Here is a 55203-nt window from a genome sequence, read left to right on the forward strand (position 1 = left end):
GAGCATGGGCCTGATCAGAGCCTAAGCCGGAAGCCACCAGTGGAAAACAAAGAAGACGCAGCCTTTCGGGGCTGCGTTTTTTGTTGTGCGACTGGTTGGGTCCTAGTCGGGGAAAAGCACGCTTCCCGACATCAGCACAGCGCCCTGCCCCGCAACTTTAACCCCAGTGATCGCATCGCGCGGACCGAGCACCTCAACCTGCGCCTGACCGGGCCGTCCCATCAGATGGCCCTGCTCTGCAATAAAGGCGGGCGATGTGATCAATCCCTGCGCCCAGAGATAACCCGCCATCGCGCCCGTCGCGGATCCGGTAAACGGATCTTCTGCGGGGCTGGGCGGAGCGAGCAACAAACGGGCTGAGGTATCTCCCGCTTCGGTAAAACCGGACAGCGTGACCCAAAACGGCTCCATCATATCGCTGGCAGAGGTGCCAAGATGGGCCATGTAGGCCGCAAGCCCCGCCTGATCGAGCTTCGCTCGTGCCAGCGCGGCAGGGTCGCGCAGAACTGTGATGCAGAACGGCAGTCCGGTGGAGACGATCTGCGGCGTGCCCAGGATGTCTTCGGCCTGCAATCCGCCCACGGCGGCAACAATTTCGGCGGGCACCTGCGCGCCAAAAACCGGCGCATTTTGAAACAGGGTGATCCGACCGCCGTCGATTTCTGCCTGTATCACGCCGGCGCCCGTCTCAAAGCTCACGGGGCCATCCCCAAGCCAGCCGCGATGGCGCAAAGCGGCGAGTGTGGCGATACTCGGATGACCGGCAAAAGGAATTTCGCGGCTGGCCAGAAAGTATCTGATCCGCAAATCCGCGCAGTCCGATGGACCGGTAAAGGTGCATTCTACGAGGGATGTTTCGCGCACATAGGCCATGCAGGTCGACGCATCCAGCACCGCACCACCATGTACCACGGCACAGCCATTGCCGCCGAACGGCACATCGGTAAAGGCATCCACCCAATCAAATTCCAGCTTCAATTGATCGCCTCCCAAATCTACAGCCCTGCACGAGCCGATGCGAAAAGCAAAAGGCCGCAGGATATCCTGCGGCCTTGACATATGTTGTCAAGCGTCGGGGCGCTTTGCCCGATTGCGGCGTGGATTAGTGTACCATCACCGGCGCATAGTCATGCTCGCGGGCCAGTGAAAATGCCAGCTTACGGTCGCCGACCAGCGCGATCTGCTGGCCTTCGGAATCGTGCACTGCATAAATCTGCTCCAATCCTTCGGCTTGCTCGCGCACTTCGCGGGGCAAATCGCTGACGGCAATGGATTTCACATATACTGTGCGGTCTGTGGCTGAGGTATTGGTCTCGATGTCCTGCATAGTCCTAGCCTTTCTTTATTTTTATCGTTTGAATGACGGTCTCGGGTTTGGCGCGGGTCAGGTCTACGTGTAGCAAACCGTTCTCCATCTTGGCCTCACCTACTTCGACACCGTCAGCCAGAACGAACGACCGTTGAAACTGCCGCGCGGCGATACCGCGATGGAGAAACACACGCTCACCGCTGTCTTCGGCCTGTCTGCCTCGGATCACCAGCTGTCTATCTTCAACTGTTATCGACAGATCTTGTTCCGAAAAGCCTGCAACGGCCAACGTAATACGGTAACTGAAATCGGATGTTTGTTCGATGTTGAACGGCGGGTAGCCTTCATTGCCCCCTTTGGCACTGCGTTCCAGCACCCGTTCGAGTTGCTCAAATCCCAGCATATGGGGATATGATGCCAGCGTCATTTTCGTCATGCGACACGTCCTCACTTCTTAAGCGACAGTCATTTGAGGGTCCCGTAACCGGCAACCCAGATAGATCAAATATGGGGAGAGCATTCGCAGAGCGCAAGGGCTATGCTGATCGTGCCGGTCCTTCTATATTGAAGGACCAAAGACCTGACGGAATCATCTGTAATATGAATGCCCCTGCCGATCTATCCATGAAAAACGAGGATGTTTTGCGTGTCGAGCTGGAGGTTTTCCGCAGCGAACACCGCGATCTTGATACCGCAATTCACGCAATGGTAGAGCGAGGCACCTCTGACCAGCTGATGTTGCAGCGCCTGAAAAAGCGCAAACTGTGGCTCAAGGATACCATCGCGCGGATCGAAGACCGCCTGACCCCGGATATCATCGCCTGAAGCGCCTGCCCGCCTGCCGGATTCACCCCCATCATCGCGCATTGCCTCGGACCGGCACATGGCTATAGTGCGCGCTTCTTTACGCGACCAAAGGGACAGTGCTTTTATGACCACCCCACCTGTCGGCATCATCATGGGGTCCCAATCCGATTGGGAAACCATGAAACAGGCAGCCACGCTGCTGGACGAGCTGGAAATCGGCTATGAGACACGCATCGTCTCGGCGCACCGGACGCCGGACCGGCTGTGGGAGTATGGCAAGACGGCTGTCGGGCGCGGGTTACAGGTGATTATCGCAGGCGCTGGCGGGGCCGCGCATTTACCCGGCATGATGGCGTCAAAAACCCGCGTACCGGTGATCGGTGTGCCCGTGCAGACCCGGGCTTTGTCGGGTGTCGATTCGCTCTATTCCATTCTGCAGATGCCGCGCGGCTATCCGGTGGCGACCATGGCAATCGGTGCGGCGGGTGCCGCCAATGGCGCATTGATGGCCGCAGGTATCCTTGCCCTGCAAGACCCCGCACTGGCGGCACGGCTGGATAAGTGGCGCGACGATCTGACCGCGTCGATCCCCGAGGAGCCAAGTGATGACTGATCCGCTCGCCACCGGCGCCACCATTGGTATTCTTGGCGGCGGCCAATTAGGCCGAATGCTGTCGGTCGCGGCTGCACGGCTGGGCTTTACCTGCCACATCTTTGAGCCAGGCATCGCCCCGCCCGCCGCACAGGTCGCTAACAGGCTGACCACTGCCGCCTATGACGACACTGCCGCCTTGACCGCCTTTGCGCGCGATTGCGACGTGGTGACTTTCGAGTTCGAAAACATCCCCACCGAAGCGCTGGATGTGATTGAGGCGATCACCCCGATCCGCCCCGGCCGCGAAGCGCTGCGCATCTCGCAGGATCGACTTACCGAGAAAAACTTCCTGCAAGAGCTTGGTCTCAAGGTTGCGCCCTTTGCCGATGTGCCCGACGCCGAGGCGCTGGCCCGCGCTGTGCGCGACATTGGCATCCCGTCGATCCTGAAAACCCGCCGCTTTGGATATGATGGCAAGGGTCAGGTCCGGCTGAGCAGCGAGAGCGACGTCGCCACCGCGCTGGACGGCCTTGCCGGTGCGCCCGCTGTGCTCGAAGGGTTTGTGGAATTCAGCCACGAGGTCTCGGTTATCGCGGCGCGTGGCCCGACGGGCGAAGTCGCCTGTTTTGATCCCGGTGAAAACGTGCACCGCGACGGGATTTTGCACAGCACCACGGTGCCCGCCCGTTTGAGCGCCTCACAGCGCACCGATGCCGTGTTGATTGCCGCCAAAATCCTGAATGCGCTCGATTATATCGGTGTGTTGGGGGTTGAGCTTTTCGTCACGCCGCAAGGGCTTATCGTTAACGAGATCGCGCCGCGTGTGCATAACTCAGGCCATTGGACCCAGAACGGTTGCAGCATTGACCAGTTCGAGCAGCATATCCGCGCTGTTGCCGGTTGGCCGCTGGGCGACGGGTCGCGCTATGCCGATGTGGTGATGGAAAATCTGATCGGTGCCGACATGGACAAGGTGCCGCATATCGCTCGCGAAAAAGATGCCAGCCTGCATCTCTACGGCAAAGCCGAGACCAAAGCGGGCCGCAAAATGGGCCATGTGAACCGGATCACCCGCTGATCCGGTCGTCGCGTTCTAGCCGAAAAACCGCTCGGCAACCTCACCGTTCATAAACGAGACGCGGCCCGCCACAAAGGTGGCCGCGACCCGTTTGCTTTGCGCGTCCAGCACCACCAGATCGGCGCGCTTGCCGGTGCGTAATATACCACGGTCGGTCAGCCCCAGCACTTTGGCCGGACCTTCGGACACCAGCCGCCACGCGCCAGCAAGATCGGCGACCCCGGTTTCGGCCAGCATCAAAGCGGCACGGCGCGGCGACGGATAGTGATAGTCCGAGGCCAGCGCATCACACATCCCCATCGAAATCAGATCCAGCGCCGAGACGTTGCTTTTGTGCGAGCCCCCGCGCACCACATTGGGAGACCCCATTACCACCGTATCACCCGCATCATGGGCGGCCTCGCCTGCCTCCAAAGTCTCGGGAAATTCGGCAATATCAACGCCCCGCGCGCGCCACTGCAGGCGCCGCTCGGCAGTGTGATCGTCGTGGCTGCCCATCCGCACGCCTGCCTTGGCCAGCCGCGCACAGAGCCAGTCCAGCGCATCGGGCACCTCGCCTCGTGCGGCATAGAGCTGGTTCATCAGGGTCAGATGCGCCTCAGGGCTGCGCCCCGCTTTCAACGCTTGGCCTATCAGATTTTTTGGCGCTTCGCCCGCCGCGAGCCGCGCGTAAGGCAGATGGTCATTGAACACGACATAGCTGATGCCCCAATTCGCCAGCCGTTCGGGAAGATCGGCATAATGATCGAGCAGATGGGTCTCGAACCGCAAATGCGGGCGGATGTCGCTGACCAGACGCGGCGCGGTATCGCGGATCGCGTCAAATACGGTCTCGGCAAACTCGAACCCGCGCAGTCCCCCCTCCCAACTGACAAATTGCGCAAGCAGCGCCGTGGTGATCCCGTTGGCGCCCAGTTCGCCGTCGACCGCGACCAATCCCTCATTTGCCTGCTTCATTGCCCCGCGACGCGGTGCCAGATGCCGTTCGAACCCGTCACCGTGCAAATCAACGATCCCCGGCAGCACCAGAAAACCGCTCAGGTCCACCGCGCGGCCCACCGGATCTTCGACAATCTCGCCTTGGGCAAAGGAAAGCCGTTCGCGTCGCAGACCTTCAGGGCGCAGGACATCGGCCCCCGCCAAATCAAAATCGGGCATCGGTTTACTCCTTGGCCGGACCGCAGCTGCCAACCGGACATCCGAGGCTTTCCAGCACCCCGTCCAGCCATGTCATCGACCGGTCAAACCGGCCCGTGTTCAAAAACGACATCGTTTCCGCAATGACGCGCGGATTGTTCATCATGAATGTATGGGTCACCGGCAGCACGATATGGTCGGCCATTCCTTCTACGCGGGTCGAGGCGACGGAAACCTTGCCATCGTCCGCCCCCGGTAGCAGCGACGAGAAATACGGGTTAAGCGATTGCGACCCTGCGATTACCCCGAGACTGAAGCTCACCGGCGGCAATCGCCGAGGCACCGAAGCGGCCCCCGTGCCCATCTGCAACCCGGCAGGGCCGTTCAGCCAGTCAAATGCAGGCATCGAGCTTAGTTCGTCCACTACTTCGCTGCCGTGGTTTGGCGGGCTCAGCATCACCACGCGCCCGACCTGCGCCGCGCCGTTTTCAACAACCCATTGGCGCACCAGAATGCCGCCCATCGAGTGGGTCACAAAATCAACCTTTGGCGTACCGCATTGCGCCACCGCATCGGGCACCGTACGTGAGGCCAGCACCTGCACTTCGGCCTCGGTGGAGGCATAGCCGGGCCGCACCACGCGGTAGCCATCGGCGGCGAGTGCCGCTTCCATCAGCGCAAAGGAGGTTTCGGTGCGGGCAAGCCCGTGCAGCAGCACCACACAGCGCTGGCTGGCCGTGCGCGCAGCCGGACCCGTATCTTTCTTGACGCCCTGCGCCTGCGCGACGAGGGCGGATACCAGCAGTACAGCAAGGAGCATCGCGGATTTCCACATGGCCTAGCAGATAGACTGATTTGGCGGTCTGTGAAATGCTGCATCTGCAATGACCCTACGAAAGGATAGATGATGCGCATAAATTCGCCCCGACTGGCCGTGCGTGCGGTGCTGATCCACGAGGGGCGTTTGTTAATGGTCAATGCCTATCCTGATGGCCAATCCTCGTTGATCTGCGCGCCCGGTGGCGGGGTGGAGCTTGGGGCATCCCTGCCCGACAACCTGCGTCGTGAAGTGCATGAAGAAACCGGCCTAGAGATCGCGGTCGGTGCGCCCTGTCTGGTGAACGAATTTCACGATCCCGAGCGCGGATTTCATCAGGTCGATGTCTATTTCCGCTGCCACTTAGAGGGCAGCGCCGAGGTAGATCCAAACTGGCAAGATACCGAGAATATCGTGACCGAGCGGCACTGGCTGACCGAGACAGAGCTGGCGCATACATGGCACAAGCCCGACAGCTTGCGCGCGGTGGCTTTTGGGCCGCAAGGTAGTGTCAGCTATGACCCGCTGGAGTTGATCTTGCGCTGACCGCCCAGCCGATGCCGCCGACAACCAACGAGGCGGCGACTAATACCGACAGGCCGATATCCTCGCCCAGTAATACCGCCCCCGCGACAATCGCAATAACTGGTACGCCAAGCTGGACGACTGCCGCTGTCGGGCCACTCATCTTCGGCAGGATGCTATACCACAGCGCATAGCCCAACCCCGAGGTCAGCCCGCCACAAAGCAGCGCGAGCGCAATTCCCGTGACCGAAAACTCCAGTGCCGGCCCGACCAACAGAATTAGCAATATCGGCAGACACAAAAGAAAATTTGCGGCGGTGGCGGCAAGCGGATCGACTGAGCCGCGCCCGATGATTGTATAGGCGGCCCAGCCCAGCCCTGCGGCAATCATCAGCGCCGCGCCAACCGGATCGGCGCTGCCCTCAGGTCCGGGCCAAAGCGCCACCAAAAGCCCCGCAAAGGCGATCACCGCGCCGGTGACCTGCTGGCGGCGCGGCGCGGCGCCGCGCATTGCGCCATGAACGAACATCGTGATCTGCACGACCCCGAACAGGATCAGCGCACCCAACCCCGCATCCAGCGTGAGATAGGCCAGCGAAAATCCGATCATATAAACTGCAAGGCTGAACGCCCCACCCAGTCGATTGCGCCTGAGCAGGGGCAGCCCGCCGCCGCGCACCGAGATGAGCATCGCCAGCACCACAGCCCCCGACAACACCCGCACCAGCGCAAAACCCGACGGGTCGATGTGCCCGCCTTCAATCGCCAAGCGCGTGAGGATGGAGTTGGCCGCAAAGGCCGTCATGGTGAGGAATGTTAAAAGTGCGAGACGCATAAATCCGCAATACTGCGCTGGCCCGCCCCTGCCAAGCCGCAACGCCAAAGTGCACAAGTAATTTGGCTGCGTTCAAACGAAACAAGGGGCCCACAACGGGGCCCCTTGCTCTGTCGGTAAGACAGGATGTGTAGGAGGCGAAAGGCCTCTTACATCATGCCGCCCATGCCGCCCATGTCGGGCATACCGCCGCCGCCGCCGCCGTCTTTCGACGGTTTGTCAGCAACCATAGCTTCGGTTGTGATCAGCAGGCCTGCGATGGATGCAGCGTCTTGCAGTGCGGTGCGCACAACTTTAGCCGGATCGATTACGCCGAACTTGAACATGTCGCCATATTCTTCGGTCTGGGCGTTAAAGCCGAACTTCAGGTCGTCGCTTTCGCGGATCTTGCCGGCAACAACCGAACCGTCCACGCCAGCGTTTTCAGCGATCTGACGCAGCGGTGCTTCCAGTGCTTTGCGCACGATGGCAATACCGACGTTCTGATCGTTGTTGTCGCCTTTGAGGCCTTCAAGCTTCTTGCCTGCCTGAACCAGAGCAACACCACCGCCAACGACGATACCTTCCTGAACAGCGGCACGTGTCGCGTTCAGTGCATCGTCAACGCGGTCTTTGCGCTCTTTCACTTCAACTTCGGTCATGCCGCCGACGCGGATAACAGCAACACCGCCTGCCAGCTTGGCAACACGTTCCTGCAGCTTTTCACGGTCGTAGTCAGAAGTGGTTTCTTCGATCTGGTTACGGATCTGGGCAACGCGTGCTTCGATCTCGGCTTTCTCGCCGGCACCATCAATGACGGTTGTCTCGTCTTTGGTGATGGTAACTTTCTTGGCCGAACCGAGCATGTCCATTGTCACGGACTCAAGCTTCATGCCCAGATCTTCGGAGATCACCTGACCGCCTGTGAGGATCGCGAGGTCTTGCAGCATTGCCTTGCGACGATCGCCAAAACCAGGTGCTTTAACAGCAGCAATCTTCAGACCGCCACGCAGTTTGTTCACAACCAGTGTCGCAAGCGCTTCGCCTTCAACATCTTCGGCAATGATCAAAAGTGGCTTCTGCGACTGGATCACCTGCTCGAGCAGTGGCACCATTGGCTGCAGCGACGAAAGTTTCTTTTCGTGCAGCAGGATGATGACGTCTTCCAGCTCGACAGTCATCTTGTCGGAGTTGGTGACGAAGTAGGGGCTCAGGTAGCCACGGTCGAACTGCATGCCTTCGACGACAACAGTTTCTGTTTCCAGACCCTTGTTCTCTTCAACGGTGATCACGCCTTCGTTCCCGACTTTTTGCATCGCATCAGCAATCTGACGACCGATTTCTTTTTCGCCGTTGGCGGAAATCGTGCCGACCTGTGCAACTTCGTCGCTGTCGGATACGTCACGAGCAGCAGCTTTGATCGCTGCAACGACTGTGGCTGTGGCCAGATCGATACCGCGCTTCAAATCCATCGGGTTCATGCCAGCGGCAACCGATTTCATGCCTTCCTGAACGATGGCCTGAGCCAGAACCGTTGCAGTTGTTGTACCGTCACCGGCTTCGTCGTTGGTCCGGGAAGCAACTTCCTTGACCATCTGTGCGCCCATGTTTTCGAACTTGTCTTCCAGTTCGATTTCTTTCGCCACGGACACGCCGTCCTTGGTGATGCGCGGTGCGCCGAAAGATTTGTCCAGAACCACGTTACGGCCTTTTGGGCCCAGCGTGACTTTAACCGCGTTTGCAAGGATGTTTACACCCTTAAGCATTTTGTTGCGGGCATCGGTGTCAAATTTGACGTCCTTAGCAGCCATGTGTATTCTCCAATATTAATTTGATGTCAGCGTCTCTTGGGTCGGGCAGAGCCCGGCATTTCCTGCGTTCAGGAAATGATCCCCATGATGTCGCTTTCTTTCATCATCAGCAGTTCTTCGCCGTCGAGTGTGACCTCGGTGCCGGACCATTTGCCGAACAGGATTTTGTCACCGGCTTTAACAGCCATTTCGATCAGCTCGCCACTGTCCTTGCGGGCGCCTTCGCCACAAGCAACAACTTCACCCTCGGAGGGCTTTTCTTTGGCGGAATCGGGGATGATCAGACCACCCTTGGTCTTTTCTTCGCTTTCTGTGCGACGAACCAACACGCGGTCGTGAAGTGGTTTCAATGCCATCTTTGCAGCTCCTTAAGGCTCAAAGTTATTCTCTCAGCCAGCCCCTCCGGTTGAGAGGCGTGGCCGTTAGCACTCAAGCTACTCGAGTGCTAACGACGCATAGGTAGGCAGGCTGCACCAATGTGTCAACGGGGGAGTTTGGCAAATTTTACGCTGGGCCAAACGCCGCGCAGCAGCGCCCCTCGTGACATACTCCAACCCCAGCAACCGTGTCACTACAACCCCAGCAACCCGTGTCATTGTGCCTGATAATATCGCGCGTCTGGGTTCTGGGCACTAGCTTACCACTACCCGCCCAGTACCCGCCCGCTGGTCGCCACCGCCTCGGCCCCCGCCGTTGTCAGCCCGTAAACGCCGGTCTCAACCTTCTCGAACCACCCATAATGATTCTCCCGCATCATCCGTGTGGCGGCCGTCACCCCCGCTTCGCGCGCGACATCAGCACCCTTGCTCGCACCAACCTCGAACAAGAACACCGCACATTTCAGCGCATCCTGACGATAGGCCGTGACGAGCCCTGCCCGCGTCTGTCCGCCATCATTCGGATCGCCCTGTCGCCGCGCAAATTCGCGCAGCAGGCGTTGTTGGCGTTTGGCCGACTTGCGCGGCGCGTATGGCCCCGGATCGCAATGCACCTCAACCAGCCCATCGCTGAGCCGGACGGTAATCACCCCCAAGCCCAGACGCCGCGCCAGTGCCACATTGCCCTTCAACGCCTTGGCAAACCTCTTCCCCGGTTGCCGTGCGACAGCCATATAAATATCATCGCTGACGGCCAGACGGGCAACGCACTGGTGAAACAAGGTCAGCGAAAAGCCCAGCTTCAACTCGACCACAACTGGCGGTTCGGCACCGCGCACCGCCACCACATCAGCCGCTCCGACCTCGGCCTTCACGACGTATCCCTGATCCTCAAGGGACATCTTGATGGGCAGATATAGATCGGTTTCGCGGGGCTGATTCATCTGTGGCAAGCTATCAGTAATCCCGCATCGAAGAGAAGGCCCCACCCGCGCCCCGGCGCTTTATGCCGCAGTGCAGCATTACAAGTGGTGACAAGCCCCGCGACCCCGCCTATAAGGCCGCAAACCCTAATCATCCGATCCGAAGGACATTTATTATGACAACGCTCGTATTTGGCCACAAATCCCCTGACACCGACAGCACCGGCAGCCCGATCATCTGGGCGTGGTACCTGAACGAGGTCAAGAACACGCCTGCTAAACCCGTGTTGCTGGGCGAGCCGAATACTGAAGCGCTTTTCGTGATCGACCACTGGAACCTCGATAAACCCGAGATCCTGACCACCCTCGAGGCCGATACCAAGGTGGTCATCGTCGACACCAACAACCCAGCCGAATTGCCCGACAATATCAATGAGGCCGACATCACCGGCATCATCGACCACCACCGGCTTGTCGCAGGCTTGGAAACACGCGGGCCGATCGAGATCAACATTCAACCGCTGGCCTGCACCGCGACCATCATGGTCAAAATGATCGGCGACGACTGGGCGAACGCACCGCGCGGCATCAAGGGCGCGGCGCTGTCGTGCATCCTCTCCGACACGCTGGAATTCCGCAGCCCGACCACCACCGACGAAGACCGCAACGTCGCGCAGGCGCTGGCTGATGATCTGGGTGTCGATATCAGCGCATTGGCCGGGGATATGTTCGCCGCCAAATCCGATGTCTCCGCCTTCTCCGAAGCGGAATTGCTGCGCATGGACAGCAAGGAGTTCGATCTTAACGGCACGCAACTGCGCGTCTCGGTCCTTGAGACCACCTCGCCCGACCAGATCCTGTCGCGCAAGGATGCGTTGATCGCCGCCATGCCCGCTGTGGCCGAAGAAGATGGCGCTGCGCAGGTTTTGTTGTTTGTCGTCGATATTTTGAACGAAGAAGCTACGCTTTTGGTGCCAAATGACATGGTTAAGCACCTCGCGCTGCAAAGCTTTGGCGCGACCGCCGAGGGCGATACTGTTGTCCTGCCGGGCATCATGAGCCGCAAAAAGCAGATCATCCCTAACCTTAAAATGTGATCTGCGGCCCATTCGCGGCACTCTGAAATTTGCACTAAGGCCTCCGCAACGCGGGGGCCTTAGTTTTTTGCGCACCTTGAAAAGCCATGCACATGCCGCAGGTTCCATCCGCAGCCCTGATCGCATATGCCAAAGCCAACCCAACTACCGGAGCCCCTCCATGAGCCGCATCATCACCGCCCTGTCCGAGATCTCTGCCGATTATGACGCCCTTTTTGTCGATCTCTGGGGCTGCGTTCATAACGGCGTCACTGCCCTGCCCGCCGCAGTCGCGGCGCTTCAGGAGTATCGCGCAAAGGGAGGCGTTGTGGTCTTGGTCACAAACTCGCCGCGCCCCCGCGCTGGCGTTGAAAAACAGCTCGACCATTTCGGCGTGCCGGATGACGCATGGGACAGTATCGCGACATCGGGAGATTCGGCCCGTTCGGCAATGTTCAACGGTGTCGTCGGCACCCGCGTCTGGCACATCGGCCAACCCGGCGAAGAGAAGTTTTTCGAGCCGCTCGCGATTATCGACAACCCTGTTGAAATGACTCGCGTGCCGCTTCAGGCCGCCGAAGGCATTGTCTGTACCGGCCCGGCCGACCCGATGGCCGACCCTGAAATCATGCGCCCACAATTCGAAGAAGCACAGGCACGCGGGCTGAAACTGCTCTGCGCCAACCCCGATATCGTGGTGGACCGTGGTGACGTACGTGAATGGTGTGCTGGTGCGCTGGCAAAGCTTTACACCGAAATGGGCGGCACCAGCCTCTATTTCGGCAAGCCCCATGCGCCAATTTACGATCTAGCGCGGCGGCGGCTCGCAAAGGTCTCAAAAGACGCGCCGACGATGCGGATATTGGCGATCGGCGATGGCATTCACACGGATATTTCCGGCGCGATTGGTGCAGGCATTGATTCCCTGTTCATTTCGGGCGGGCTCGCCGCAGCAGAAACCAAGACTGTCACCCAGCCTGACGCCGAAGCCCTTAGCGCCTATCTGGATCGCGAAGAGATGATGCCAACCTATGCGATAGGACACCTTCGTTGAGCATATTTTTCCTTGATTTTTCTGCACCTGCAAAGTAATAAAGTTTCCAAGCGCGATCCAAAATCGCCACTTTATTGCTTGAAGGTGACACATGTTGGACAATCTGCCCCGCGGTACAATCTGTATTGAAGACATCGAAATCGGTATGACCCGCTATTTGCGTAAAGTTGTGACCGATGAAGATATCGAAATGTTTGCGCAGATCTCGACTGACCGCAATCCGGTGCATCTGGATGATGATTATGCGCGCGACACCATTTTTGAAGGGCGCATCGCCCATGGCATGCTGACCGCTGGCTTGATCTCGGCCGTGATCGGCGAGCAGCTTCCCGGCCATGGCACCGTCTATCTTGGCCAATCGCTCAAATTTCTCGCCCCCGTGCGCCCCGGCGATATGGTCTATGCCGAGGTAAAGGTGACGGATATCGAGTTTTCGAAACGCCGCGTGAAGATGGATTGCCACTGTGCAGTGGACGGCAAAAAGGTGCTGGTTGGCGAAGCCACAGTGCTTGCCCCGTCCCGCAAGTTCGACTGAACCGCGCCACACTCCTTTGAATTGCCGCGATGCGGCTGACCCCGCTTGCCACCGCCGCGTGGCACGGCTAGGCAAGGCGCATGCGGATCATTCAAGATTATCAAGATGTGAATGAAGCGGATCGCGGTGCCAGCGCCGCGATTGGCAATTTTGACGGCGTGCACAAGGGCCACCGCTCGGTGATCGAGCTTGCGCGGCAGGCAGCCCCTGATGCGCCGCTGGGCGTTGTCACCTTCGAGCCGCATCCGCGCGAATTTTTCGCCCCCGACGCTCCGCCGTTTCGTCTGATGGGCCGCGACGCCCGTGCGCACCGTTTGGAGAAGCTCGGCGTCGAGCGGCTGTATGAGTTAAGCTTTAACGCCGCCCTCGCCAGCCTGACACCGCAAGAATTTGCCCGCGACGTACTGCACCTTGGACTGGGCCTGTCGCATGTGGTGGTCGGCGCTGATTTCTGCTTTGGCAAAGGCCGCGCGGGCAATGCCCGAGATCTGGTGGCATTCGGCGCGGAATACGGCTTTGGCGTCACCATCGCGCCGCTGATGGCCACCGATGATAAAACCGTTTCCTCTACCGCGATCCGCGAGGCCCTGACGGCGGGCGAGCCCAAGATCGCGGCCGATATGTTGGGCCACTGGCACCGCATCGAAGGTCCGGTGATCACCGGCGAACAGCGCGGGCGCGAATTGGGCTATCCGACTGCGAATATGTCGATTGACGGGCTGCATCCTCCGAAACACGGGGTTTACGCTGTGTTGATCGACGTGCTCGAAGGGCCGCATAAAGGCAGCTACCAAGGAGCCGCGAGCCTTGGGGTGCGCCCGATGTTTGGCGAAAATCGCGCCAATCTCGAGACGTTTATTTTTGATTTTCAAGGTGACCTCTACGGCACGCCTCTTTCGGTCGGCCTCGTCGCCTATTTGCGGGGCGAAGAAAAGTTTGACAGTCTTGACGCGCTCATAACCCAGATGGATGCCGACTGCGCCCGCGCGCGGCAGATACTGGCCGCATCATGAGCGATCTGCGCCCGAAGTTCTGGGAGAAAGTCCCGCTCAAAGAGATGACTACGCCCGAATGGGAGGCGCTCTGTGACGGGTGTGGCAAGTGTTGCCTGAACAAGCTGGAAGATGAGGACAGCGGCGAGGTTGCTCTAACCCGCGTGGCTTGTCGTTTGCTCGACGATGCCACCTGCCGCTGCGTGCATTACGAAAACCGCCACCAGTTCGTCCCCGACTGCATCGTCCTGCGCCCCGACAATCTGGACACGCACGCCTATTGGATGCCGCAGACCTGTGCTTACCGCCTGCTGTGGCAGGGCAAGCCGCTTTACGACTGGCACCCGCTGATCAGCGGCACGCAGCAGTCGGTGCATGACGCTAATATCTCTGTGCAATTTGACACCGTTTCAGAATTTGACACCCCGTTCGAGGAATGGGAAGACCACATCATCGAGGAGCCCACCTGATGTTTTTTGCCTCTGACAATGCAGGCCCCGTGCATCCGCAAATCATGGATCGCCTGAGCGCGGCCAATGCCGATTACGCAATGCCCTACGGCAAAGATCCGATCATGGACGAGGTCCGCGACAGCATCCGTACCGCTTTCGAGGCGCCGGAGGCGGCAGTCTATCTGGTGGCGACCGGCACGGCAGCCAATGTGCTGGCGCTGGCCTGCTATACCCAGCCGTGGCAGACGATTTTCTGCGCCAAGCCCGCCCACATCAACGAAGACGAATGCAATGCGCCGGAGTTTTATAGTGGTGCTGCCAAGCTGACGGTCATCGACACTGACGACAAGATGACCCCCGCCGCCCTGCGTGCCGCAATTGAAAAGCAAACGCCGGGGAACGTGCATGGCGCCCAACGCGGGCCCGTGTCGATCACCCAGGTGACCGAGCGCGGATCGGTGCATTCGCTCGAAGAATTGCACGCCCTGACCGCCGTGGCCAAGGAGTTTGACCTGCCCGTGCATCTTGATGGTGCGCGTTTTGCCAATGCGATGGTGGCGCTTGGCTGTACCGCAGCGGAGATGACGTGGAAATCCGGCGTCGATGTGGTTAGCTTTGGCGGCACCAAGAACGGCTGCATGGGCGTTGAAGCCGTGGTGTTTTTCGATCCCGCCAAGGCTTGGGAATTTGAGCTGCGCCGCAAACGCGGGGCACATCTTTTCTCCAAGCATCGCTTTTTGTCGGCACAGATGGCCGGATATATGCAGGACGATCTGTGGATCACCTCGGCCGAGCAGGCCAATGCCAACGCAGCCTATCTGGCCGAGGGGTTGCGCAAGGCCGGCGCCGAATTTCTGCACGAACCGCAGGCCAATATGATCTTTGCCCGCTGGCCCCGCGCCGTGCACCGCAAGATGCATGAGGCTGGTGCGAAATATTACCTTTGGAATGGTCCGCTGGATGGCGACGAGAACGAGTTGGTCGCCGCGCGCCTGGTTTGTGACTGGTCAGCGTCCCGTGAAGGCATCGACGCCTTCCTGTCGCACTTCTAAGCTTTTTCACTTTGGCGGGGACGGTGGATAACACCGCCGCGCCCGTCAGCTGCGCGCCAGCAATCCGGCGATGGCTTCTGCAACCTCTTGCGGGTGAGTGATCGGCCCCATGTGCCCCGCACCTTCGATCACGACCTCAGCCGCATTTGGCAAGCGGCGGGCGAGCCCTTTGTTGGTTTCTTTCACAACTGAGAGCGTATCCTCGCCGCGCATCACGAGCGCCGGTATCGCACAGCCTTCCAACACCCCCTCGGCCAGCAAACCTGCGCTATCGCGGAATAGAAAATCCTGCGTCGCGGGCACGACGGGTATCGCGCGGATCATCGCAGCGCGGGAGCGTTCGGGCAGGTTGGCCCATGCAGGGCCATCCGACCACATCCTGTTGAACCGCCGCGCCGCTTCCTCACGATCACCGCTTTCATAAGCGTCGTAGAAATCAGCGGCCTGGGCCTCATGTTCCACCATGCTTTCTGGCGCATCGGCTTGTGCGATCGAAAACAACACCGGCTCGAACAGCGTCAGGCTGCGTACCCTGTCGGGATGTTCTACCGCCAGCCGCACGGCCACCGCAGCGCCGAAGGAATGGCCCATCACGTCCATCGGTGCGTCGTCCATCGTCTCTAGCGCTGTACAATACACAGTGTCGCTAAAGTCGCTGACTTCGTCCCAATCAGGGCTTCTACCATTGCTGGGCATGTCGGGTGCGATCAGGGTAAGCTGATCGTCCAGTGCGCGCGCCACACCGCCCCATGCGCCGCCATGGGCAAGGTTGCAGTGCAGCGCCATAGCGCGACGCGGTCCCTGCCCCATGGTCGAGATATGGGGCGTGAAGCCCTGTTGTGGCCTCACAGCTTGCCCGCCAGATACAGATCGACATCCTCGATCTTGTCTTGGCCCCAAAACTTCTGATCCCCGATAATGTAGAAAGGCGCACCAAAGACACCGGCCTCGATCGCCTGCTCAAGATTGCGGGCATAGGTCTCGGCCCCGACCAGCATACCGCTGTCCGCAAGGCTCGGGTCAAAGCCCGCTTCGGTCAGACAGGCGCGAACCACATCGTCTTGAGCAATATCGGCTTCTTCAACCCAAACCTTGCGGGTGATCACTTGGGCGAGCTTGCCCAGATCACCGCCGCCCGCATTCTGCGCAGCGATAAAGGCATAGGCTGCAGGTGCGCCATTGGTCGGCCAGTGGGCGGGCTTGAGATTGAACGGCATGTCCAGCTTTTTAGCTTCGCGCACCAGCGCCTGTGCGCGGTATTCGATGCGACTGATGTGGCGATCTTTTGGCGGGGTGCCGCCCGTGCGCCCGAAAGCGGTGATAAGATCGAAAGGTTTATAATTGATCGTAGCGCCATGTTTTTCGGCTACCGCCTCCAGCCGCTCACCTGCGAGATAGCAATACGGGGACAAAGTTGCGAAATAGTAATCGATCTGGGTCATCAGGCTCTCCATAGCTTTGCGGCACCGTACGGCCATGTTAAGCGGTGTCAACGTCACGAATCTGTCATATCCCAGCTGCTCTGGAGCCCCCATGCCACGCACTTCCGAACCAAAACTGATTTCCGGCAACGCGAATTTGCCCTTGGCCAAGGGCATTGCGCGGCGCATGTCGCTGCATCGCGGCATCAATGTCGAACTGGTCGACACGCGGGTCGAGCGGTTCAACGACGGGGAAATATTTGTCGAAGTCTTCGAAAATGTGCGCGGCGAGGATATGTTCATCATCCAGCCGACATCGAATCCGGCCAATGACAATCTGATGGAACTACTGATCATGGCCGACGCGCTGCGCCGGTCCTCGGCGGCGCGGGTTACGGCAGTGCTGCCCTACTTCGGATACGCCCGCCAGGATCGCCGCACCAAAGCGCGTACCCCGATTACTGCCAAGCTGGTGGCGAATATGCTGGTCAACACCGGCATCGAACGGGTTCTGACGATGGACCTGCACGCCGCACAGATTCAGGGCTTCTTTGATATTCCGGTTGATAACCTCTATGCCTCTCCGGTGTTTGCTCTGGATATCCAGAGCCATTTCAAAGGTCGCATGGACGAGTTGATGATCGTCTCGCCCGACGTTGGCGGTGTGGCCCGCGCCCGCGAGCTTGCGAAACGCGTCAATGCGCCGCTGGCGATCGTCGACAAGCGCCGCGAAAAGCCCGGGGTGATCGAAGAGATGACCGTGATTGGCAACGTCGAAGACAAGATTTGCCTGATCGTGGATGACATCTGTGATACCGCTGGCACCCTTTGTAAGGCCGCCGAAGTGCTGCTGGAGGCGGGTGCCAAGGAAGTGCACTCCTACATCACCCACGGCGTCATGTCCGGCCCTGCGGTCGAACGGATCACCAACTCGGTGATGAAGTCGCTGGTGATCACCGACACCATCGCGCCCACAGACGCAATCAAGCAGGCTCCGAATATTCGCATCGTGCCGACCGCGCCAATCTTTGCACAAGCGATCCTGAACATCTGGAACGGCACCTCGGTGTCATCGCTGTTTGAGGGTGAAACGCTGGAGCCGATTTATGACGGCATGTACACGCCGGGCTGACCCGGCGCGACATGGTTGAAACGGACAACGGGCGCGAAGAGGACTTCGCGCCCGTTGTCTATTTCTACTAAGGTCGTGAGGGCGTTACAGCACATCCCAATCATCGCTCTCGGCCATTTCTCCAATCGCAAGCCAGCTGATCCGCACCCGCGCGACCCGCGTATCGCCCCACGTGCGAAACACCATATCAAAGCCTGTCTTTGTGACAGACTCCGCACTTAGATCCGCGCGCATAACCGTTGCAGCGTCTACATCCCAAAGTGAGAGTGACATCTGCACATTCGGATCGGTCCGGAAGGGTTCGGAGAATTTGATATGCCGCCGCCGCTCGCGTTGGCCCCTGCCCGTCCACATTTCGCCGCCGTCCTCATAATCCGAAAACAGCACGACATCGCCTTGATCCACGCCGACGGTATGATTGCGAAGTCTTTTCATGGGGTACGGGTCAACCTGTTAAATCGTCATTAAGAGTAATGATGCAGCAGAAGTGCGGGGCATAAAAGCGAAAAGGCCCCGCAAGTGCAGGGCCTTTCACGACAATTGCCGCATGGTATCAGAGGTTTGGCTGCTTGGGGTCAAGCCCGATATGGGTGCCCATGGCCACCATATCTGCCAGCAGCTTGGCTGCATCATCAACCGGACCGGGCTCGTTCTGGAAGTTATCGCGCGCTTTGCTATGCACTTCCTGAGCTTCGGCCATCATTTCGTCCAGGTGCTCTTGGGTCATGTCGCCCCGCGCCACGGCGCGTTCGGCCAGAACCGATACACCATCAGCACGGATTTCAGCGAACCCGCCCGTCACCACGAATTCGGTGGTGCCTTCGGGTCCTTCGACCTTCAGGACACCAGGCCGAAGCGTGGTGATGGTGGGCGAATGATCAGCCATTGCTGTCAGATCGCCATCGCTGCCAGGTATCTGGACCGATGTAACTTGCATTTGGGCCAACCGACGCTCGGGTGATACCAGATCGAATTGCATTGTCTCTGCCACTCTGGCGCTCCTTACGCGGCGTCTGCCGCCATTTTCTCGGCTTTCGCTTTCACTTCTTCGATGCCGCCAACCATATAGAAGGCACCTTCGGGCAGGTGATCGTACTCACCGGCAACCACAGCTTTGAACGACGCGATGGTTTCTTCGAGAGGAACCTGCTTGCCGTCCGACCCTGTGAAGACCTTTGCCACGTCGAAAGGTTGGCTCAGGAAACGCTCGATTTTGCGCGCACGGGCCACAGCCAGCTTATCGTCTTCGCTCAATTCGTCCATCCCGAGGATCGCGATGATGTCCTGCAGCGATTTGTAGCGCTGAAGCACACCCTGCACGTCGCGGGCAACGTTGTAGTGCTCTTCGCCCACAATCGACGGGTCCATCAAACGTGACGTCGAACCCAGCGGGTCAACCGCAGGATAGATGCCTTTTTCCGAGATCGAGCGGTCCAGAACCGTTGTCGCATCGAGGTGCGCAAAGGAGGTTGCTGGTGCAGGGTCGGTCAAGTCATCCGCAGGAACGTATACGGCCTGAACGGATGTGATCGAACCGGCTTTGGTCGAAGCAATCCGTTCCTGCATCGCGCCCATGTCGGTTGCGAGTGTTGGCTGGTAGCCCACAGCAGATGGAATACGGCCAAGCAGAGCCGAAACTTCGGAACCCGCCTGCGTAAAGCGGAAGATGTTGTCGACAAAGAACAGAACGTCGCTGCCGGATTCGTCGCGGAACTGTTCGGCCAGTGTCAGACCGGACAGGGCAACACGCATACGCGCACCTGGAGGCTCGTTCATCTGGCCGTAGACCAGCGCGATCTTCGATTTTTCCAGATCGTCAGGGACGATAACACCGGATTCGATCATCTCGTGGTAAAGATCGTTCCCTTCACGGGTCCGCTCACCCACGCCTGCGAACACCGAAAGACCGGAGTGAACTTTGGCGATGTTGTTGATCAATTCCATGATCAGAACGGTTTTACCAACGCCGGCACCGCCGAAGAGGCCAATTTTGCCGCCCTTCGTGTAAGGCGCCATCAGGTCGATAACCTTGATGCCTGTCACCAGAATCTCGGTCGCAGTGGACTGCTCCGAGAAGCTTGGAGCCTGACCGTGGATCGCACGGGTTTCAGTAGTGTTAACCGCACCTTTTTCGTCAACCGGATCACCGGTGACGTTCATGATACGACCCAGTGTCGCGGTGCCGACGGGCACGCGGATCTGGTCGCCGGTGTCTTCTACTTTCTGACCACGGACAAGACCTTCGGTCGCATCCATCGCAATGGTACGAACGGTGTTCTCGCCAAGGTGCTGGGCCACTTCGAGGACCAGCTTCTTGCCTTGGTTGTCTGTCGTCAGGGCGTTGAGGATCTGCGGCAGCGCATCCTCGAACTGAACGTCAACGACCGCGCCGATGACCTGGGTGATTTTGCCGACTGCATTTGCCATGTCGTTACTCCGTGATTGTTCTACAGCGCTTCCGCGCCGGAAATGATTTCGATCAGCTCGTTGGTGATGACGGCCTGACGCGAGCGGTTGTACTGGATGGTCAGGTTTTCAACCATCTCACCCGCATTTCGGGTCGCGTTGTCCATTGCGGACATCCGCGCGCCCTGTTCCGACGCACCATTCTCCAACAAGGCCGAGAAGATTGCCGTTGCAACACCGCGTGGCAGCAGATCGGCCAGAATGGCTTCCTCGCTGGGCTCGTAGTCGAACAGGGTCGTGGCACCAGTGGCCGCGTCCTGATCGCCTTCGAACTTGGCGGGGATGATCTGTTGTGCCGTCGGGATCTGGCTGACCACGTTGACGAATTCAGCGAAGAAAATCGTCGCCACGTCAAATTCACCAGCGTCAAAGCGGGCTAGAACGTCCTTGGCAATCCGCTGCGCATCCACATAGCCCACGCGCTTCACTTCGCTCAGATCGACGTGGCCGATCAGATGCTTGCCGAAATCACGCTTCAGCTGGTCGCGGCCTTTTTTACCGACGGAAAGGATTTTGACGTCCTTGCCTTCGGCCAAAAGCTTGCGCGCCTGAACTTTGGCCAGCTTGACGATGTTGGAGTTGAAACCCCCGCAAAGTCCACGCTCCGATGTCATGACGACGAGCAGGTGAACCTGCTCGCTGCCGGTGCCGGACAGCAGTTTCGGGGCGGAATCAGATCCACCGACGGAGGCAGAAAGCCCCGCCATGACCGCATTGAACCGCTCCGCGTAAGGACGCGACGCTTCCGCCGCCTCCTGTGCGCGGCGCAGTTTCGCCGCGGCCACCATCTGCATGGCCTTGGTGATCTTGCGGGTCGATTTGACCGACGCGATCCTGTTTTTAAGGTCCTTGAGATTTGGCATTGGCCTCTATCTCTCCTTACGCGAAGTCTTTGGCAAAACCGTCGATTGCGGCTCTGATTTTCTCTTCCAGCTCGTCTTTCACCTTACGGTCGTTGTTGGTGATGTCTTTGAGCAGGTCGGCATGTTTGCCGCGCAGATGTGCCAGCAGACCGGCCTCGAAACGACCCACCTGTTTGACGTCCACTTTATCGAGGTAGCCTTGCGTACCGGCGAAGATGACGCAGACGATCTCAGCGTTCGACAAAGGCGAATACTGCGGCTGTTTCATCAGTTCGGTCAGACGCGCACCACGGGCCAGCAACTGCTGGGTGGCGGCATCAAGGTCGGACCCAAACTGCGCGAAGGCAGCCATTTCGCGGTACTGGGCCAGCGACAGCTTGACCGGACCCGCGACCGAAGACATCGCTTTGGTCTGGGCCGAAGAACCAACCCGCGAAACCGACAGACCCGTGTTCACAGCAGGACGGATGCCCTGATAGAACAGTTCGGTTTCAAGGAATATCTGACCATCGGTGATCGAAATCACGTTTGTCGGAATAAACGCAGAAACGTCGCCACCTTGGGTTTCGATGATCGGCAGAGCGGTCAACGAGCCGTTACCAGCCGCATCGCCCAGCTTGGCCGAACGCTCGAGCAAGCGAGAGTGAAGATAGAACACGTCGCCGGGATAGGCTTCACGGCCGGGTGGGCGGCGCAGCAGCAGCGACATCTGACGGTAGGACACGGCCTGCTTGGAAAGGTCATCATAGATGATCAGAGCGTGGCGGCCATTGTCGCGGAAGTGCTCGGCCATCGCGGTTGCGGAATAAGGTGCGAGGAACTGCATAGGCGCAGGCTCGGACGCAGTCGCGGCCACAACGATGGAATAGTCAATCGCACCGGTTTCTTCGAGCTTTTTCACAAGCTGTGCCACGGTGGAGCGTTTCTGACCGATCGCGACGTACACACAGTACATCTTTTTGCTCTCGTCATCGCCCGCAGCCGCGTTGATCTGCGCCTGGTTCAGCATCGCGTCGAGCGCGACAGCTGTTTTACCGGTCTGACGGTCGCCAATGATCAATTCGCGCTGGCCACGGCCAATCGGGATCATCGCGTCAACAGATTTCAGGCCAGTCGCCATCGGCTCGTGAACCGATTTCCGTGGGATAATGCCGGGTGCTTTAACGTCGGCGATGCCGCGCTTGGTCGCGCCAATCGGGCCTTTGCCGTCGATGGGGTTACCAAGACCGTCTACAACACGACCCAGAAGTTCATCACCGATTGGCACGTCCACGATGGAGTTGGTGCGCTTTACGGTATCGCCTTCTTTGATGTCGCGGTCGGACCCGAAGATCACAACACCGACGTTGTCGGATTCGAGGTTCAGGGCCATACCCTGAATACCACCGGGGAATTCGACCATTTCACCGGCCTGAACGTTGTCCAGACCGTAAACACGCGCAATACCGTCACCGACGGAAAGCACGCGGCCAACTTCGGCCACTTCGGCTTCTTGGCCGAAATTCTTGATCTGGTCCTTCAGGATCGCAGAAATTTCTGCAGCTTGGATACCCATTTATCCGACCTCTTTCATGATATTCTGGAGGGAATTGAGCTTCGAGCGGATCGAGGTGTCGATCATCTTGGAGCCCACTTTGACAACAAGACCGCCGATGAGTGTTTCATCAACGGTCGCATTAAGAGTGACGTCTTTGCCGGTTGACGCTTTGAGCGACTTGGCCAGCTTGTCCGATTGCGCCTTTGTCAGCGCCTTGGCAGAGGTAACATCCGCCGTGATCTCGCCCTTATCCGCTGCAATCGTCTCGCGCAGGGTGCGGACCAGTTGCGGCAACACGAACAAACGGCGTTTCTGCGCCATCAGCGCTACCGTGTTGGTCATGGTGGGAGAGAGGTTCATTTTCTTGGCCAGCGCCGCAATGGCACCAGTCTGTTCATCACGCGTATAGATCGGCGAAGCGATCAAAGCGCGGAAATCGTCGTTGCCGAGCGCGCCTTGCAGCGCATCAAGATCACCCTCGATGGCTGAGACACTGCCAGCCTCGCGGGCAATGTCGAAAACGGCCGTTGCATAACGCTGGGCAATGCCGGTTGAGATCGAAGCGGTTTCGGACACGTCCATCCTCTCGTTCAGTCAGGGCCGGAGAATCGCAAGAAGTCGCGTCACCGGTGTGTTGGCGCGGCTTGAAAAAAGGATCAAGACGTCTAAATCAGGGGCGATGTAGCAGACAGGTTCCCGTCCCGCAACACAGTATAGTGAGGATGCGCATGCCCAAAGCGTTTATTTACTGCCCCGAAGCAAAAGGTGCGGCAGTTTGCCCCGCTTGACCGCGCGCCGACTGCCATAGTCATGCCCGGTCGATTCCCTCGCCCCGCGTACCCGTCAAAAAAAGTCTCGCGCCTCGTTAAAAAAATCACACGGTCCGAGCTTCATTTGGCAAGATAAACTCATTCGACCGCAGCCAAGTCCCTGCCACCTAGACCGGTTTGGCACTCGGCTCCGCCATGCCTTCCAACACCCCGATGGCCCGCCGCGCGGGCGATTTTTGCACCTTGCCCTTGGGCGGATACACCAGCTTAGTTGCCTCGACCATGAACGCCCCGCCTGCCATCATCGTCGGCACATAGCGTCCGATCCGGTCAAACAATCCGGTCGACTTCATCCAGACCCGTTTTTGCGAGGGCACCTGATAAAGCGCGCCCATATGCCGCTCGGGTAAAAACTGATGCTTTCTAAGCTGGGTCTCCAGCTGCCCCGGGGAATAGGGCCGCCCGTAGCCAAAGGGCGTGCGGTCGCGCCGCGCCCAAAGTCCCGCACGGTTGGGCACAATAAACAACGCCCGCCCGCCCGGCCCCAAGACCCGCCAACATTCTTCCAGCAATTCGCCCGCCCGCTCGGAGGTCTCCAGCCCGTGCAGCAGCACCAGCTTGTCTACGTGGCCAGTCTCGATGGGCCACAAGGTCTCTTCGGTCAGAACCGAAGTATTGGGCATGCCCGCGGGCCAAGGCATCACGCCTTGCGGCCCAGGCATCAAGGTAACCACCCGCCGCGCCTCCGCCAGATAGGGCCGCAACAATGGCGCGGCAAAGCCAAAGCCGACCACCGTTTGGCCCTTGGCCTCGGGCCAAAGCTCCAGCATCCGGTCGCGCAGCGATTTCTGCGCCGCACGCCCCAAAGCGGACCGGTAATAAAAGTTGCGCAGGTCCTGCACGTCGAGATGCATTGCAGCTTGTCCCCCATTGCGCCACTCTAGGGGTGATCCTAGCAATAATGACCGGTGAAACACCATGCTTTTCGACCTCGTGACCATTCCCTGTCTGGCCGATAATTACGCTTATCTGCTGCGGGATCATGACAGCGGCAAAGTCGCGCTGATTGATGTGCCCGAAGCTGCCCCGATCCTTGCGGAACTGAAAACACGCGGCTGGGAACTCAGCCAGATCTGGCTGACCCATCACCACCCCGATCACGTGCAGGGCCTGGCCGAAGTGCTGGAAACCCATCAAGCCAATGTGATCGGCGGCAAGGCCGATGAACACCGCCTGCCGCCGCTCGACCGCAAGGTCGAAGAGGGCAATACCATCACGCTCGGCGCGATGGAGGTGCAAGTGCTGGATGTCTCGGGCCATACAGTCGGGCATCTGGCATTCTACGTTCCGGCCGCCAAAACCGCCTTCACCGCCGACAGCCTGATGGCGCTGGGATGTGGCCGCCTGTTTGAAGGCACGCCGGCACAAATGTGGGAGAGCCTGCAAAAGCTGATCGCCCTGCCCGCTGATACCACGCTGTGCTCGGGCCATGAATATACCCAGAGCAATGCAAATTTTGCGCTAACGGTTGATCCCGACAACACAGCACTTATTTCTAGGGCCAAGGACATCAAAGCCGCCCGCGCCAAAGGGCAGCCCACGGTGCCCAGCCAACTCTCGACCGAACTCGAAACCAATCCCTTTTTGCGCCCCGCCGATCCCGGCATCCGCGCTACATTGGGGATGCCCACCGCAAGCGACAGCGATGTTTTTGCCGAGATTCGCAAACGCAAAGACAGTTTCTAAACGTCTGCCTGCTAACAATCTGCGGGAATCATGGTCAAAATGGCGCGATCACAGCAAATGTGAGCGCTCCAGCAAAGAAATCCCTTGAAGATGGGCCATGATCAACCAAACTCTAATACTATGAGGCCATGGTCGGACTGGGCCCTTGATATTCTTCAGTGCCTTACCGACCCCGAATGAAAAGGAGCACGGCTGTGCCTTCATTCTCGACAACTCTTGAGCAGGCGATCCACGCAGCCCTTGCGCTGGCCAACGCCCGCCGGCACGAATTCGCAACGCTGGAGCATTTGCTGCTGGCTCTTATCGACGAGCCCGACGCGGTGCAGGTCATGAAAGCCTGCTCGGTCGATCTGTCGGACCTGCGCGATACGCTTGTTGAATTCGTCGACGAGGACCTGAGCAATCTCGTCACCGACGTGGACGGATCCGAAGCAGTGCCGACGGCAGCATTCCAGCGCGTGATCCAGCGCGCTGCGATCCATGTGCAGTCATCGGGCCGCACCGAAGTGACCGGCGCCAATGTGCTGGTCGCCATCTTTGCCGAACGCGAATCCAACGCGGCCTACTTCCTGCAAGAGCAGGACATGACCCGGTATGACGCGGTAAACTACATCGCCCACGGCGTTGCAAAAGACCCCGCCTACGGCGATCCGCGCCCTGTTGCCGGCGCGCCCGAAGCCGAAGAAGAGGCCCAAGGCGTCACCGAAGGCGAAAAGAAAGAATCCGCGCTGGCCAAATACTGCGTGGACCTGAACGCCAAGTCACGCGAAGGCGACATCGACCCGTTGATCGGGCGCGAGGCCGAAGTCGAGCGCTGCATTCAGGTGCTGTGCCGCCGCCGTAAGAATAACCCGCTTTTGGTGGGGGACCCCGGTGTCGGTAAAACCGCCATCGCCGAAGGCTTGGCGCGCAAGATCGTCGCTGGCGAAACGCCCGAAGTGCTTTCTAAAACCACCATCTATTCGCTCGACATGGGCGCCTTGCTGGCGGGCACACGTTACCGCGGTGATTTTGAGGAACGCCTGAAGGCTGTTGTGACCGAACTGGAAGCGCATAAGGATGCGGTGCTGTTCATTGATGAAATCCATACCGTGATCGGTGCGGGTGCCACCTCCGGCGGTGCGATGGATGCCTCCAACTTGTTAAAGCCTGCTTTGCAGGGCGGCAAACTGCGCACCATGGGCTCCACCACCTACAAGGAGTTCCGGCAGCACTTTGAAAAGGATCGTGCTTTGGCGCGTCGTTTCCAGAAGATCGACGTGAACGAGCCCTCTGTCGAAGATGCGGTGAAAATTCTCAAGGGTCTCAAGCCCTACTTTGAAGATCACCACGACGTTAAATATACCGCTGATGCCATCAAAACCTCAGTCGAGCTGGCGCACCGCTATATCAACGATCGCAAACTGCCCGACTCTGCGATTGACGTGATCGACGAGGCAGGCGCGGCCCAGCACCTTCTTGCCGCCTCAAAGCGGCGCAAGACTATCGGCACCAAAGAGGTCGAAGCCGTCGTGGCCAAGATTGCCCGCATTCCGGCCAAGAATGTCTCGAAAGACGATGTTGTGGTGCTAAAGGATCTCGAAATCTCGCTCAAGCGCGTGGTTTTCGGACAGGACAAGGCAATCGAGGCGCTTTCCTCGGCGATCAAACTGGCCCGTGCCGGTCTGCGCGAGCCTGAAAAGCCCATCGGCAACTACCTGTTCGCAGGGCCGACAGGTGTGGGTAAAACCGAGGTTGCCAAGCAGCTGGCGGATACGCTGGGTGTGGAACTGCTGCGTTTCGATATGTCCGAATACATGGAGAAACACGCCGTTTCGCGTCTGATCGGTGCGCCTCCGGGCTATGTCGGCTTTGATCAGGGTGGCATGTTGACCGACGGCGTCGACCAGCATCCGCACTGCGTGTTGCTGCTCGACGAGATGGAGAAAGCCCATCCGGACGTCTACAATATCTTGTTGCAGGTGATGGACCACGGCAAGCTGACCGACCACAACGGCCGGACGGTTGATTTCCGCAATGTGGTGCTGATCATGACCTCCAACGCGGGTGCGGCGGAGCAGGCGAAAGAGGCCATCGGCTTTGGCCGTGACCGCCGGACGGGCGAGGATACCGCCGCGATCGAGCGGACATTCACGCCCGAATTCCGCAACCGTCTGGATGCGGTAATCAGCTTTGCACCGCTGCCGAAAGAGGTGATCTTGCAGGTCGTCGAGAAGTTTGTACTGCAACTCGAAGCACAGCTGATGGACCGTAACGTCACCATCGAGCTCAGCAAGCAGGCCGCCGCATGGCTGGCTGAAAAGGGCTATGATGACAAAATGGGCGCGCGCCCTCTGGGACGCGTAATCCAAGAGTACATCAAGAAACCCCTCGCCGAAGAGCTGCTGTTTGGCAAATTGGCGAAGGGTGGCGTGGTGAAGGTTGGCGTCAAAAAAGACGCGCTTTCCATCGATGTACTCGGCATCGAAAACAAGCGTCTGTCGGGCAACAAGCCGCCCTTGCTGACAGCTGAATGAAAATTCGTCAGGGCATTGCTGCCCTGACATTCTCCTGCGCCGGCATCGCCTCGGCGCAGGAGCTTTCTCTCAGTTCCCCCATCGACTGCGATCTAACGCGGGACTGCTATATCCAGCAATATGTAGACCGAGACCCATCGGAACGCGCAAAAGACTATCGCTGCGCCCCGCTGAGCTATGACGGCCATAAAGGCACTGATTTCGCCTTGGGCTCCCCCATCCAGATGCAGGCAGGTGTCCGCGTGCTCGCAGCCGCGGGCGGTACGGTAACGGGCATCCGTGATGGCATGCCAGACACCGGCGTATCCGGGTCGGACCCTGCTGACCTCGAAGGCCGCGAGTGCGGCAACGGCGTGGTTATCGACCACGGCGACGGCTGGGAAACTCAATATTGTCACATGCGCCAGGGCTCTATCGTCGCCAATAAAGGTCAGAAAGTTGTCGCAGGCGATCCGCTGGGAATGGTTGGGCAATCCGGCCAAGCCGAATTTGCCCATGTCCACCTCTCGGTCCGCCGTGACGGGGCGGTCATCGATCCCTTTGATCCCGAGGGCGCGGCTGAATGTTCTGCACCGCCATTATCGACCCTATGGGCAGCCCCCCCGCCCTACCGCGCCGGTGGCTTGCTGGAGGTCGGGTTTGCCGACCACGTGCCCGATTTAGCCACCATCCGGTCCGGCAACGGGGCGACTGAGGCGCTGTCCACGACCTCCCCTGCGCTGGTGATCTTCGGCTATACCTTCGGCACACGTCAGGATGATGTGATGCTGCTGTCGATCACGGGCCCTCAGGGCGTGGTCATTTCCGATGCGATCAGGCTGGAGAGAACCCAAGCACAGGCGTTTCGCGCCATCGGCAAACGCCGCGCGTCGACACCTTGGCCAGCCGGCACGTATACCGGGACCGCTACAATGATGCGGGGCAAGGAAAAAGTCGATCAGCGCATCACAACGAAATTGCTCGAATAAGCCACCAGTACCCTTTACCTTTCGGTAAATTTCAACTCGATGCGCCGGTTTTGCGCCCGTGACTGTTCGTCATTACCAGGGGCGATAGGTTGATACTGACCAAACCCGTTCGCCGCGAGCCGGTCTGGCGCGATACCGAGGAAGTTAATCATATACTTCACGACCGACAGGGCACGCGCCTGTGACAGTTCCCAGTTATCGTCAAATTCGCCGGTGCCGGATAGCGGCAGATTGTCGGTATGGCCATCGACGCGGATAATCCAATCAATCTCTGGAGGAATTTCGCCAGAGATGGTGCGCAGGATATCCGCCACTTTTGCGATCTCGCCTTTGCCATCCGGCGACAGCACCGCGCCGCCCGGCGGGAACAGCACTTCGGAGGAAAATACAAAACGGTCGCCCTCGATCCGCACGCCGTCCTGACTGCCCAGAATATCGCGCAACCGCCCGAAAAACTCCGAACGATACTGCTCAAGATCGCGGGTTTGCGCTTCGAGGCGCTTGCGCTCGGCGGCTTCCAACTCGGCGCGGCGGCGTTGTTCGGCCGCAACACGGGCTAGGGCGGTGTTCAGGTCTGAACCAAGCGACTGAAGCTCGATGTTCTTCGAGGCATCGTTGGCCGCAGCTAAATCAAGCAACCCTTGCAACTCGCTCAACTGCGCACGCAGGGCTGATACCTGTTGGTTCAACAGTTCGGTTTGGCGCTGCGCCTCGGCTGAGATTGCTTTTTCCGTCGACAACTGTTGTTGCGCGGCAGCAAGCAGAGCGGCCTTTTTATCCGCCGCAGTGGTGGTGTCTTCCGCCAGCGTCTGTGCGGCGAGTTTCGCGGCCAATGCTTCGGCCAATTGCGCACGCAGTTGCTCGCGGTCCGCTGTCAGGCCAGCGCGGGCGGCATCAAGCTGCTGCTGCAAGTCCGCGCGGGCCACTTCTGTGGCGTCTAATTCAGCCTGGGTAGATTGCGCGGTTTGGTCCGTCTGCGCGAGCTGCGCCTTGAGGTCGGAAACTTCTTCACGCAGGCGCAAGACTTCAGTCTGTGCCCCGGCGTTGGATTGGGCGCTTTGTTCGGCAGAGCCGAGTTTCAAAAGCGCCTCGGCAAGCTGCGCATCCAGATCGCCGCGCACCGACCTGGCTGCTGCCAGAAGGGTCAGCGTGTCCTCGGCCGACTTGCGCTGCGCCTCCAATGCCAGCGTCATTGCCGTCAGTTCGGCATCAGCGTTCTGCAGCCTTGCGCGCAAGGCTTCAGCCGCGGCGGCTTCAACCAGACGCGCGGTTTCGGCGGCGTCAAGCTGCTCTGTCGAGGTATCAAGCTGGGTTGTGAGTTCGGCGACCTGCCCTTCGGTCGCGGCCTTTTCCGCGCGCAAGTCTTCGATCATTGCGTCCAGCGCCTCGCGTTGTGCGGCGGCAAGGCGGGCGGCTTCAGCCTGCGCATCCATTTCGGAGCGTGCGGCGGCAAGCGCCAGATCAAGCGCTTCCTGTTCGCTAAGCATCTCGGAGGTGCGGGCTTCCAAGTTCTCGACCTGCCCCAGCGCTGTGTCGCGCTCGTTCAGCAAAGCAGCCACTTGCGCCTCGAAACTGGTAATCTGCGTTTGCGCCCCCGCCAGCGCTGCGGCTTGTCTGTCGCGCTCTGAGGTCAGGGACGAGATCAGTGCCGCTTGTGTTTCGGCGGTGTCGCGGGCTTGGTTAAGCGAGGCATTCAATGCCCCCAACCGCGCCTCAAGCTGCGCCGAGGTGCGCTCCTCCAGACCCAACGCCTGCGCCAGCGCGGCAACTTCCCCGGCCAGAGAATCAAGTTCGTTTTCTTGGCCGCTGATCCGCTCGGTCAGGACGAACTGCACAACCATAAAGATTGTCAGCACGAACATCAGCACCAGCAACAGACCCGTCATGGCGTCCACAAAACCCGGCCAGATCGAACTTTGAAAGCGGGTGCCCGAGCGTCGCGACAAAGCCATGGTCAGCTTTCCCCGTTGCCGGTCCCGTCAGCCGGACGACGACGGTAGTCTGGCGCTTGGCGGCCACCCGAGACAGCCTTGGCCAGCAGCGAGATATCCTTGCGCAGCTCTGCCATCGTTTCCTGACGGCCTGCAGAAATCTCTTCGAGGATTCGCAGCATTTGCACGTCGATAGAGCGCAGCCGCATCCGGCTTTCAGCGTCCATGCCTTCGCCGTGCTCCTGCGCCTCAAGGAAATTGACCAGCCGCTCTTGGCCCGCGATCATCCGTTCCTGCCCCGCAGTCATCCGGTCCAGCGCGTGCACGGTGGTTTCCGAACCTTGCATGCGGTTGGTCATCCGGTCTACGGCATCGGCAAGCTTGCCAAGTTTTTCATCCACCACCGCGCGACTAACATCGGACTGGACGAATATCTGCTGCAGCGTTTCCATTTGCTCGGCCATGTGATCGACCATACCCGCCATCACATGCTGCTCGCCGCTGCCTTCCTCGCCTGTGCTGAACCCGATGCGGGTGATCGAGCTGAGCCAGTCCTCAAGCTCCTGATAAAAACGATTCTGCCCGTGGCCCGCAAAAAGCTCCAACAGGCCCACGACCAGTGACCCAGCCAAGCCCAACAGCGACGAGCCAAAGGCCACGCCCATGCCGCCCAATTGCGCCTCCAGCCCGGTCATCAAGCGGCCAAAGACATCAACGCCGTCATCCCCCTCCATCGGGGCGAGGCTGCGGATCGTGTCGACAACAGCGGGGACTGTCGTCGCGAGCCCATAGAACGTCCCCAAAAGGCCGAGGAAAATCAGCATGTTGACGATATATCGGGTGATTTCGCGAGCTTCGTCGATGCGGCTGGCAACCGAATCAAGGATCGACCGTGTCGAAGTGGCGCTCACCTGCATCCGTGCGCCACGGCTGCGCAGCAATGAGGCGAGCGGTGCTAGAAGCTGGGGCGGCGCCGTGTCTGCCTCGGGCGCTGCGGAGGCGAAATTCTCGATCCAGCGGACCGACCCGATCAGCTGATAAACCTGATAGAAACATGCCAGGACACCCAGCACGAAGACAAAGATGATCACCCCGTTCAGATAGGGGTTCGCGACGAAGATCGGAAATACCGAAGGCAGCGCAATAAATGCGCCCACAGCCGTCAGCGCCAGCACGATCAACATCAGGGTAATCTGACGCACCGGCTGGCTGAATTGTAGTTTCTGCTCTTGGTCTGGCTGCGCCATGCGGCCTTGCTCCTGACCCTTTTGTCTGCTCTCGCCGCAGCTTACACTGAAACGCACCACAGATGCCAAGATTTTATGGTGCAATCGCTTTCACACGGTCGTGCAGCCATTCCAGTGCCGGATCGTGCAGGCCGACCTCGCTGAGATGGGTGGCCGTGTTGTACAGATATTCCGTATTCGGCCCGCGCCCGCCAACCGCACGTGCGATGATATGAGCCTGCTCTTCGAGAGGCAGTCCGCCGCAATATTGCTCATGCGCTTCGTCAATCACATAGGTCACCGCCACCACATCGCGGCCGTCGGTCAGGCGGATTTGCAGGTTTTTCTCGACATAGGCCGAAGAAATCAACTCGCGCTCGCGCAAATATTCAAGCGTTGCATCCTCATGGCCCTCCGCGACCCGCAAAGCGATGCCCTCGCAGGCGGAACCGACATCCTCGTCCAGCGCCAGCACCAATCCCGGGACGTCTTCGGTGCCGCGATGATGAATCGAGCGCATGCAGAACGACCGCGCGTATCCCGGCAAGGTGCCAATCACCCGCTCGGCCACTTCAAACCCCGGATTCCACAACAAGCTGCCATATCCGAAAACCCACATCGCCATAACATCTGGTCCTTCCCTCAGACCTTGGATAAACCGCATCTTGCGTTTGAGTTAAAGGGTTTTCGAGGATGCGTATGTTGATCTGGCTTGGTGTGCTTCTTGCAATCGTCTGGGGCGTGTGGTGGTGGGCCGCAACGACAGGGGCCGAGCGGGCCGTGAACGTCTTGTTGCAGGACCGGCGCAGCGCAGGCTGGGACGCCACCATAACACAGGTCGATCATTCGGGATTTCCCTTACGCCTGCAAACCCAGATCAGCGACCTGACCCTCAGCGATCCTGCCCATGGCTTTGCGATCGAGCTTGACCGCCTGACCGCCAGTGCACCTGCGTGGTGGCCGGGCTATTTGACGCTGGCCCTGCCGGACACGCCCATCGAAATTATCGGCCCAGCCGGTCGTGCGACCGCGCATCTGACCGAAGGCCAGATCGATTTGCGCCTGAAACCGGGACAGGCGTTGGAAGTGCAGGCTTTGAGCGCGACCAGCGGTGCCGTTTCGCTCGAAACCCCCGACGGTGTGATCGCTTCGGCGGATCAAATGCGTCTGGCCGCAGTGCAGGAGCCTGCCACCAAGAATGCGTACAGTCTTGAGGTTAACGCCGCGAATATCGTTCCCGGCCCGTTGACCCGCGCGGTGTTGGGCGTGCCCGAAGATTTCCCCGTGGTGCTGGATGACTTGACCGCCGATGTCGCTGTCAGTTTCGATCGCGCTTGGGATCGCCGCGCGCTTGAACGCAACTATCCCCAACCGCGCCGGATCGAAATCCGGCAGGCGCTGGCGACATGGGGGCCGGTGGGCCTCTCTGCTGCGGGCGATGTCATAGTCGACGAAGCGGGCGTTCCGGATGGTTCCGTAACGCTGGTAGTGCAAAACTGGCTGCAGATGCTGGATTTCGTTCAGGCGACAGGCGCGTTCCCGCCCGCCCGCAGGACGCAATTTGAATCGGTTCTCCGTGCGCTTTCAAACATGGGCGGAGACGCCGATAATTTGAATCTAAAGCTCGATTTCAAGGCAGGGCAAATGGCCGTAGGCCCGATCCCGCTGGGGCCGGCGCCAAAACTGATCCTGCGCTGACAAAACCGCACAGGACCGCTCGCAGGGTTTACTGGCAGTAAGTTCCCGCGCGGTAGCGGGCGGTATCAAAGTGAAAGTGGTCTTGGTGGTAGCGGTCGGCATCGGGTCCGAGCACTGTGCCGAACGGCCCGCAGGCACCCCCATGCATCCGACGCATCACCTTGCTGGTACCGCCCGCGCTCCACCCCTGCAAAACGCTGATCTCCGATCCATTGGCAAGCTGGAAGCCCGAAATATCGATGGCGCGTCCTTTGCCATGCTCGGATACCTTGCCGCCTGCTTGGTTATTGCGGGTCCGGCAGATGTAATGCGCCGCGACGCGCAGGCCCTTCAGCCCGCCACCGGTCTTTGACAACGCAGGCTTGGCCGACCCTTCGACCCACTTTTTCAAAGCACTGGCGGTAGTACAATCCATCAAAGCCGACTGGCTGAGCGCAATCCCCGAGACTGACCGTACCCGCACAGCATTCTCGATACCGCAGGCATCAATGCGCCCGTCAACCGCGCCAACCGTTTCCCCTTGAATGGACAGATCACCGCAAACCGCCCCCTTTGCACGGAGCTTGCGTTCGGCCCGCCCGACCTTCTCGTCCTTGCCCGAGCGGAATAGCGGCCGCAGCGATTTGAACAATCCGCCACGTTCGCGCACTTCATCGTCGCCGATGTCTCGTGCAGGCTGGCTGATCGCGCCTGACGGGGCAACCTGAACGGATTGAACGCCAGTGCCGCCGCTGCGCTCCATCGGGCGCAGCGAGGATTCAGGCGTCTGCGCCCATGTGCATTGCGAGGTGATCAGCAAGGGAATGAGCAACAGACGTTTCATTTTTTCGCGCTCCTGCCAAAGTCCGGCGCGGCAGTGTCCTGTCCGGCCTCGATAATGCCGCGCCGGATGGCACGGGTGCGGGTGAAATAGGCATGCAGATGGTCGCCGTCCCCGCGCCGGATTGCGCGTTGCAGGGCAAAGAGTTCCTCGGTGAAGCGACCCAAAATTTCCAGCGTCGCGTCCTTGTTGCTCAGGAAAACGTCGCGCCACATGGTCGGGTCCGAGGCGGCGATGCGGGTAAAGTCGCGGAAACCAGCAGCGGAGTATTTCACCACTTCGCTATCCGTTACACGCCGCAGATCATCGGCGACCCCGACCATCGTATAGGCAATCAGGTGCGGCGTATGTGACGTCACCGCAAGCACCAGATCATGGTGCTCGGCGTCCATCTCTTCGACATTGGCGCCCATGCCTTCCCACAGGCTGCGCAACTGCGCGACGGCCTCGGGCGCGGTGCCCTCAACAGGGACCAGCAGGCACCAACGATTGTCAAAAAGCTCGGCAAAGCCAGAACGTGGGCCGGAATGTTCGGTCCCCGCCAGCGGGTGACCGGGAATGAAGTGCACCCCTTCAGGCAGATGCGGGCTGACCTGCGCAATCACATCAGCCTTAACCGAGCCTACGTCCGTCAGAGTGCATCCCGTTTTCAACGCAGGTGCGAGCTCCGCCGCGACAGCGCCCATCACCCCGACAGGCACGCAGAGCACCACCAGATCCGCCCCCTCGACCGCCTCGGCCATCGTATCACAGACCCGATCACACAGTCCGATTTCCCGCGCCGTGTCGCGGGTCTCGGCGGAGCGCGCGTAGCCGGTAATCTCGCCCGCCAGCCCGCTACGTTTCATCGCCCAGAACATTGACGAGGCAATGAGCCCCAAGCCGATCAAGGCGACGCGTTCATATACCTGTGCCATCCGCGCTCCCGTTTTTAAACTGGCGCACTGCATGGACGACACGGCGGCAACCGCGCTCGTCCCCCACTGTAATACGCAGACATTGCGGCAGGTTATACCCCGCCACACGGCGCACGATCAGCCCTTGGGTTTGCAGATAGGCGTCACAAGCTTCGGCCTCATCCTGCGAGGCAAAGCGGGCCAGCACGAAATTGGCGCAGGACACATCCGAGGGCACACCCATCTCGGCCAGAGCATCGGCCATCCATGTGCGCCAGCGGGCGTTTTCGCTGCGGCAATGTTCAGTATAGGCAGTGTCGCGCACGGCCGCGATTGCCCCTGCCAGTGCGGGGCGCGACAGGTTGAACGGCCCGCGAATGCGGTTCAGCACATCAATAATCGGCTTGGGGCCGTAACCCCAGCCGACCCGCAAACCGCCCAGCCCATAAATCTTGGAGAAGGTCCGTGTCATCACCACATTTTCGCGGCTTTCCACTAGGGCTGCCCCCGCGTCATAGCCATCGACAAACTCGGCATAGGCCCCGTCGAGCGCCAGCAGCGCGCCTTTGGGCATGCGATCTGCCAAGCGGGCGATTTCCGCCATGCCGATCATCGTGCCTGTCGGGTTGGCCGGGTTGGCCAGATATACCACGCGCGTGCGGTCGGTGCAGGCCCGCAGGATCGCGTCAACATCCACCACCCGCTCGCGCTCGGGCACCACCACAGGGGTCGCACCGCAGGCATGGGCATAGATCGGATACATCGAAAACCCGTGTTCTGTGAACACCACCTCATCGCCCGGACCGGCATAGGCATCAGCCAACAGCTTGAGGATTTCACCCGAGCCTGCGCCGCAAATCACCCGCTCGGGATCGACGTTCCAGACATCACCGATCGCCTCGCGCAGGGCGGCATGATCGGTCGAAGGATAAAGATGCATCTCGCGGGCGGCTTGTGCGACTGCATCGCGCGCCGCATCGCTGGCCCCCAAAGGGTTCTCGTTGGACGACAGTTTCACCACGTTATCAACGCCCGCCACATGACTGGCACCGCCTTGATAAAGCGCGATATTCATAATGCCAGGCTGTGGCGTAATCTCGGTCATTTGTGTTGGGCTCCCCAGGACGCTGCCCCCTTTTAGCGGCGCAAAACGCCCTGTACCACCGACAAATCGCGCGTATCCGGCCACGCGCAGTTTCGCGCGCGTCGGCTGTTACCCCCGCGCCAAACGGCCCCTGCTCGCAATTACGCCGCAGCCTGCGGAGGCATGCAGGCCAGCAAGGCCGCCCTGACCTTTTCCGGCCATGGGATCGAGCAGTGTTTATCCAGATCGGACGCCGCCAGAACCTGCGTGCTGGACCAGCGCTTTTGGCCCTCAAAGCTGATGTCATGATGGACCGTGACCGAGGACCGCCCGATCTTCAGAATCGTCATCTCGAAGGTTAACTCTTCCCCAAAGAACGACGGGCTGGAAAAATCGCAAGTCAGATGCACGGTCGGCGTGCCCCAACGTTCATTCCAGATCATCTCATGCCATGGAAATCCGAGCTTGAGCCAGAACTCCTCATTCACGCCATTAAGGATGTTGAGGTAGGACGGAAAATACGCCGTGCCCGAGATATCGCAATCGCCAAAGTTCAGCATCCGCGTGGTTCTGAAAGGCATGTCCATAGTCGTGCTCCTGCGTGGTATCGGCTCGGGGTCTAAAACGGGTTTACCCAGTCTAGATCAACATCGCTGACCCTGAAAACGAAAAAGGCCGCACCCTGCGGCGCGGCCTTTCCAAATGTAGCGCTCAAAAACCTTAGTTTTTGGCGTAGAATTCGACAACGAGGTTCGGTTCCATCATGACAGGGTAAGGTACGTCGCCCAGTGCAGGCGTGCGCACGAAAGTCGCTGTCAGTTTGGAGTGGTCCGCATCGATGTAGTCAGGCACATCGCGCTCGGCCAATTGAGTGGCCTCAAGGATCGCTGCCATCTGCTTGGAACGGTCACGGACTTCGATCACGTCGCCTTCTTTAACGCGATAGGAAGGAATGTTAACCTTTTTGCCGTTAACACGGACGTGGCCGTGGTTCACGAACTGGCGTGCGGCGAAAACGGTCGCCACGAACTTGGCGCGGTACACAACGGCGTCCAGACGACGCTCGAGCAGACCAATCAGGTTTTCACCTGTATCGCCTTTAACACGCTCGGCTTCGCCGTAGATGCGGCGGAACTGCTTTTCGGTCAGGTCGCCGTAGTAGCCCTTGAGCTTCTGCTTGGCGCGCAGCTGGATACCGAAATCGGAAATCTTTGCCTTCCGGCGCTGACCGTGCTGGCCGGGGCCATATTCACGACGGTTTACTGGGGATTTAGGACGGCCCCAGATGTTTTCGCCCATGCGACGGTCTAGTTTGTGCTTGGCAGACGTGCGTTTTGTCACGGCTGTTCTCCTTCGGTTCGGGTTCCACTCGGGAACAATGAAGGGCGTTGTCCTCTGGGGGTCTCCCCCGACAGGCATCCCCTTGCGAGGGCCACCAACACCAATGAAGGGGCGCTTATACGTCCCGCGGGGTCGGAGTCAATGGGCGATGCGCGGGTTTATCCGGTTCACCCCATCGTTCGCGCCATCGCGGCGCAATCTGCATGGCGGTGGCAGGTCAGGATGTGGTCGTTGACCAACCCGCAAGCCTCCATCCACGCATAGGTAATTGTCGGTCCACAGAATTTGAAGCCCGCCTTGCGCAGATCCTTGGATACCTGTTCAGAAAGCGCGGTTTTCGGCGGCACATCGGCCTGCGTGGCAAAGCGGTTTTGCAGCGGCGCACCGTCCACATAACGCCACATGAACTGGTCAAACCCGCCTTTGGCCTCGACCTCGATCCAGGCCTGCGCATTGGTGATCGCGGCCTCGATCTTGCCGCGATGCCGGATGATGCCCGCATCGCCCAGCAGACGCTGAACATCGGCCTCCCCCCAGCCTGCGATGGTCTGCGGATCAAACCCCTCAAACGCCGCGCGAAAATTCTCGCGCCGCTTGAGGATCGTGATCCAGCTTAACCCGGCCTGAAACCCGTCAAGAATCAGCTTTTCCCATAGCGCCCGGCTGTCATATTCCGGCACGCCCCACTCGGTGTCATGATATGCGACATAGATCGGATCGTCGCCCGGCCAGCCGCACCGCTGTGGTTGATCTGACATTGCCGCCCCCTATTGCATCGCAATTATACTAAATTTGACCATTAAGAGGTCATTATCGATTGACGGCCAATATCGCGTTGGAACCGGAGAGGACTCTATCGTGGTCGTTACCCAAAGAAAACGCGCATTAGCCGACGTCCCCCCCGGCAGCGAAGATCCGATCAGCTTTGCAGTATCTCAGCGCGATAAAACCACTCTGGCAATGGTGCGCGAGGCGATTGCCCACCAGCAGACGCTGCTCGCCTATCAGCCGGTTATGCGCGCCGATGTGAGCCGCGTTGGCTTCTACGAAGGGCTGATCCGCATTCTGGATGTAACCGGACGGGTGATACCGGCCAGTGACTTCATTGACGTGGTCGAAGATACTGAAACAGGCCGCGAAATTGACGTGCTGGCGCTGCGGATGGGTTTGCAGACTCTGCGTGAAAACAGAGGCCTGCGCCTCTCGATCAACATGTCGGCGCGCTCCATCGGGTATCAACCGTGGAGCCGGACCTTAAGGCGGGCGCTCAACCTTGATGCAACAATCGGTGAGCGGTTGATTCTAGAAATTACCGAGCGTTCAGCCATGACCGTCCCCGAATTGGTCGCCCCCTTCATGGCCGACCTTCAACGTCACGGAGTATGTTTCGCGATGGACGACTTCGGCGCGGGCCAAACTGCGCTGCGCTATTTCAAGGATTTCGATTTTGACATGATTAAAATTGACGGGGAATTCATCAGGGGCATTGCCGAAACGCCTGACAACCGTGTGCTTACCGCCGCGCTGGTCTCTATCGCGCGGCACTTTGACATGGTGACCGTCGCCGAGAGCGTCGAAAATGCGGCCGATGCCGAGGTTTTGGTGAAAATGGGTGTTGATTGCTTGCAAGGGCACCTCTTCGCCGCCCCCACAACCCGCCCGCATTGGAGCCGTGAAACCACCTAGAAGAACTGCGAACCCCGCGACCGCACCGCATACAAATTCATTGGCTATCCCCGCTCGCGCACAGGACGAGTTGCCGCAATGCAGCACATGCGGTATTACTCTCTCAGGAAGGCGGGGGGAGTCGCTATGTACCACAACGGTATCTTGACGGAAGTTTTTCCTCGCCCAATCAGGTAGAGGAATTTCATTACATGACTAACGTCGTCATCGCATCCGCCGCCCGCACTGCTGTAGGCAGCTTTGGTGGATCATTTGCTAACACCCCAGCCCATGATCTTGGGGCCGCTGTTTTGAAAGAAATCGTCGCCCGTGCAGGCATTGACCCCTCCGAGGTGAGCGAAACCATCCTCGGTCAGGTTCTGACAGCCGCACAGGGTCAAAACCCCGCCCGTCAGGCCCATATTAACGCCGGCCTGCCCAAGGAAAGTGCCGCTTGGTCAATCAATCAGGTCTGCGGTTCCGGATTGCGTGCCGTGGCACTAGCCGCGCAACACATCCAGCTTGGCGATGCCAGCATCGTCGCCGCAGGCGGTCAAGAAAACATGACGATGAGCCCCCATGCGCAGAACCTGCGCGCGGGTCAGAAAATGGGCGATCTGCAGTTCATCGACACGATGATCAAAGACGGCCTTTGGGATGCTTTCCACGGCTATCACATGGGCCAGACCGCCGAGAATGTTGCCGAAAAATGGCAGATCAGCCGTGATCAGCAGGACGAATTCGCCGTTGCCAGCCAGAACAAAGCCGAAGCCGCCCAGAAGGCCGGTAAATTCAGCGATGAGATCCTTGCCTATACCGTCAAAGGCCGCAAAGGCGATACCATCGTCGATGCCGACGAATACATCCGCCACGGCGCAACGATGGAAGCGATGCAAAAACTGCGCCCCGCTTTTGCCAAAGACGGTTCGGTCACCGCGGCCAACGCGAGTGGCTTGAATGACGGTGCCGCCGGCGCCCTGCTGATGAGCGCGGATGAAGCCGAAAAGCGCGGCATCACCCCGCTGGCCCGCATCGCCAGCTACGCGACAGCTGGTCTGGACCCGTCGATCATGGGCGTCGGACCAATCTATGCATCCCGCAAAGCGCTGGAAAAAGCAGGTTGGAAGCCGGAAGATCTCGATCTGGTCGAAGCCAATGAAGCCTTCGCCGCGCAGGCCTGTGCCGTGAACAAGGAAATGGGCTGGGATCCGGCTGTTGTGAACGTAAATGGCGGCGCCATTGCGATCGGCCACCCTATCGGCGCCTCCGGAGCGCGTATCCTTAACACTCTGCTGTTCGAAATGCAGCGCCGTGGTGCCAAAAAAGGTCTCGCGACGTTGTGTATCGGCGGCGGTATGGGTGTTGCCATGTGCCTCGAGCGCCCCTAATGCTATCTGGGCGCGCAATTAAATTGCGCGTCCAGCACATACAGGGCAATAACATTACCTAAGGGGAGGATTAAAATGTCGCGAATTGCACTAGTCACCGGAGGCAGCCGAGGGATCGGGGCTGCCATTTCAAAAGAATTAAAAGAGGCAGGTTATACTGTTGCTGCGACTTACGCCGGCAACGACGAAGCCGCCGCGGCCTTTTCCAAGGAAACCGGCATCAAAACATACAAATGGAACGTCGCCGATTATGACGACTCCAAAGCTGGAATCGAAAAGGTCGAAAGCGAACTTGGTCCGATTGAGGTAATTGTCGCCAACGCAGGCATCACCCGCGATGCGCCCTTCCACAAAATGACTCCGCAACAGTGGAACGAGGTTATCGACACGAACCTCACAGGCGTCTTCAACACAGTGCACCCGATCTGGCCTGGTATGCGCGAGCGAAAATTTGGCCGCATCGTCGTCATTTCCTCGATCAACGGCCAGAAGGGCCAGTTCGCTCAGGTGAACTATGCCGCGACAAAAGCGGGCGATCTGGGCATCGTCAAGTCTCTGGCGCAAGAAGGCGCACGCGCAGGCATCACCGCCAATGCGATCTGCCCGGGGTATATCGGTACCGATATGGTCATGGCCGTGCCTGAAAAAGTTCGTGAAAGCATCATTGCGCAAATCCCCGCTGGCCGCCTTGGTGAGCCCGAAGAGATCGCCCGCGCTGTGAAATTTCTTGTCGCGGATGATGCGGGCTTCATCAACGGCTCAACGATCTCGGCCAACGGCGCACAATTTTTCGTCTAGACCTAACGCCTTCTGAAAACGAAAAAGGCCGGATCACAACGATCCGGCCTTTCTGTTTTATAGCCTATCAATTCTCTGCGTCACCTGTGGCCCGATCCGACACTCGCGCCTTACGAGATATGAAACCTGATCAGCGCGGCGCAGGCATTCGGGTGCCGAGAGCCACAATCATGATCACCTGAGCGTCCGCTATTGCAACTCGCGCAGGCTGTTCATTCTCCGAGAAGCCAGAGTGGGTCTTTTGAAAGCCAACGGTATCCGTGAGACAGAAAGCATGGCAAAACCGCTTAGTAGTTCGCGGTTTCGCCTTTTTCAGGACCTCTACCCCATCAATTCGAGAGGCGGGTAATCTCCTCTTTCAGACGTAATTTCTTCTTCTTGAGGGAGGCAACTTCCAGATCATCAGTGCTGGGTGAACGTTGTGCGCTTTCGACCGCTTCGCTCATCGCCATATGTTTGCGCTTAAGAGTCTCCAGATGTCCGTTGAGAGCCATAGATTTCTCCTTGATGATATGTAGATCCTCAGTTGAGCATACTCATTTGCGCAAGTCACGCCGCCCTGCAGCAAATCGGCGCACTTGGTGAAAAAATGCCTAACGCGGCTCAAAATCCCAGCGCAGCGCCGTCACGAAGCACCGCACGGACCGCAGCGACATAGCTGATCCCGTCCCGCTCGTGGGTGGCGCCCTCGTGCATGATTAACGCAGGATGCAAACGAAACGCCGCGCGGCCATTTTTGCGCGCCCGCACGATTACCAACTCGGTCATGCGCCCTATTCGCGGGGCGATGGGTAGAACCTCGACTGATCCCAGATCGGCAGGCATCGCAGTCAAAATGTCAGGCAGACGTTCAACGCGATGAATAAAATGGGCCTGCCCCTTTGGCGCCAGCCGCTTTCCCGCGACGCGCACCCATTTTGCCAGCGGCGTAGCTTCGCCATGTGCGGCTTCACGCGCCGGATCGGCAGACCGGATTGAAGCAGCCCGATCAAAATAAGGGGGGTTTGCTAGCACATGGTCAAACTGTTGCTGACGTAAATCAACGGGCAAGTCGCTTAAATCTGCGGTCACTACTTCCAGCGCGTCGCCGCCGTTGCGCGCGGCAAGGGCCGCAAGCTCCGGCTGCACTTCAACACCAGTCAGGTGTAACCCGCCGACCCGCGCATCCAGACAAAGGATCGCCGCCCCAACACCGCAGCCAAGCTCCAGCACCCGTTGTCCCGGTTGTGCAGGAACACTTGCAGCCAACAGAACCGGATCAACGCCCGCGCGGTAGCCCTGACGCGGCTGCCAGAGGTGCAACTTCCCACCTAGAAAAGCGTCATAGGTCAGGTTGGTTTCAGCGCTACTGCTCACGTGCCCGAGGGGATGTCGTTGTCCCGCAGCACTTGGGATGCCGCGTCCCAGTCATCCTCGCGCACCATCAAGCGACGCGGAAAAATTCCGATCCCGCCTTCGAGCACGCTCATGTTTACGTCCTGCTCGAAGCAGTCTATATCCTCCCCCCGAAGAAGGGCGGTGGCAAAGGCGATAATCGTGATGTCGTTGCTGCGTAAAAGTTCCTTCATATCAGTGATGTAAGGCGACAAGGGGTACTTTGTCGAGCCTTGAGGTGGGACATGCTTATGAATAACGACGCCGCGCAGAAGCCGCTGGACCTGATGGCCGACTACCTCGCCGCTGATATGGCCGCTGTCAACGATCTGATCACCGAGCGCATGGCGTCCGAACATGCCCCCCGCATCCCGGAAGTCACGGCGCATCTGGTTGGTGCGGGCGGCAAGCGGTTGCGCCCGATGCTGACGCTGGCCGCAGCGCGGATGTGCGGCTATGGCGGCCCGTTTCATGTGCATTTGGCCGCCACGGTCGAGTTCATTCACACGGCCACGTTGTTGCATGACGACGTAGTTGATGAAAGCGCGCAGCGCCGGGGTCGCCCTACTGCCAACCTTTTGTGGGACAACAAATCTTCGGTGCTGGTTGGCGATTACCTGTTTGCCCGCTCATTTCAGTTGATGACCGAACCGGGCTCGATGCGGGTGATGCAGATCCTGTCGAACGCGGCCGCCACCATTGCGGAGGGCGAAGTGTTGCAGCTGACGGCGGCACAAAACCTTGCAACAGATGAAGCGGTTTATTTGCAGGTTGTACGCGGCAAGACGGCGGCGCTGTTTTCGGCGGCAACGGAAGTTGGCGGCGTGATCGCCGATGCACCCGAGGGGCATGTCAAAGCGTTGTTCGCCTATGGTGATGCCTTGGGGATCGCATTTCAGATTGTCGATGACCTGCTTGATTATCGCGGCGATGCACAGGCAACCGGCAAGAACATCGGCGATGATTTCCGTGAGCGCAAACTCACGCTGCCAGTGATCAAAGCCGTTGCGAAGGCCAATGCCGAACAGCGGTCATTCTGGGTGCGCACCATTGAGAAAGGCCGTCAGGAAGACGGCGATCTGGAGCATGCGCTGGCATTAATGCACCAGCATGGTACCCTTGACGCGACCAAGACAGATGCCCGCAAATGGGCGGAGATGGCCAAGAACGCGCTCGCGCCCCTACCCGACCATGACCTCAAAACCATGCTCGGTGACCTCGCTGATTTTGTGGTGAGCCGGATCAGCTAGGCCTGCTGGCAACGGTTGTTGTCGCGATGACCCACCATTCGGGGAAGTCATGTGTAATGCGCGCTGCTGCCTGCGCGGCCTCATTCGCCGTGGCGTATAGGCCAAAACAAGTGGCACCGGATCCGGACATGCGGTTGATGCGCGCATCTGCAAGCGCGGCAAGCACCGAACAGATCACCGGCTGCACGGCAATTGCGGGGGTTTCCAGATCGTTGCGCTGCTCGGAGAGCCAGTTGAAAACGGCCTCCTCTCCGGCTTCGACTGGTAGAGTTTCCATCGGCGCGTTTTCACGGACTTGCAGAGCCTTGAACACCGCAGGCGTTGGCAGGGCGACGCGCGGATTTACCAACACCATATGCAGCTTTGGCAGCCCCGCCACGGCGGCTATATTTTCGCCGATGCCCCGCATGCGTTGCGGCAGCTCGCTCAAACAAACTGGTACATCGGCGCCAAGGCGCAACGCGATCTCAGAATCGATCGCCACATCGCCCTGAGCAAAATATCGTAAAAAGGCTGCCGCATCGGCGGAGCCGCCCCCGATGCCCGCACCATTGGGCAGGTTCTTCTCTATTGCTATCCGTCCGGACCAGCCCACCGCTTGCGCCGCCTGCCAGACACTATTGCGACTGTCGTCTGGGACACCCTGCGAAAACGGGCCGGAAACATCGATGCCCAGCTTGCTATCAGGCTGAAAGGTCAACCGATCGCCAACATCGGCAAATACCACCAAACTATCCAGCAGGTGATACCCATCGGCGCGTTGGCCGGTGACATGCAGTGACAGGTTTATCTTTGCCGGAGCGAAGCCGGAGCTAGCCTTCATTCGCCACCTTCAAAGGCGGCGACCCCTCTTCGTCCAGCACCTCGTCGAGACCAACTTCCAGCTTGCGGCGAATGCGCTTGGGATCGGCTTCGGTATCGGTGTCGTCAACATCGATGAAGGACAGGGCACGGCGCCATTGGAACTCGGCTTCGCGGGCGCGGCCCACGGCCCAATACACATCGCCAAGATGGTCGTTGACCACAGGATCAACCGCGATCAGCTCGACCGCGCGTTCCATCTGCCCGACTGCCTCGTCATAGCGGCCAAGGCGGTAGAACACCCACCCCAGCGAATCCACAATATAGCCGGAGGTCGGGCTGGCCGCGACGGCGCGTTCGATCATATCCAGCGCTTCATCAAGATTGCGCTGCTGTTCGACCAGCGAATAGCCCAGATAGTTCAACACCTGTGGCTGTTCGGGCTCCAGCGCCAGTGCGGCGCGGAAATCGGCTTCAGCGGCCTCTCCGTCGTCACTCCGCTCATGGGCGATACCGCGTGAGTAATAAAGCAACCAGCGCGATGGCGTATCTTTGGGGGCAAGTTCAATCGCGCGGTCATAGGCGGTGATGGCGCCCGCGTAATCCTCTTTGGCGCGGAGCAGATCACCCAAAGTCGACTGCACCGAAGGCAAAGTGCCGTGGCTGCGTGTCAGCTGTTCCAGCACTTCGATGGCCTGATCCAGTCGGTCCGAACGGCGCAGCGCGTCGGCTCTGCCGAGCTCCGCCGCGTGGTAGGCAGGGCTGTCGGCGGGCATTGAGCGATAGACCTCAATTGCGAGATCATATTGCTGCAACCCTTCCAGCAAGTCGGCAGTCAGCAGCAAAGCATCAACGTGATCCGGCTCCAGATAGCGGGCGATCCGTGAGAACAGCAGCACGTAATAGTCGCCGGCAGCCTCGCTTTTCAATACGGCAGCGAAAGTAAAGAACACTTCCGCGATCCCCTCACGCGCGGTCCGCGCTTGCGTATAGGGTACGGGGCCCTCGCCTTCGAGCGCGGTGATGATTTGTGCCAGTTCGGGGTCGGTGGCATCGCCAAAAGCGGCGCGCAAAATCAGCACGGCATCCTCGCGGCGGTCGAGCTGGGCCAGCACTTCGGCATGGGCGATCACACCGCGACGGGTCTGCCCTGCGGCACCTGCGCCCTCGCTACCAAAGATCGCTTCTGCGCCTTCGTAATCCCCCACGCTCGCGAGCGCCAAGGCTTTGTGATACATCACAAAACCTGTCATCCCCGGCTCTTTGCCCAATTCATCAAAGCGTTTCATCGCGCCGGTCATATTACCGGTGCCCAATTCGGCCCAAGCCTTGACTAAGCCATCCACCCACGGCCCGACGCCTGCGGCCTCTTTGTCGCGGTCTAGCAGGGTGGTGTAATCTTCCTTTTGCGCCAGTGCCGCGGTGATCACCATATGGGCGACCTGACTGGTCTGGTTGGTTTCTTCCAACTTGCGTGCCAATGGCAACGCCTGCTCAACCGCACCAAGCGAGAGATAGGCCAGCGCGGCACTTTCCAAAAGCTCGGCATTGCTGGGATCTTGTGCCAGGGCGCGGGTATAATAGAGGGCGGCTTCGCTATAGTCGCTGCGCACCGCCGCATGGCGTCCGGCAAGATAGGCACCCGACATGCCATCAGCCTGCAAAGGCGGTGTCGTGGTTAACGTCAGGGCCAGAACGCCGGCCACACTCAGGATCTTGCGCATCATCATCAACTGCCTCAAACCACTTTCGCCCAAGGCTATCAGACCTGATGCCAAGCGCAATGGCGCGGGCGTATGGGTGCCGGTGCGTCCGCATAGATCGGCGGGTCCCCGCGAAAACAAACGGGGCGCCCTAAGGCGCCCCGCTGTCATAGTTGATGGCTAAACCCTTACATATTCGGGTAATTTGGCCCGTCACCGCCCTGTGGTGTGGTCCAAACGATGTTTTGCGCCGGATCCTTGATATCGCAGGTTTTGCAGTGCACGCAGTTTTGAAAGTTGATCACAAATTTGGCATCGGCGCCTTCGCCGACAAATTCGTAAACACCCGCCGGACAATAGCGTGCCGAGGGGCCCGCGAACTTCGGCAAGTTGTAGCTGACCGGAATGCTCGGATCCTTGAGCGTCAGATGCGCAGGCTGACTTTCCTCGTGATTGGTAAAGCTGAACGCCACGTTGGTCAGACGGTCAAAGCTGAGTTTGCCATCGGGCTTGGGATAATCAATCACTTTATGCTTGGCAGCTTCCTCGGTCGCTTCGGCGTCGGATTTACCGTGCTTGAGCGTGCCGAGCAGCGAGAAGCCCAGCGTGTTGCACCACATGTCAAATCCGCCGATGGCGAGCGATGCGGTCAGCCCGAACTTCGACCACAACGGCTTGACGTTACGCACTTTTTTCAGGTCAGCCCCGATCGCGCCATCGCGCACGTCGGCTTCGTAGTCGGTCAACTCATCACCCGAACGGCCCGCGCTGATCGCGGCAAAGGCGGCCTCGGCCGCCGCTTTGCCAGACAGCATCGCGTTATGATTGCCCTTGATCCGCGGCACGTTAACCATGCCGACCGAGCAGCCCAACATCGCCACACCCGGTGCGACCATCTTGGGCATCGACTGATAGCCACCCTCGGTAATCGCGCGTGCGCCATAGGCCACACGTTTGCCGCCCTTCAGAAGGTCAGCCACCATCGGGTGATGCTTAAATCGCTGAAATTCCATGTAGGGGAAGAGATGCGGGTTTTTATAGCCCAAATGCACTACGAAACCCACATAGACCTGATTGTTATCAAGATGATAGATGAACGACCCGCCGCCTGCATTGCTGTTCAGCGGCCAGCCCATCGTGTGGGTCACCGTGCCCTCTTTGTGCTTGGCAGGATCAATCTCCCAGATTTCCTTCATGCCAAGGCCGTATTTCTGCGGCTCCTTTCCGGCATCGAGGTCGTATTTCGCGATGACCTGTTTGCTCAGCGATCCACGCACGCCTTCGGAGAGGAACACGTATTTGCCGTGCAGCTCCATCCCCGGCTCATAGTTCGGGCCAGGCGTGCCGTCCGCGGCCTTACCCATCTCACCAGCAACCACACCTTTGACTTCGCCGTTCTCGCCGTAGACCAACTCAGAGCAGGCCATGCCGGGGAAAACCTCGACGCCAAGCTCTTCTGCCTGCTCGGCCATCCAACGGCACACATTGCCCATGGAGACGATATAGTTGCCGTGATTTGTCATCAGCGGCGGCATCGGAAAGTTGGGGATGCGCAGCTTACCTGCCTCACCCAGCATATAGAAATTGTCTTCCTTCACCGGCACGGTGATCGGCGCGCCTTTGGCCTTCCAGTCGGGGATCAGCGCATCAATGCCGCAGGGATCCAGCACCGCGCCCGACAAAATATGCGCACCGACCTCCGAGCCCTTTTCGAGGACCACTACCGTGCAATCGGCATCCAATTGCTTGAGCCGGATCGCAGCTGATAGGCCCGCAGGCCCCGCGCCTACGATAACCACGTCATACTCCATCGTTTCGCGTTCAATTTCGGCCATTGGCGGGGCTCCCTAGCAGGCATTAATTTATGGTTGATTGTGGCTAAACCACGCGGCAGATCATTGCAATCAGGACGGGGCGTAAAATTGACGCTGGGTTAGCGCACAGCCTGTTGGCTGCGGTGCCGCATCGCCCAGGCAAACCCAATGACCCAGACCACGCAAATCACGCCAAGGCCCCGCTCCCACAACCCGTCCCATTCGGTTGGGAGGAAAAAGAACACCGGCGCCCCGACGGCCCAGAGCACGAGGCACAGCCATGAAAGCGGGGCGAAAAATCCGGCGATACGGCTGCCTGCAAGGCCACCGATCAGGAAGCACGCCGCGAAAAGCGCACCGATGACGTAGACCACGTAGATGTGGATCACTACGCCGTCGCTGTCGTTATCGCCGTATTCATTTCGCGCCCCGATGATCACGACGCAGGCGGCCAACAGCGCAAGTGCACCGATCAGAAGGCTCCACTTAGTTTGGCCATCATGAAGGACCGCCGCACCAAGGGCGAGCGCCATCAACGATGCAGCAAATCCATAAAGCGCTACATCCTGAATAATCTCGTATTTGCCTGCGGCAAGATCACTGACGGTATCGGCGACAAAGTCATGCCCGGGGACCACGATGGACCCGACCAGATTTCCGAGCAGCAGGCTGAGCCCCCCAAGGACAGCGATCCAGACCATCCAGCCGATAAAGCCGGGTGCGACGATCTCGGGTGAGGCATCAGTCATGGCGGTTTTTCCTTATGAGGGGTAGTGACGCAACCCCCACCCAGCGCTCCGGTTCCGCCCTCCGCAATACCAGATCGGGGCATCGCCCCTAACGCGCAGGCAAATCCCCCAACAGATAGCGTGGCCCCGTGCCCTTCTCCGCGGCGCGATCCTGCGGGTTATAAAGCGCGCACTTATCAAGGCTTAGGCAGCCGCAGCCGATACAGCCATCCAGATTGTCGCGCAGTCGTGTAAGGGTGTTAATCCGGCTGTCCAACGCCGCGCGAAACCCGGCGCTGATATCGGCCCAATCGGCAGGTGTCGGGGTGCGCCCGCCCGGCAGCCGGTCCAGCTCGGCCTTGATCTGTGGCAGGGTAAAGCCGAACTGCTGGGCAATCATCACAAAGCTCAACCGGCGCAGATCAGCACGCTCGAAACGCCGCTGGCCGCCCGCGTTGCGCCACGGTTTGATCAACCCCTGCGCCTCGTAATAGCGAATCGCGGAGACCGCCAAACCCGTGCGCCGCGCCAATGCGCCAATCGATAGCCCATCATTCCCTGCCATCCCTCACTCCAGAATAATGCCTTGACCTAAAGTTAGGTTTAGAAATTATACAGAGGGTGTCAACGTAGTTTACCAAAGGACTATCCTATGCCCGCGATGCTCGAACACACCAATTTCACCGTCTCCGACCCTGCTGCCACTGCTGCTTGGATGGAGCATATCTTTGGCTGGAAAATCCGCTGGCAAGGCGACGCAATGGCGGGCGGTCATACTAAACATGTCGGCACCGAAAGCCACTATGTCGCGCTTTACTCTCCCGGCACGCCTGCGCCCGCCACCGAAGATAGCTACAAAACCGTCGGCGGATTGAACCACATCGCTGTTGTGGTGGACGACCTCGATGCGACCGAAGCTCGGGTCAAAGCGCAGGGCTTTATCTCGGGCAACCACGCCGATTATGAACCGGGGCGGCGGTTTTACTTCCACGACAGCGACGGCATTGAATACGAAGTCGTGCAGTACGACTGACCGCATCCAGCAGAACGAATTGGCCGATCCCCGTTCTGCCCTTGCATTTACCACCCAGTTTGGGTCAGGTGACTGTCAGAAATTGCAAATTGGCCGCCCCCGGAATTTAACCGGGGTGCGGCCCTCATTACGTGGACAGCAGTGCATGGAAAAGATTCCGATGACCCGCGCAGGGCACAGCGCGCTTGAGACCGAACTCAAGCACCTCAAATCCGTTGAACGCCCCGCCATCATCAAGGCGATTGCCGAAGCGCGCGAACACGGTGACTTATCCGAAAATGCCGAGTACCATTCTGCCAAGGAAAAGCAGTCCTTCATCGAAGGCCGGATCAAAGAGCTCGAGGGGGCGATCTCGCTCGCCGATGTGATCGACCCTGCCAAACTGTCCGGCGCAATCAAATTCGGCGCGCTTATCACCTTGGTCGACGAAGACACCGACGAAGAGAAAACCTATCAGATTGTCGGCGAATATGAGGCCAAGATCGAAAAGGGACTGCTGAACATTAAATCGCCCATCGCCCGCGCCCTTATCGGCAAGGAAGAAGGGGATTCGGTGCTGGTGCGTACTCCGGGAGGTGAAAAGTCATATGAGGTCCTCAAGATCGTCTATGCCTGATAAAGGCCGTGTCGCATGACTGAAATCACAACCGAAATCGTGCAGGCTCCTGTTCAGGACCCGCGCCAGCCCCAGCCCAAGGGCGCGAATACGGCTGCCCGCCCGACCCCGCTCGGCATCTATGACCGCCCCAAACCTGCCGGTGTATCCGAGATCGAAGTGATCGCGGTCGTGCTCAGCGGCATCTGGCTGTTGGGTGCCGCGATATTTTTTCTAACCTCGTCCGACGATACGAGCACCGGCGACGGGGCCGAAGGGCTGCGTTTTCTGATGACGATGCTGGCGATCTTCATGCCGGTAGCGATGATCTGGGTCGCGGCCACGGCGGCTCGGGCCAGCAAGGTCATGCGCGAGGAAAGCCAACGTTTGCAGGCCTCAATCGATGCAATCCGCCAAGCGTATATCGCGCAGGCCCAAGGCAGCCACATGCGCTCGGAGCCCTCTGTCGCGCGCAAGCTGGACGAAATTGCCGCCGCGGCCCGCAAAACCGAAACCGCGCTGGCAACCTTCCAAAGCCGCCGCGACGAAAATGCCCGCCGTGCGCCTGCTGCCGCCGCCATTCCGGTTGACGATCAGCCCAAGCTCGCACTTGGCACCCAAGCGGCCGATATTGCGCCGCAACTATCGACCGAAGATTTCATCCGCGCGCTCAACTTCCCGGAAACTGCCGAGGATGAGACCGGCTTCACCGCCCTGCGCCGCGCGCTCAAAGACCGTACAGCCGCACAGCTTATTCAGGCCGCACAAGACGTGCTGACCCTGCTGAGCCAGGACGGCATTTATATGGATGATCTGCGCCCCGACCGCGCCCGCCCCGAGGTTTGGCGCCAGTTTGCCCAAGGTGCACGGGGCCGCACCATTGCGCCACTCGGGGGCATTCGCGATCGATCTTCGCTGGCGCTGTCCAACGCGCGAATGCGCCAAGACCCGATCTTTCGCGATGCCGCGCACCACTTTCTGCGCCGTTTCGACCGGACCTTTGCCGAGTTTGAAAAGACCGCATCTGATGGCGAAATATCGGCGCTGGCCGACACTCGGACTGCCCGCGCCTTTATGCTTCTGGGCCGTTGTGCGGGAACCTTCGACTAGCCCGATAAGCCGCCTAGAATCTCTCGAACCATGGCACTATCACCAGGGCGCGACAGGGTCGGCGCGTGCCCGCAATCGTCTATTACGGTGGTCTGTGGCTCTGGCCCTGCCTGCCCCATGCGCTCCGCCACAGCCGCACTCAGCAAGTCGGAATTGGCGCCCCTGAGCACATGCGTTGGTACGACGATCCGGTCCCAGCGGTCCCAACTCGTCAACTCGCCCCGTGACGCGCTGAACTGCACCGCGATGCGCGGATCGTAATGCAGGGCCAATCGCCCGTTCGCTCTGCGCCGCACTGAGGTGCGCGCCATGCGCCACCAGAAATCGTCCGAGGCCGGGCCAAACGGCAGATAGACTTCGCGCAGCCAGCTTTCCGCTTGCGCCAGATCAGCAAATTCCGGCAAAGCGCCGATATAGGTGAGTATCCGCTCCACCGCCAGATCGGGCAACTCCGGCCCGATGTCGTTGATTACCAGCGCGGTAATCCGGTCCGCCTCCCGCCCCGAGGCGAGATGCATCCCGATCAAGCCACCCAGTGACGTGCCCAACCATGCCGTCCGATCAACGCCGCAATGGTCCAGCAAATCGCCATAGATCCCAGCGTAGTATTCAATCGAATATTCGGCCTGCGGATTGTCCGACCAACTCGACAGCCCGCGCCCGATCAGGTCAGGGCAGAGCACATGGTAGCTGTCAGAAAGCGCCGATGCGATCTCGTCAAAGTCCCGCCCCGTGCGGGCCAGCCCATGCGCCATTACGAGCGTCGGCAACGCCGGATCGCCCCATTCGGTGAGGACAATCTCGTGGTCCATCACCGGCACCAGCCGAAATCGCGGCTCGGTCATTGCCGTGCGCCCATGGTCTGCACCGTGCCGACGATGCCACGCGGAAAGAAATAGACCAGCAGGATAAAGATAATCCCCAGCCACAGCAGCCAGCGGTCGGGGTTGAGCAGTTCTGGCAGCAGCGGCACGCCTGTCACCGCGTCGGCGGCCACGCCCATCAGATCGCGCAAGTAGTACTGCGCCAGCACCATCAGCACCGCGCCCACCACAGCGCCCCACATTGTCCCCATGCCGCCGATCACCACCATCAGCAGGATGTCGATCATGATCGCAAAGCTCAGCGCCGTGTCCGGCCCTGTATACTTGAGCCAGACCGCATAGATCGTCCCCGCCAGCGAGGCCACCGCCGCCGAGAGGCAGAACACAAAGGTCCGGTAGGCGACCACGCGGTAGCCAATCGCCTCGGCCCGCGCCTCATTCTCGCGGATCGCTTTTAGCACCGTCCCAAGCGGCGCCGCGACAATCCGCACCATTACCCAAAACAACGCCAGCGCGCTGAAGAACACAAAGTAATAGGCCGCAAGCTTGCCATTCAGGCTTACGCCAAAAATCTTAACAACCTTACCTTCTGCATCGACTAAAAGCTTGGTCGCCGGTTTGAACAGGTCCGGCGCGCGGTAGGTGATACCGTCCTCGCCGCCGGTAAACTGCGATAACTGCGAGGCCAGCACCAGCGCGACCGAAGCCGTCGCCAGCGTAATCATCGCAAAGAAGATCGCCTTCACCCGCAAACTCAGCAGCCCAACGCCGGTCGCCACGATCAGCGACACGACCACCCCCGCCAACGCCCCGAGCGCCACAGCATCCCAACCCGGTCCCATCTGTTTGAGCAGAATTGCCGCGCCATATGCGCCAAAACCGAAGAACATCGTATGGGCAAAACTGACAATACCGGTGTAGCCGATCAGCAGATCATAGCTCGCCACCAGCACGATAAAGATGCAAATCCGGGCCGCGACCTCCAACGCGCGCACGTCCTGAAACAGGAAGGGCGCAAAGCATAGCAAGCCCCAGATCGCAAAGACGCAAAGCCGCACGGCGAGGTATCCATAGCTCTGTTTCATCGCCGCGCCCTCTTATTTCACTGCCGGACGCAGCCCGTTGGGCCGCCAGATCAGAATAATCATCATCAAGATCATGTTGGACGCGAGCGCCAGTTTAGGCGCCAGAAATCCCACGTAATTAGCGGTAAGCCCGACCAGCAAAGCGCCCAAAAGCGTCCCCTCAATCGAGCCAAGCCCGCCAATGATCACCACGATAAACACCACGATCATCATTTCACCGCCCAAAGCAGGTGTGATGAGCGTTTCATAGCCTGCCCACATCGCGCCGCCCACGGCAGCCAGTGCAGAACCCGCCATGAAGACCCCGATGAACAGCCGGTCGATCCGGTAGCCCAATGCCTCGACCATCTCGCGGTTTTCAACGCCCGCCCGCACCAGAAGGCCGATGCGGGTGCGGTTCAGCACCACGTAAAGGCCTGCGAACGCCACCAGCCCTAACAGAACAGCGAAAATCCGGTAAATCTCGATGCTGACGTCGCCCAAGATCAACGCGCCCTCCAGAAACTGTGGCCGTGGTACGGTGATCGGCGTGCCGCCCCAGACCGCGAGGATGATCTGTTCGGAGACGATCAGCGCGCCCATGGTGATCAGGATTTGGCGCAGGTGATCGTGATAAACGGGGCGGATAATCACCCGCTCGAAGAACCATCCCGCTGCCAAGCCAAAGCTCATCGCTGCAAGGATTGCGAGGCTCAGCGCCAGCGCATTCAAAAACACGCTATCGGCCCCCAGCCAACCGCTGAGCGCCGCCAGAACACTGGCCGCCACAAAGGCCCCGAAGCTGACAAAGGCTGAATGGCCGAAGTTAAGCACATCCATCAGGCCGAAAATCAGGCTCAGCCCGCTCGCCATCAGGAACACCATCATCCCCATCGCCAGCCCAGCCACCGTCAGGGTCGCCCAAGACGAGGGTGCGCCGATCAGCACAAATGCCGCGACAGCCACGGCGACGGGCAGCAGATTGACCCCACCGATCCGGCCCAGTTTATCGGTAATCGTTTCCATTATACCCCTCATGCCGACAGGCTCAGTAGCTTGTTCTGCAAGGCTTTGTCGGCGGCAAAATCTGCCATTGCGCCGCTGTGGACGACGCGGCCATCCTCGATCACCGCCATGTTGCTGCCGATGCTGCGGGCGAAGTGAAAGTTCTGTTCGACCAGCAAAATCGTGGCGCTCTGCGATATTTCGCGAAAGGCATCGGCCATGGCGGCCACTATTGACGGGGCCAGCCCCTTGGTCGGCTCGTCGATCAAGATCAGTGCCCGC

At 59.5% G+C, this 55203-nt stretch carries 62 protein-coding genes (2 of these 62 only partly in view); 23 read left to right on the plus strand and 39 right to left on the minus strand.

Annotated elements, in window-relative coordinates; translation table 11 throughout:
• Positions 1–25: the end of a bifunctional sulfate adenylyltransferase/adenylylsulfate kinase gene (locus tag BM174_RS01120; RefSeq protein WP_093921979.1), read on the plus strand. It extends 1688 nt beyond the left edge of the window; 25 of the gene's 1713 nt are visible here — the last part of the coding sequence; its start codon lies beyond the left edge, outside the window; the stop codon is at positions 23–25.
• 77 nt (positions 26–102) lie between these two features.
• On the opposite strand, the gene BM174_RS01125 is transcribed toward BM174_RS01120, so the two are convergent.
• The 3 genes from BM174_RS01125 to BM174_RS01135 form a co-directional block, all read right to left on the minus strand.
• Positions 103–978, minus strand: coding sequence for a PhzF family phenazine biosynthesis protein (locus BM174_RS01125; protein ID WP_245766226.1), 876 nt, complete (start codon positions 976–978; stop codon positions 103–105).
• A 124-nt stretch (positions 979–1102) separates the two neighbouring features.
• Entirely contained in the window at positions 1103–1327 is a 225-nt protein-coding gene (locus BM174_RS01130) for a DUF1150 family protein (protein WP_093921981.1), read from the minus strand.
• 4 nt (positions 1328–1331) lie between these two features.
• Positions 1332–1745 carry an Hsp20 family protein gene (locus BM174_RS01135; RefSeq protein WP_093921982.1) on the minus strand — a complete coding sequence of 138 codons (414 nt, stop codon included), beginning with the start codon at positions 1743–1745 and terminating at the stop codon, positions 1332–1334.
• A 164-nt stretch (positions 1746–1909) separates the two neighbouring features.
• Here BM174_RS01135 and BM174_RS01140 point away from each other — a divergent pair, with 164 nt between their 5' ends.
• The 3 genes from BM174_RS01140 (at position 1910) to BM174_RS01150 (ending at position 3789) form a co-directional block, all read left to right on the plus strand.
• On the plus strand, positions 1910–2134 hold the full coding sequence (locus BM174_RS01140) for a YdcH family protein (protein ID WP_093921983.1): 225 nt from the start codon (positions 1910–1912) through the stop codon (positions 2132–2134).
• A 106-nt stretch (positions 2135–2240) separates the two neighbouring features.
• Positions 2241–2729 carry a 5-(carboxyamino)imidazole ribonucleotide mutase gene (purE, locus tag BM174_RS01145; protein ID WP_177209383.1) on the plus strand — a complete coding sequence of 163 codons (489 nt, stop codon included), beginning with the start codon at positions 2241–2243 and terminating at the stop codon, positions 2727–2729.
• Positions 2722–3789 carry a 5-(carboxyamino)imidazole ribonucleotide synthase gene (locus BM174_RS01150; RefSeq protein ID WP_093921984.1) on the plus strand — a complete coding sequence of 356 codons (1068 nt, stop codon included), beginning with the start codon at positions 2722–2724 and terminating at the stop codon, positions 3787–3789. The genes purE and BM174_RS01150 overlap by 8 nt, the downstream gene beginning before the upstream one ends.
• A 15-nt stretch (positions 3790–3804) precedes the next feature.
• Here BM174_RS01150 and BM174_RS01155 read toward each other — a convergent pair whose 3' ends face one another.
• Both BM174_RS01155 and BM174_RS01160 read right to left on the minus strand, forming a co-directional pair.
• Positions 3805–4947, minus strand: coding sequence for an alpha-D-ribose 1-methylphosphonate 5-triphosphate diphosphatase (locus BM174_RS01155; RefSeq protein ID WP_093921985.1), 1143 nt, complete (start codon positions 4945–4947; stop codon positions 3805–3807).
• 4 nt (positions 4948–4951) lie between these two features.
• Positions 4952–5746: an alpha/beta hydrolase gene (locus BM174_RS01160; RefSeq protein WP_245766227.1), complete on the minus strand. Its 795-nt coding sequence runs from the start codon at positions 5744–5746 to the stop codon at positions 4952–4954.
• 87 nt (positions 5747–5833) lie between these two features.
• Here BM174_RS01160 and BM174_RS01165 point away from each other — a divergent pair, with 87 nt between their 5' ends.
• Positions 5834–6289, plus strand: coding sequence for an NUDIX domain-containing protein (locus BM174_RS01165; RefSeq protein WP_093921987.1), 456 nt, complete (start codon positions 5834–5836; stop codon positions 6287–6289).
• On the opposite strand, the gene BM174_RS01170 is transcribed toward BM174_RS01165, so the two are convergent.
• From BM174_RS01170 to BM174_RS01185, 4 genes are all read right to left on the minus strand, one after another.
• Positions 6255–7103: a DMT family transporter gene (locus tag BM174_RS01170; RefSeq protein ID WP_093921988.1), complete on the minus strand. Its 849-nt coding sequence runs from the start codon at positions 7101–7103 to the stop codon at positions 6255–6257. The two genes, BM174_RS01165 and BM174_RS01170, sit on opposite strands and share 35 nt — an antisense overlap.
• Before the next feature lie 149 nt (positions 7104–7252).
• The gene (gene groL, locus BM174_RS01175; RefSeq protein ID WP_093921989.1) at positions 7253–8893 is read right to left on the minus strand and encodes a chaperonin GroEL; all 1641 of its coding nucleotides are present in this window, start codon (positions 8891–8893) and stop codon (positions 7253–7255) included.
• A 68-nt stretch (positions 8894–8961) separates the two neighbouring features.
• The gene (groES, locus tag BM174_RS01180; RefSeq protein WP_093921990.1) at positions 8962–9249 is read right to left on the minus strand and encodes a co-chaperone GroES; all 288 of its coding nucleotides are present in this window, start codon (positions 9247–9249) and stop codon (positions 8962–8964) included.
• Positions 9250–9536: 287 nt separating this feature from the next.
• Positions 9537–10214 (minus strand): DUF2161 domain-containing phosphodiesterase, encoded by a 678-nt coding sequence (locus tag BM174_RS01185; protein WP_093921991.1) that lies wholly within the window; start codon positions 10212–10214, stop codon positions 9537–9539.
• A 155-nt stretch (positions 10215–10369) separates the two neighbouring features.
• On the opposite strand from BM174_RS01185, the gene BM174_RS01190 reads away from it, so the two are divergent.
• From BM174_RS01190 to BM174_RS01215, 6 genes are all read left to right on the plus strand, one after another.
• Positions 10370–11290, plus strand: a complete 921-nt coding sequence (locus BM174_RS01190; RefSeq protein ID WP_093921992.1) for a manganese-dependent inorganic pyrophosphatase — start codon at positions 10370–10372, stop codon at positions 11288–11290.
• A gap of 160 nt (positions 11291–11450) precedes the next feature.
• Positions 11451–12323 (plus strand): TIGR01459 family HAD-type hydrolase, encoded by an 873-nt coding sequence (locus BM174_RS01195; protein WP_093921993.1) that lies wholly within the window; start codon positions 11451–11453, stop codon positions 12321–12323.
• Between the two features lie 91 nt (positions 12324–12414).
• Positions 12415–12858: a MaoC family dehydratase gene (locus BM174_RS01200; RefSeq protein WP_093921994.1), complete on the plus strand. Its 444-nt coding sequence runs from the start codon at positions 12415–12417 to the stop codon at positions 12856–12858.
• Positions 12859–12938: 80 nt separating this feature from the next.
• Positions 12939–13871: a bifunctional riboflavin kinase/FAD synthetase gene (locus tag BM174_RS01205; RefSeq protein ID WP_093921995.1), complete on the plus strand. Its 933-nt coding sequence runs from the start codon at positions 12939–12941 to the stop codon at positions 13869–13871.
• The gene (locus tag BM174_RS01210) at positions 13868–14320 is read left to right on the plus strand and encodes a YcgN family cysteine cluster protein (protein ID WP_093921996.1); all 453 of its coding nucleotides are present in this window, start codon (positions 13868–13870) and stop codon (positions 14318–14320) included. The genes BM174_RS01205 and BM174_RS01210 overlap by 4 nt, the downstream gene beginning before the upstream one ends.
• Positions 14320–15354: a threonine aldolase family protein gene (locus BM174_RS01215; RefSeq protein ID WP_093921997.1), complete on the plus strand. Its 1035-nt coding sequence runs from the start codon at positions 14320–14322 to the stop codon at positions 15352–15354. The genes BM174_RS01210 and BM174_RS01215 overlap by 1 nt, the downstream gene beginning before the upstream one ends.
• 45 nt (positions 15355–15399) lie before the next feature.
• On the opposite strand, the gene BM174_RS01220 is transcribed toward BM174_RS01215, so the two are convergent.
• Positions 15400–16203, minus strand: coding sequence for an alpha/beta fold hydrolase (locus BM174_RS01220; RefSeq protein WP_245766228.1), 804 nt, complete (start codon positions 16201–16203; stop codon positions 15400–15402).
• The gene (locus BM174_RS01225; RefSeq protein WP_093921999.1) at positions 16200–16796 is read right to left on the minus strand and encodes a 2-hydroxychromene-2-carboxylate isomerase; all 597 of its coding nucleotides are present in this window, start codon (positions 16794–16796) and stop codon (positions 16200–16202) included. The genes BM174_RS01220 and BM174_RS01225 overlap by 4 nt, the downstream gene beginning before the upstream one ends.
• A gap of 91 nt (positions 16797–16887) precedes the next feature.
• On the opposite strand from BM174_RS01225, the gene BM174_RS01230 reads away from it, so the two are divergent.
• Positions 16888–17907 carry a ribose-phosphate pyrophosphokinase gene (locus BM174_RS01230; protein ID WP_093922000.1) on the plus strand — a complete coding sequence of 340 codons (1020 nt, stop codon included), beginning with the start codon at positions 16888–16890 and terminating at the stop codon, positions 17905–17907.
• An 84-nt stretch (positions 17908–17991) separates the two neighbouring features.
• On the opposite strand, the gene BM174_RS01235 is transcribed toward BM174_RS01230, so the two are convergent.
• The 7 genes from BM174_RS01235 to BM174_RS01265 form a co-directional block, all read right to left on the minus strand.
• Positions 17992–18342: an H-type lectin domain-containing protein gene (locus tag BM174_RS01235; protein WP_093922001.1), complete on the minus strand. Its 351-nt coding sequence runs from the start codon at positions 18340–18342 to the stop codon at positions 17992–17994.
• 118 nt (positions 18343–18460) lie between these two features.
• Positions 18461–18898, minus strand: coding sequence for a F0F1 ATP synthase subunit epsilon (locus BM174_RS01240; protein ID WP_093922002.1), 438 nt, complete (start codon positions 18896–18898; stop codon positions 18461–18463).
• Positions 18899–18909: 11 nt separating this feature from the next.
• Positions 18910–20334: a F0F1 ATP synthase subunit beta gene (gene atpD, locus BM174_RS01245; RefSeq protein WP_093922003.1), complete on the minus strand. Its 1425-nt coding sequence runs from the start codon at positions 20332–20334 to the stop codon at positions 18910–18912.
• A gap of 20 nt (positions 20335–20354) precedes the next feature.
• Complete coding sequence (locus tag BM174_RS01250) at positions 20355–21236, minus strand: F0F1 ATP synthase subunit gamma (RefSeq protein WP_093922004.1); 882 nt, start codon at positions 21234–21236, stop codon at positions 20355–20357.
• A gap of 16 nt (positions 21237–21252) precedes the next feature.
• Positions 21253–22791: a F0F1 ATP synthase subunit alpha gene (gene atpA, locus BM174_RS01255; RefSeq protein ID WP_093922005.1), complete on the minus strand. Its 1539-nt coding sequence runs from the start codon at positions 22789–22791 to the stop codon at positions 21253–21255.
• The gene (locus BM174_RS01260; RefSeq protein WP_093922240.1) at positions 22792–23349 is read right to left on the minus strand and encodes a F0F1 ATP synthase subunit delta; all 558 of its coding nucleotides are present in this window, start codon (positions 23347–23349) and stop codon (positions 22792–22794) included. It abuts the gene before it with no gap.
• A 361-nt stretch (positions 23350–23710) separates the two neighbouring features.
• On the minus strand, positions 23711–24457 hold the full coding sequence (locus BM174_RS01265; protein ID WP_093922006.1) for a class I SAM-dependent methyltransferase: 747 nt from the start codon (positions 24455–24457) through the stop codon (positions 23711–23713).
• A gap of 64 nt (positions 24458–24521) precedes the next feature.
• Here BM174_RS01265 and gloB point away from each other — a divergent pair, with 64 nt between their 5' ends.
• The 3 genes from gloB (at position 24522) to BM174_RS01280 (ending at position 28773) form a co-directional block, all read left to right on the plus strand.
• Positions 24522–25289 carry a hydroxyacylglutathione hydrolase gene (gene gloB, locus BM174_RS01270; RefSeq protein WP_093922007.1) on the plus strand — a complete coding sequence of 256 codons (768 nt, stop codon included), beginning with the start codon at positions 24522–24524 and terminating at the stop codon, positions 25287–25289.
• A gap of 194 nt (positions 25290–25483) precedes the next feature.
• The gene (gene clpA, locus BM174_RS01275; RefSeq protein ID WP_093922008.1) at positions 25484–27805 is read left to right on the plus strand and encodes an ATP-dependent Clp protease ATP-binding subunit ClpA; all 2322 of its coding nucleotides are present in this window, start codon (positions 25484–25486) and stop codon (positions 27803–27805) included.
• Positions 27802–28773 carry a M23 family metallopeptidase gene (locus BM174_RS01280; RefSeq protein WP_093922009.1) on the plus strand — a complete coding sequence of 324 codons (972 nt, stop codon included), beginning with the start codon at positions 27802–27804 and terminating at the stop codon, positions 28771–28773. The genes clpA and BM174_RS01280 overlap by 4 nt, the downstream gene beginning before the upstream one ends.
• Before the next feature lie 14 nt (positions 28774–28787).
• Here the strand turns inward: BM174_RS01280 and BM174_RS01285 are convergent, their stop codons facing one another.
• From BM174_RS01285 to BM174_RS01295, 3 genes are all read right to left on the minus strand, one after another.
• Positions 28788–30725, minus strand: a complete 1938-nt coding sequence (locus BM174_RS01285; RefSeq protein ID WP_093922010.1) for a peptidoglycan -binding protein — start codon at positions 30723–30725, stop codon at positions 28788–28790.
• Between the two features lie 2 nt (positions 30726–30727).
• Complete coding sequence (locus BM174_RS01290) at positions 30728–31951, minus strand: biopolymer transporter ExbB (RefSeq protein WP_093922011.1); 1224 nt, start codon at positions 31949–31951, stop codon at positions 30728–30730.
• A 73-nt stretch (positions 31952–32024) separates the two neighbouring features.
• On the minus strand, positions 32025–32555 hold the full coding sequence (locus tag BM174_RS01295; protein ID WP_093922012.1) for a gamma-glutamylcyclotransferase: 531 nt from the start codon (positions 32553–32555) through the stop codon (positions 32025–32027).
• 68 nt (positions 32556–32623) lie between these two features.
• On the opposite strand from BM174_RS01295, the gene BM174_RS01300 reads away from it, so the two are divergent.
• Positions 32624–33628 carry a DUF2125 domain-containing protein gene (locus BM174_RS01300; protein WP_093922013.1) on the plus strand — a complete coding sequence of 335 codons (1005 nt, stop codon included), beginning with the start codon at positions 32624–32626 and terminating at the stop codon, positions 33626–33628.
• Positions 33629–33656: 28 nt separating this feature from the next.
• Here BM174_RS01300 and BM174_RS01305 read toward each other — a convergent pair whose 3' ends face one another.
• The 6 genes from BM174_RS01305 to BM174_RS01330 form a co-directional block, all read right to left on the minus strand.
• On the minus strand, positions 33657–34451 hold the full coding sequence (locus BM174_RS01305) for an extensin-like domain-containing protein (RefSeq protein WP_093922014.1): 795 nt from the start codon (positions 34449–34451) through the stop codon (positions 33657–33659).
• Positions 34448–35365 (minus strand): prephenate/arogenate dehydrogenase family protein, encoded by a 918-nt coding sequence (locus BM174_RS01310; protein WP_093922015.1) that lies wholly within the window; start codon positions 35363–35365, stop codon positions 34448–34450. The genes BM174_RS01305 and BM174_RS01310 overlap by 4 nt, the downstream gene beginning before the upstream one ends.
• Positions 35349–36449: a histidinol-phosphate transaminase gene (gene hisC / locus BM174_RS01315; RefSeq protein WP_093922016.1), complete on the minus strand. Its 1101-nt coding sequence runs from the start codon at positions 36447–36449 to the stop codon at positions 35349–35351. The genes BM174_RS01310 and hisC overlap by 17 nt, the downstream gene beginning before the upstream one ends.
• A gap of 140 nt (positions 36450–36589) precedes the next feature.
• Positions 36590–37015 (minus strand): acyl-CoA thioesterase, encoded by a 426-nt coding sequence (locus tag BM174_RS01320; RefSeq protein ID WP_177209384.1) that lies wholly within the window; start codon positions 37013–37015, stop codon positions 36590–36592.
• Positions 37016–37148: 133 nt separating this feature from the next.
• Positions 37149–37769: a 30S ribosomal protein S4 gene (gene rpsD / locus BM174_RS01325; RefSeq protein WP_093922017.1), complete on the minus strand. Its 621-nt coding sequence runs from the start codon at positions 37767–37769 to the stop codon at positions 37149–37151.
• Between the two features lie 167 nt (positions 37770–37936).
• Positions 37937–38527, minus strand: a complete 591-nt coding sequence (locus tag BM174_RS01330; protein ID WP_093922018.1) for a DNA-3-methyladenine glycosylase I — start codon at positions 38525–38527, stop codon at positions 37937–37939.
• A gap of 100 nt (positions 38528–38627) precedes the next feature.
• Here BM174_RS01330 and BM174_RS01335 point away from each other — a divergent pair, with 100 nt between their 5' ends.
• The 3 genes from BM174_RS01335 to phbB all read left to right on the plus strand — a co-directional run bounded on the left by BM174_RS01335 (position 38628) and on the right by phbB (position 41620).
• On the plus strand, positions 38628–39455 hold the full coding sequence (locus tag BM174_RS01335) for an EAL domain-containing protein (protein WP_245766229.1): 828 nt from the start codon (positions 38628–38630) through the stop codon (positions 39453–39455).
• A gap of 191 nt (positions 39456–39646) precedes the next feature.
• Positions 39647–40822: an acetyl-CoA C-acetyltransferase gene (locus tag BM174_RS01340; protein ID WP_093922019.1), complete on the plus strand. Its 1176-nt coding sequence runs from the start codon at positions 39647–39649 to the stop codon at positions 40820–40822.
• 75 nt (positions 40823–40897) lie between these two features.
• Positions 40898–41620, plus strand: coding sequence for an acetoacetyl-CoA reductase (gene phbB / locus BM174_RS01345; protein WP_093922020.1), 723 nt, complete (start codon positions 40898–40900; stop codon positions 41618–41620).
• Between the two features lie 329 nt (positions 41621–41949).
• Here the strand turns inward: phbB and BM174_RS01350 are convergent, their stop codons facing one another.
• The 3 genes from BM174_RS01350 to BM174_RS01360 all read right to left on the minus strand — a co-directional run bounded on the left by BM174_RS01350 (position 41950) and on the right by BM174_RS01360 (position 43188).
• Complete coding sequence (locus BM174_RS01350; RefSeq protein ID WP_093922021.1) at positions 41950–42114, minus strand: YdcH family protein; 165 nt, start codon at positions 42112–42114, stop codon at positions 41950–41952.
• A gap of 109 nt (positions 42115–42223) precedes the next feature.
• Positions 42224–42976 carry a tRNA1(Val) (adenine(37)-N6)-methyltransferase gene (locus tag BM174_RS01355; protein WP_093922022.1) on the minus strand — a complete coding sequence of 251 codons (753 nt, stop codon included), beginning with the start codon at positions 42974–42976 and terminating at the stop codon, positions 42224–42226.
• On the minus strand, positions 42973–43188 hold the full coding sequence (locus tag BM174_RS01360; RefSeq protein ID WP_093922023.1) for a putative signal transducing protein: 216 nt from the start codon (positions 43186–43188) through the stop codon (positions 42973–42975). Before BM174_RS01360 ends, BM174_RS01355 begins: the two co-directional genes overlap by 4 nt.
• 57 nt (positions 43189–43245) lie before the next feature.
• On the opposite strand from BM174_RS01360, the gene BM174_RS01365 reads away from it, so the two are divergent.
• Complete coding sequence (locus BM174_RS01365) at positions 43246–44244, plus strand: polyprenyl synthetase family protein (protein ID WP_093922243.1); 999 nt, start codon at positions 43246–43248, stop codon at positions 44242–44244.
• On the opposite strand, the gene BM174_RS01370 is transcribed toward BM174_RS01365, so the two are convergent.
• The 5 genes from BM174_RS01370 to soxR all read right to left on the minus strand — a co-directional run bounded on the left by BM174_RS01370 (position 44237) and on the right by soxR (position 49855).
• Entirely contained in the window at positions 44237–45067 is an 831-nt protein-coding gene (locus BM174_RS01370; protein ID WP_093922024.1) for a 4-(cytidine 5'-diphospho)-2-C-methyl-D-erythritol kinase, read from the minus strand. The genes BM174_RS01365 and BM174_RS01370 overlap by 8 nt on opposite strands.
• On the minus strand, positions 45057–46772 hold the full coding sequence (locus tag BM174_RS01375) for a tetratricopeptide repeat protein (RefSeq protein ID WP_093922244.1): 1716 nt from the start codon (positions 46770–46772) through the stop codon (positions 45057–45059). The genes BM174_RS01370 and BM174_RS01375 overlap by 11 nt, the downstream gene beginning before the upstream one ends.
• A 164-nt stretch (positions 46773–46936) precedes the next feature.
• Positions 46937–48583 carry an electron transfer flavoprotein-ubiquinone oxidoreductase gene (locus tag BM174_RS01380; RefSeq protein ID WP_093922025.1) on the minus strand — a complete coding sequence of 549 codons (1647 nt, stop codon included), beginning with the start codon at positions 48581–48583 and terminating at the stop codon, positions 46937–46939.
• Positions 48584–48681: 98 nt separating this feature from the next.
• A complete protein-coding gene (locus BM174_RS01385) occupies positions 48682–49311 on the minus strand; it encodes a DUF998 domain-containing protein (RefSeq protein WP_093922026.1) in 630 nt (209 codons plus the stop codon).
• A gap of 88 nt (positions 49312–49399) precedes the next feature.
• Positions 49400–49855, minus strand: a complete 456-nt coding sequence (gene soxR, locus BM174_RS01390; RefSeq protein ID WP_093922027.1) for a redox-sensitive transcriptional activator SoxR — start codon at positions 49853–49855, stop codon at positions 49400–49402.
• An 87-nt stretch (positions 49856–49942) separates the two neighbouring features.
• Between soxR and BM174_RS01395 the strand changes: the two genes are divergently transcribed.
• The 3 genes from BM174_RS01395 (at position 49943) to BM174_RS01405 (ending at position 52028) form a co-directional block, all read left to right on the plus strand.
• The gene (locus BM174_RS01395; protein ID WP_093922028.1) at positions 49943–50323 is read left to right on the plus strand and encodes a VOC family protein; all 381 of its coding nucleotides are present in this window, start codon (positions 49943–49945) and stop codon (positions 50321–50323) included.
• Positions 50324–50468: 145 nt separating this feature from the next.
• On the plus strand, positions 50469–50939 hold the full coding sequence (gene greA / locus BM174_RS01400) for a transcription elongation factor GreA (RefSeq protein ID WP_093922029.1): 471 nt from the start codon (positions 50469–50471) through the stop codon (positions 50937–50939).
• A 15-nt stretch (positions 50940–50954) separates the two neighbouring features.
• Positions 50955–52028, plus strand: a complete 1074-nt coding sequence (locus BM174_RS01405; RefSeq protein ID WP_245766230.1) for a hypothetical protein — start codon at positions 50955–50957, stop codon at positions 52026–52028.
• Here the strand turns inward: BM174_RS01405 and BM174_RS01410 are convergent.
• The 4 genes in view from BM174_RS01410 to BM174_RS01425 are tightly spaced (at most 12 nt apart) and all read right to left on the minus strand, a layout consistent with a single transcriptional unit that may run on beyond the window.
• A complete protein-coding gene (locus BM174_RS01410) occupies positions 52025–52873 on the minus strand; it encodes an alpha/beta fold hydrolase (protein WP_093922030.1) in 849 nt (282 codons plus the stop codon). The genes BM174_RS01405 and BM174_RS01410 overlap by 4 nt on opposite strands.
• A complete protein-coding gene (locus BM174_RS01415; protein WP_093922031.1) occupies positions 52870–53937 on the minus strand; it encodes a branched-chain amino acid ABC transporter permease in 1068 nt (355 codons plus the stop codon). The genes BM174_RS01410 and BM174_RS01415 overlap by 4 nt, the downstream gene beginning before the upstream one ends.
• Before the next feature lie 12 nt (positions 53938–53949).
• Positions 53950–54942: a branched-chain amino acid ABC transporter permease gene (locus BM174_RS01420; RefSeq protein WP_093922032.1), complete on the minus strand. Its 993-nt coding sequence runs from the start codon at positions 54940–54942 to the stop codon at positions 53950–53952.
• 8 nt (positions 54943–54950) lie between these two features.
• Positions 54951–55203: the 3' portion of an ABC transporter ATP-binding protein gene (locus tag BM174_RS01425; RefSeq protein ID WP_093922033.1), read on the minus strand. The gene runs 452 nt beyond the window's last position; only the last 253 of its 705 coding nucleotides appear in the window; its start codon lies off the right edge, out of view — the gene reads right to left on this strand; its stop codon occupies positions 54951–54953.

The organism is Sulfitobacter brevis, from assembly GCF_900112755.1.
Lineage (GTDB): Bacteria > Pseudomonadota > Alphaproteobacteria > Rhodobacterales > Rhodobacteraceae > Sulfitobacter > Sulfitobacter brevis.

Bases quoted from the DNA above. Each gene is read 5' to 3' on its own strand.
- BM174_RS01130 (WP_093921981.1), bottom strand. From the start codon at position 1,327: ATGCAGGACATCGAGACCAATACCTCAGCCACAGACCGCACAGTATAT.
- BM174_RS01135 (WP_093921982.1), bottom strand. From the start codon at position 1,745: ATGACGAAAATGACGCTGGCATCATATCCCCATATGCTGGGATTTGAG.
- BM174_RS01140 (WP_093921983.1), top strand. From the start codon at position 1,910: ATGAATGCCCCTGCCGATCTATCCATGAAAAACGAGGATGTTTTGCGT.
- purE (WP_177209383.1), top strand. From the start codon at position 2,241: ATGACCACCCCACCTGTCGGCATCATCATGGGGTCCCAATCCGATTGG.
- BM174_RS01150 (WP_093921984.1), top strand. From the start codon at position 2,722: ATGACTGATCCGCTCGCCACCGGCGCCACCATTGGTATTCTTGGCGGC.
- BM174_RS01155 (WP_093921985.1), bottom strand. From the start codon at position 4,947: ATGCCCGATTTTGATTTGGCGGGGGCCGATGTCCTGCGCCCTGAAGGT.
- BM174_RS01160 (WP_245766227.1), bottom strand. From the start codon at position 5,746: ATGCTCCTTGCTGTACTGCTGGTATCCGCCCTCGTCGCGCAGGCGCAG.
- BM174_RS01165 (WP_093921987.1), top strand. From the start codon at position 5,834: ATGCGCATAAATTCGCCCCGACTGGCCGTGCGTGCGGTGCTGATCCAC.
- BM174_RS01170 (WP_093921988.1), bottom strand. From the start codon at position 7,103: ATGCGTCTCGCACTTTTAACATTCCTCACCATGACGGCCTTTGCGGCC.
- groL (WP_093921989.1), bottom strand. From the start codon at position 8,893: ATGGCTGCTAAGGACGTCAAATTTGACACCGATGCCCGCAACAAAATG.
- groES (WP_093921990.1), bottom strand. From the start codon at position 9,249: ATGGCATTGAAACCACTTCACGACCGCGTGTTGGTTCGTCGCACAGAA.
- BM174_RS01185 (WP_093921991.1), bottom strand. From the start codon at position 10,214: ATGAATCAGCCCCGCGAAACCGATCTATATCTGCCCATCAAGATGTCC.
- BM174_RS01190 (WP_093921992.1), top strand. From the start codon at position 10,370: ATGACAACGCTCGTATTTGGCCACAAATCCCCTGACACCGACAGCACC.
- BM174_RS01195 (WP_093921993.1), top strand. From the start codon at position 11,451: ATGAGCCGCATCATCACCGCCCTGTCCGAGATCTCTGCCGATTATGAC.
- BM174_RS01200 (WP_093921994.1), top strand. From the start codon at position 12,415: ATGTTGGACAATCTGCCCCGCGGTACAATCTGTATTGAAGACATCGAA.
- BM174_RS01205 (WP_093921995.1), top strand. From the start codon at position 12,939: ATGCGGATCATTCAAGATTATCAAGATGTGAATGAAGCGGATCGCGGT.
- BM174_RS01210 (WP_093921996.1), top strand. From the start codon at position 13,868: ATGAGCGATCTGCGCCCGAAGTTCTGGGAGAAAGTCCCGCTCAAAGAG.
- BM174_RS01215 (WP_093921997.1), top strand. From the start codon at position 14,320: ATGTTTTTTGCCTCTGACAATGCAGGCCCCGTGCATCCGCAAATCATG.
- BM174_RS01225 (WP_093921999.1), bottom strand. From the start codon at position 16,796: ATGACCCAGATCGATTACTATTTCGCAACTTTGTCCCCGTATTGCTAT.
- BM174_RS01230 (WP_093922000.1), top strand. From the start codon at position 16,888: ATGCCACGCACTTCCGAACCAAAACTGATTTCCGGCAACGCGAATTTG.
- BM174_RS01235 (WP_093922001.1), bottom strand. From the start codon at position 18,342: ATGAAAAGACTTCGCAATCATACCGTCGGCGTGGATCAAGGCGATGTC.
- atpD (WP_093922003.1), bottom strand. From the start codon at position 20,334: ATGGCAAATGCAGTCGGCAAAATCACCCAGGTCATCGGCGCGGTCGTT.
- BM174_RS01250 (WP_093922004.1), bottom strand. From the start codon at position 21,236: ATGCCAAATCTCAAGGACCTTAAAAACAGGATCGCGTCGGTCAAATCG.
- atpA (WP_093922005.1), bottom strand. From the start codon at position 22,791: ATGGGTATCCAAGCTGCAGAAATTTCTGCGATCCTGAAGGACCAGATC.
- BM174_RS01265 (WP_093922006.1), bottom strand. From the start codon at position 24,457: ATGCATCTCGACGTGCAGGACCTGCGCAACTTTTATTACCGGTCCGCT.
- gloB (WP_093922007.1), top strand. From the start codon at position 24,522: ATGCTTTTCGACCTCGTGACCATTCCCTGTCTGGCCGATAATTACGCT.
- BM174_RS01280 (WP_093922009.1), top strand. From the start codon at position 27,802: ATGAAAATTCGTCAGGGCATTGCTGCCCTGACATTCTCCTGCGCCGGC.
- BM174_RS01285 (WP_093922010.1), bottom strand. From the start codon at position 30,725: ATGGCTTTGTCGCGACGCTCGGGCACCCGCTTTCAAAGTTCGATCTGG.
- BM174_RS01290 (WP_093922011.1), bottom strand. From the start codon at position 31,951: ATGGCGCAGCCAGACCAAGAGCAGAAACTACAATTCAGCCAGCCGGTG.
- BM174_RS01295 (WP_093922012.1), bottom strand. From the start codon at position 32,555: ATGGCGATGTGGGTTTTCGGATATGGCAGCTTGTTGTGGAATCCGGGG.
- BM174_RS01300 (WP_093922013.1), top strand. From the start codon at position 32,624: ATGCGTATGTTGATCTGGCTTGGTGTGCTTCTTGCAATCGTCTGGGGC.
- BM174_RS01305 (WP_093922014.1), bottom strand. From the start codon at position 34,451: ATGAAACGTCTGTTGCTCATTCCCTTGCTGATCACCTCGCAATGCACA.
- BM174_RS01310 (WP_093922015.1), bottom strand. From the start codon at position 35,365: ATGGCACAGGTATATGAACGCGTCGCCTTGATCGGCTTGGGGCTCATT.
- hisC (WP_093922016.1), bottom strand. From the start codon at position 36,449: ATGACCGAGATTACGCCACAGCCTGGCATTATGAATATCGCGCTTTAT.
- BM174_RS01320 (WP_177209384.1), bottom strand. From the start codon at position 37,015: ATGGACATGCCTTTCAGAACCACGCGGATGCTGAACTTTGGCGATTGC.
- BM174_RS01330 (WP_093922018.1), bottom strand. From the start codon at position 38,527: ATGTCAGATCAACCACAGCGGTGCGGCTGGCCGGGCGACGATCCGATC.
- BM174_RS01340 (WP_093922019.1), top strand. From the start codon at position 39,647: ATGACTAACGTCGTCATCGCATCCGCCGCCCGCACTGCTGTAGGCAGC.
- phbB (WP_093922020.1), top strand. From the start codon at position 40,898: ATGTCGCGAATTGCACTAGTCACCGGAGGCAGCCGAGGGATCGGGGCT.
- BM174_RS01350 (WP_093922021.1), bottom strand. From the start codon at position 42,114: ATGGCTCTCAACGGACATCTGGAGACTCTTAAGCGCAAACATATGGCG.
- BM174_RS01360 (WP_093922023.1), bottom strand. From the start codon at position 43,188: ATGAAGGAACTTTTACGCAGCAACGACATCACGATTATCGCCTTTGCC.
- BM174_RS01365 (WP_093922243.1), top strand. From the start codon at position 43,246: ATGAATAACGACGCCGCGCAGAAGCCGCTGGACCTGATGGCCGACTAC.
- BM174_RS01370 (WP_093922024.1), bottom strand. From the start codon at position 45,067: ATGAAGGCTAGCTCCGGCTTCGCTCCGGCAAAGATAAACCTGTCACTG.
- BM174_RS01375 (WP_093922244.1), bottom strand. From the start codon at position 46,772: ATGATGCGCAAGATCCTGAGTGTGGCCGGCGTTCTGGCCCTGACGTTA.
- BM174_RS01380 (WP_093922025.1), bottom strand. From the start codon at position 48,583: ATGGCCGAAATTGAACGCGAAACGATGGAGTATGACGTGGTTATCGTA.
- BM174_RS01385 (WP_093922026.1), bottom strand. From the start codon at position 49,311: ATGACTGATGCCTCACCCGAGATCGTCGCACCCGGCTTTATCGGCTGG.
- soxR (WP_093922027.1), bottom strand. From the start codon at position 49,855: ATGGCAGGGAATGATGGGCTATCGATTGGCGCATTGGCGCGGCGCACG.
- BM174_RS01395 (WP_093922028.1), top strand. From the start codon at position 49,943: ATGCCCGCGATGCTCGAACACACCAATTTCACCGTCTCCGACCCTGCT.
- greA (WP_093922029.1), top strand. From the start codon at position 50,469: ATGGAAAAGATTCCGATGACCCGCGCAGGGCACAGCGCGCTTGAGACC.
- BM174_RS01405 (WP_245766230.1), top strand. From the start codon at position 50,955: ATGACTGAAATCACAACCGAAATCGTGCAGGCTCCTGTTCAGGACCCG.
- BM174_RS01410 (WP_093922030.1), bottom strand. From the start codon at position 52,873: ATGACCGAGCCGCGATTTCGGCTGGTGCCGGTGATGGACCACGAGATT.
- BM174_RS01415 (WP_093922031.1), bottom strand. From the start codon at position 53,937: ATGAAACAGAGCTATGGATACCTCGCCGTGCGGCTTTGCGTCTTTGCG.
- BM174_RS01420 (WP_093922032.1), bottom strand. From the start codon at position 54,942: ATGGAAACGATTACCGATAAACTGGGCCGGATCGGTGGGGTCAATCTG.